The following is a 55,964-nucleotide window of genomic DNA, read 5'->3' as shown; positions in this document are numbered from 1 at the left end:
GATCGAGCAGTTCCAGGGTCGAGGATTCGGCAGCGCCGTTGATTTTTTCCAGCTTGCGGTTCAGCAGGTCCTGTTGCTCGGGGCTGACCGGGCCCTTGAGCGCGTCGCGCAGTTGCGGGTCCAGGGCGAGTACCGAGGGCAAGGCGCGGTAGCGTTCGATCAGGGTATGCAGGGAGGTGGCGTACAGGGCCAATTGCTGATTGGCCCGGGCCGCGTCTTCGACCATGGACTGGCGCATGGTGTGGCGCATGGCCAGGGCGGCGGCGATGACGGCACCGGCGATGATCACCAAGGTGTAGAGCGTCAGGCGCAAGGGGCGAGATGACACGAACATGCTGGGTATTACACATGGGGACGGGAGGGGGCGCACCATAACATGGGGCTTTGGTGTGATCCCACAAAACCGCTTCCCGTGGGAGCTGGCCCGCCTGACAGCCCACTGCCTTTCACGATGTACGCAAACCCAATGTGGGAGCGGGCTTGCTCGCGAAGGCGGCCTGACAGCCGACCTGTCTCTTGCGGATGTACTCAATCCTCTGTGGGAGCTGGCCTGCCAGCGATGACGGCCTGACAGTCGATCCCCGGATGAACGCCTCCGCTCAGCCTGCCGAAGGGGCGGGTGGATCAAGATCAAGAGCTGCATGCGAGCTAACGCTCGACCTGTAAGGAGATGGTTTTAACTTACAGGCAAGACCTGTGGCGAGGGAGCTTGCTCCCGTTGGGGCGCGGAGCGGCCCTGAAAAGGGGCTGCTACGCAGCCAACGGGAGCGAGCTCCCTCGCCACAGGTACAGCATCATCAGGCAATAAAAAAGGCGACGGGAGCATGCTCCTGTCGCCTTTTTTCGATCAGTCGAAGCGCTTACTGCACTTCCACCGCCAGGCTTTCACTGATCTTTTTCTGCCAGATGGCAGGACCGGTGATGTGTACCGACTCGCCTTTGCTGTCGACCGCTACGGTCACCGGCATGTCTTTGACGTCGAACTCGTAGATCGCTTCCATGCCCAGTTCGGCGAAGGCCACGACGCGGGATTTCTTGATGGCTTGCGCCACCAGGTAGGCCGCGCCGCCCACTGCCATCAGGTAGACGGCCTTGTTGTCCTTGATCGCGTCGATGGCGGTTGGGCCGCGCTCGGATTTGCCGATCATGCCCAGCAGGCCGGTTTGCTCGAGGATCTGACGGGTGAACTTGTCCATCCGCGTCGCGGTGGTCGGGCCGGCCGGGCCCACCACTTCTTCGCGCACCGGATCGACCGGGCCGACGTAATAGATGAAGCGACCCTTGAGGTCCACCGGCAGGGTTTCACCCTTGTTCAGCATCTCGACCATGCGCTTGTGCGCAGCGTCGCGGCCGGTGAGCATCTTGCCGTTGAGCAGGATGGTTTCACCCGGCTTCCAGCTCTGCACGTCTTCCGGGGTCAGGGTGTCGAGGTCGACGCGACGGGCCGACGGGCCGGCTTCCCAGACGATTTCCGGGTAGGCGTCCAGCGGTGGCGCTTCCAGCGAAGCCGGGCCGGATCCGTCGAGCACGAAGTGGGCGTGACGGGTGGCGGCGCAGTTCGGGATCATGCACACCGGCAGGGAGGCGGCGTGGGTCGGGTAGTCCATGATCTTCACGTCGAGCACGGTGGTCAGGCCGCCCAGGCCCTGGGCGCCGATGCCCAGTTGGTTGACCTTCTCGAACAGCTCCAGGCGCATCTCTTCGATACGGTTGGACGGGCCGCGCTTTTTCAACTCGTGGATGTCGATGGATTCCATCAACACTTCCTTGGCCATCACTGCGGCTTTCTCGGCGGTGCCGCCGATGCCGATGCCGAGCATGCCCGGTGGGCACCAGCCGGCGCCCATGGTCGGAACGGTCTTGAGCACCCAGTCGACGATCGAGTCGGACGGGTTGAGCATGGCCATCTTCGACTTGTTCTCGGAACCGCCGCCCTTGGCCGCCACGTCCACTTCCACGGTGTTACCCGGGACGATGGAGTAGTGGATAACGGCCGGTGTGTTGTCCTTGGTGTTCTTGCGAGCGCCCGCCGGGTCGGCGAGGATCGAAGCGCGCAGGACGTTTTCCGGCAGGTTGTAGGCGCGACGCACGCCTTCGTTGATCATGTCGTCCAGGCCCATGGTGGCGCCATCCCAACGCACGTCCATGCCCACGCGGACAAACACGGTGACGATGCCGGTGTCCTGGCAGATCGGACGGTGGCCGGTGGCGCACATGCGCGAGTTGATCAGGATCTGCGCCATGGAGTCACGGGCAGCCGGCGATTCTTCACGCAGGTAGGCCTCGTGCATCGCCTGGATGAAATCCACGGGGTGGTAATAGGAAATGAACTGCAGGGCGTCGGCAACGCTCTGAATCAGGTCGTCTTGCTTGATCACGGTCATGAGTCGCGCTCCTCTAAAAGACGGGAACATTCAATAAGGTGCTTGCAGCTTGGGTGCATCGGTCGGTTGCAAGCACCTTTCAAGGCACGCCGGGCATGCTGGCGCGACGCTAAAAAGGCGCGGCAGTATACCGCGCCTGGCTCGAGGGCACACGCGCCGGTAGTCAAACGTTGGTCGCATATCGCCCAAAACCTGTCGCCGCTGGCGAAGGGTATGCGGCAGTCGATGTAACAGCTGGCGTTTCGAAAATTGAATGGTCATTTATCGGCCACGCCACTAAAGTGACATCCGGTCTGTAGAGTAGGACGCTCGATCAGTCTCCTTTCATTTGGTGAGTCAACGATTGACCCATAACGCCATTCAGCGCTTGTTGCTTAAACGTTTCGCCCTCGCGGCCGGCACCTATGCCCTGGCACTGCTGTTGCTGTGGCTGGCGTTTTTTACCGGGCACTACCAGGACTCACTGGCAGGCGTGGCCATCGGCAGTGCGCTGGTGGTCGTCAGTCAGGCGGCGTTGTTCGCGGTGTTCTACTCCGGGTGCAATCTGCGCTTTGCCGATCCCAGCCTGACCGAAGCCCAGGTATTGATGGGGCTGGGCTGGCAAACCTGGTTGATTGCCCACCTCGACGATGCCCGTGGGGCCTTCCTGGTCTTCTACGTTCTGATTCTGTTGTTCGGGCTGTTCCACCTGTCTCGACGATCGTTCCTGCGCTGCGCGTTGCTGGTGTTCTTCAGTTTCAGTGCCATCACGCTGTGGGAGGGCTATCACTTCCAGTTGCCCGACCCGGCGTTGGCGGCGCTGCAGGTGTGCGTGCTGTTGATCGTGCTGGTCTGGCTGGTGCTGTATGCCGGTTATGTGCAGGCCTCGCGCCATCGCATGCGCCAGCGGCGGTTTGCGTTGCAGGCGCACCAGGACACCTTGCGCGGGATGATGCGACAGCTCGAAGACCTGGTCGCCACCGATGAGTTGACCGGTCTGTTCAACCGCCGGCATTTCCTGCGCCTGGCCTCCCGCGAGCTCAATGTCATGGACAGCGGTGTGATGCATGGCCTGGCGCTGATCGACCTCGACCATTTCAAACGCATCAATGACATGCACGGCCATGCCGCGGGCGATCAGGTGCTGCAGGCCTTCGCCGGTGTAGCCACCGCGTGCCTGCGCGACGGGGACGTCCTGGCCCGTTACGGCGGCGAAGAGTTCGTGGTTCTGCTGCCTGATTGCGATGCGGACAGCCTGACCTCCTGTTGCGAGCGTCTGCGCATTGCGTTCACCGATGTCGAGTTGTTGGGCCTGAATGTGCGCAATCTCAGCCTGTCCGCCGGCATGACCCTGCTGGAGCCGGGTGACGACCTCGACGATGCCTTGCAACGTGCCGATCAGGCGCTGTACCGGGCCAAGCGTGACGGGCGCAACCGTTGTGCCGCCGCGTGGGAAAACGTCGATGCCTGAGTTGCGCGTGGGCGAGCGCCAATGGTCAGTGGCGGCGGGCAGCAATCTGCTTGATGCCCTGAATCAGAACGGTGTCGCAGTGCCTTACAGCTGTCGCGCTGGCAGTTGCCATGCGTGCCTGGTGCAGTGCGTGCAAGGGCTGCCCGGCGACAGCCGTCCCGATGCCTTGAGCGTCGAGCAACGGCAACAGGGCTGGCGCCTGGCCTGTCAGTGCCAGGTGATCGAAGACTTGCAGGTACACACCTTTGATCCACTGCAGGATGGCCGTCCGGCCGAAGTTGCCGCCGTCGATTGGTTGAGCGACAGCGTGCTGCGCCTGCGTCTGACCCCCCAACGTCCATTGCGCTACGCCGCCGGCCAGCACTTGGTGCTGTGGGCCGGCAATGTTGCGCGGCCGTATTCCCTGGCCAGCCTGCCGGAAGACGACCGTTTTCTGGAGTTTCACCTCGATTGTCGGTTGCCCGGGGAATTCAGCGATGCCGCACGCCGCTTGAACATTGGCGATCCGGTCCGCCTCGGCGAGTTGCGCGGCGGCGCATTGCACTACGATCCGGACTGGCATGATCGCCCCCTGTGGTTGATGGCTTCGGGGACTGGACTTGGGCCATTGTTCGGTGTGCTGCGCGAAGCGTTGCGCCACGATCACCAGGGCGCAATCCGCGTCATTCACCTGGCCCATGACGCCAGTCAGCACTACCTGGCCAAGCCCTTGCAGGCCATGGCCGCCAGCCGTTCTAACCTTAGTGTCGAGCTGTGGACCGCGGCCGAGTTGCCTGCGGCTTTGGCGCAACTGCGGCTTGTTTCAAGGCAAACCCTGGCCTTACTCTGCGGGGCCCCCGACAGCGTCGACGCCTTTGCCCGACGCCTGTATCTGGCGGGATTGCCGCGCAATCAACTGCTGGCCGACGTGTTCCTGCCCCGTGGTTGAGCGCTGATTTCCAGACGCGAGACCTGCCATGACCGACGCAATCCAGATCGAACGCGAACGCGGCCTGCTGACCCTGCGCCTCAATCGCCCGGAAAAGAAAAACGCCCTGACCCGCGCCATGTACAGCCACCTGGCTGAAGCGTTGAAACAGGCCGATAACGACCCGGACATCAACGCGGTGCTGATCACCGGCTCCAGCGATTGCTTCACTGCTGGCAACGACATCGCGGACTTCATCCAGCAACCGCCGAGCAACCTCGACAGCCCGGTGTTCCAGTTCATGCTCAACCTGCTTGAATGCCGCAAACCGGTAATCGCTGCCGTGGCCGGTGCGGCAGTAGGCATCGGCACGACGCTGTTGCTGCATTGCGACCTGGTCTACGTGAGCCGCGACGCGCGCTTGCGCATGCCGTTCGTCAACCTGGGGTTGTGCCCGGAGTTCGGTTCCAGCCTGATCCTGCCGCGTTTGCTCGGGCAGGCCAAGGCGGCAGAACTGTTGCTGCTGGGCGAGGGGTTCAATGGTGAGCAGGCCGCCGCCTGGGGTATTGCGTCCGAAGCCCTGGGCAGTGGCGAGCAGGCATTGGCCAGGGCGCGAGAGATGGCCCTGCGTTTCGAGTCCTTGCCGCCTGAGGCGGTGCGCATCAGCAAGCAACTGATGAAAGCCCCGGACCGGGAGCTGTTGCGCAAGGTGATTGAAGAAGAGGGGGCGTTGTTTACCCAACGCTTGCGCTCGCCCGAGGCCATGGCGGCGTTGGCGGGGTTCATCAATCGGCATTGAATTTTGCGTTGGTTGGTTGGGCCTCTTCGCGAGCAAGCCCGCTCCCACAGGGGATGTGTGAACACTGAAGATCCAATCTGGGAGCGGGCTTGCTCGCGAAGGGGTCAGCCCAGGCAACACAATTTCAGGATCACAGAAACAAAAAAAGCCCCGCCATTCACATGGCGGGGCTCTTGTTTTTCAGCAACCGGTCACTCAGACCATCGGGTCGCCTACGTGCAGGATCTTCATGCCGTTGGTGCCGCCGGTGGTGTGGTAGCTGTCGCCCTTGGTCAGGATGACCCAGTCGCCTTTCTCCACGACGCCACGCTTGACCAGCTCGTCGATGGCCTTCTGGCTCACTTCGTTGGGCGCCAGCGAAGCCGGATCGAACGGAATGGTGTACACGCCACGGAACATCGCGGCGCGTGCCTGGGCTTCACGGTGCGGGGTGAACGCGTAGATCGGCACCGAGGACCGGATACGCGACATGATCAGCGGGGTGTAGCCGCTTTCAGTCAGCGCGATGATCGCCTTCACACCCGGGAAGTGGTTGGCGGTGTACATGGTCGCCAGCGCGATGCTCTCGTCGCAACGAGTGAATTCCGTGCCGATACGGTGGCCCGAGGTCTTGCTGGTCGGGTGCTTCTCGGCACCGACGCAGATACGCGCCATGGCCTGGACGGCTTCCAGCGGGTACTGGCCAGCAGCACTTTCGGCCGACAGCATCACGGCGTCGGTGTAGTCGAGCACGGCGTTGGCCACGTCGGACACTTCGGCACGGGTCGGCATCGGGTTCTGGATCATCGACTCCATCATCTGGGTCGCAACGATCACCGCCTTGTTGTGACGGCGTGCGTGCAGAATGATCTTCTTCTGGATGCCCACCAGTTCGGCGTCGCCGATTTCCACGCCCAGGTCACCACGGGCAACCATCACCGCGTCGGAGGCCTTGATCAGGCCATCGAGGGTTTCGTCGTCGGCCACGGCTTCGGCGCGTTCGATCTTCGCCACCAGCCAGGCGGTGCCGCCGGCTTCGTCGCGCAGTTTGCGGGCGTATTCCATGTCGGCGGCGTCACGGGGGAAGGACACGGCGAGGTAGTCGACTTCCATTTCCGCGGCCAGCTTGATGTCGGCCTTGTCTTTCTCGGTCAGGGCCGGAGCGGTCAGGCCGCCGCCACGACGGTTGATGCCCTTGTGGTCCGACAGCGGGCCGCCGATGGTCACGGTGCAGTTCAGTTCGGTGGCAGTGGCCGTGTCAACGCGCATCACCACGCGACCGTCGTCGAGCAGCAGCTCGTCGCCCACGCCGCAGTCCTTGACCAGGTCCGGGTAGTCGATACCGACCACTTGCTGGTTGCCTTCGGTCAGCGGATGGCTGGTGGAGAAGGTGAACAGGTCACCGATCTTCAGCTCGATGCGCTTGTTGGCGAATTTGGCGATACGGATTTTCGGGCCTTGCAGGTCACCCAGCAGGGCGACGAAGCGGCCGTGCTTGGCGGCCAGGTCACGCACCAGCTTCGCGCGAGCCTTGTGCTCGTCGGGGGTGCCGTGGGAGAAGTTCAGGCGGGCGACGTCCAGGCCAGCCAGAATCAGCTGTTCGAGAACTTCCGGCGAGTTACTGGCCGGGCCAAGGGTAGCGACGATTTTGGTACGACGGACGGACATGCAAAGACTCCTGAGTTCAAGCGCTGAGTGAGGCTACTATGGTCCGAAGTTGTAGTCATTGTTCGTTTGCACTACTTATTGCTTTCTTTATTGAACGCTACAACTTTGCGCGGGGCAGCCTGAAGATTTTCGGCCACGGGTCGATACAGCGTCCAAGACAGGAGATTTCCCATGCGATTCGTGTTGATTGCCGCCCTTGCCCTCTTCAGTGTGACAGGCTGCACCCGTTTTTCCATGAACCATCATTTGAACCTGGCCTACAGCGCCTATGACCGTGGCAACTGCGAGCAAGTGATGCTCGAACTGTCCAAGGTCGAGCGTGCGAGCCGGGCACGGCCGTATGTGTGGCCGGAAGTCTCGATGATGCGCGGCCAATGCCTGGAACGGCAGAAGTTGTTCGTCGACGCCGCCCAGACGTACCAGTTCATCATTGCTTCCTATCCGCAAAGCGAATACGCCTACCGCGCCCGTGCCCGTCTGGAAACCTTGCAGAGCCTGGGTCACTACCCGACCCGCAGTGCTGCAGTGGTGCGTCCGACCCAGTTCTGATGGTGGGTGTCATCTGAAGGCTGGCCGACCGGCGGCGGTAAGCTATAGTCGAATAGACCGGTTTAGAGCCTGGTTTCTAAACTGGAGCAACACCTGTGATCGGTAGGCGTAAGCGGCAGCGGCTTGATGGACTGTCGCGCCAGGATCGGGGAGAGCGGGCCACATCTGCCTGGGTATCAGCGGGCAGGCCTGTTCCGAAGCATTAGTGCGGCCCTGCTTAAGGGCCTTGCGTAGCGAATTCAGCATGTTCACTGACCGCCGTATCGAGCGGCATCAACTGCCGTATTTTCTGAAAGTGTTCAACAGTGTCACTGACAAACCCATCGGTTACCTGGGCAACGTGTCCGAAGACGGGCTGATGCTGATCAGCCAGTTGCCGATGATGATCGGCGCCGACTTCGATCTGCGCCTGAAGATTCCTGCCGTCGATGGGGGCCAACAAATCATCGAGCTGCGGGCGTGTTGTCTGTGGTGTCATGAAGATGAGACCCCCCGGCACTATGACGCCGGGTTCAGCCTGCTGCGAGCGCCGCCGGAATATGCGCAACTGGTGGAGGCGTTGAAGCAGTATTTCAGCTTCCAGACGTTGCCGGCCTCTGCCTGAAACAAAGCTGACGCCTTCGCGAGCAATCCCGCTCCCACATGTTGATCGCGTTCTCCTGTGGGAGCGGGCTCGCTCGCGAAGGCGTCCTTGCAGGCGCTGAAAAAGCTGCAGGCTGATCAAACACTGCCACTGCGCTTCCAACTCAGATATTGCGTCACCAGTTGCGTCCCCAATTCCCCTGGCCGCGCATCCAGCACCGGCACGCCATGGGCGCTCAAGCGCTCGTGAAGTTCGGCCCGTGCATTCAGATAATCCACCGTGCCGCAGTAGGCCAGCGCTTCGGGCAAGGTCTGCACCGGTGTCTGTCGCAGCGTATCGAGCACTTCTTCGCGCAGGCTGGCCACCAGCACCCGATGCCGCCTGCTCAAGCGTTTTACCGCCGTGAGCAACTCTTCGTCATCCTCGTCCCGCAGGTTGGTCATCAGTACCACCAGCGCCCGGCGTTTCTGGCGGGCGAGCAATTCGGTGATTGCCGCTTGATAGTCGGCGCTGCGCTGGCTGCTGTTGAGGTCATAGACGGTGTTGAGCAGGACATTGAGCTGCCCGCTGCCTTTGACCGGTGCCAGGTAGCGCGGCTGATCGCTGGCAAAGGTGCACAGGCCCACGGCATCGCCCTGGCGCAGCGCGACGTAGCTCAGCAGCAGACAGGCGTTCAGTGCGTGATCGAAGTGCGCCAGTTCACCGTCCTGGCTGCGCATGCGGCGTCCGCAGTCGATCATGAAGAGGATCTGCTGGTCCCGTTCATCCTGGTATTCCCGGGCGATGGGCGTGCGCTGGCGAGCGGTGGCTTTCCAGTCCATCTGGCGCAGGCTGTCACCTTCGCGAAATTCACGCAGTTGATGAAACTCCAGCCCCTGGCCTCGGCGTTGACGCTGGCGGACGCCGAGCTGGCTGAGCCAGTTATCCACAGCCCGTAACTGGCCGCCGTAGAGCCGGGCGAAATCGGGATAGACCCGGGTGTGGTGGGCGACCTCGAGCAATCGTTTGTCGGACCACAGGCCCAGCGGGCCGGGCAGGTTGATTTCGCAGTGCTCGAAACTGAAATGACCGCGCTTGACGGGCCGCACACGGTAGGCGATCAGGCTCCGCTGGCCTGGCTGCAAATGAACGGTCATCGGTAGGGCGTCGAAGCTGAGGCCATCGGGTACATGATCGAAGAGTTGCAGTTCCAATGGTTGCAAAAAGTCATGCTCGATCTCCAGTCGCACCTCACTCCAGCGACCCAACGCCAGGCTCCCGGGCAATTGGCGTAGCACGCGCGGGGAAGGCAGGCGCTTGAGGCGGATTGCGTCGAGCAATGCCAAGGCCAGCAGTGCCAGCAGCAGCCCCCAGTTGATCCGCGACAGATAGGAAGGCAGCACAAAGCCCAGCGCCTGCAAGGTGCCCAGCACAATACCGATGGCCAGCAGCAGCGCCAGCCAGAGCAACAGCAGGCGGCTTGGTTTCACAGGCGCGGCGCCGGCACTTGATCGAGCAATTGGCGCAGCACGTGGTCCACATCCAATCCTTCGATGTCCAGTTCCGGTGCGATTCGCACCCGGTGGCGCAATACCGCCATGGCGCAGCTTTTGATGTCGTCCGGAATCACGAACTCGCCACCGCGCAACAAGGCCCGCGCCCTGGCGCATCGCACCAGCGCAATCGAAGCTCGGGGCCCGGCGCCCAGGGTCAGGCCTGGCCAACTGCGGGTGGCGCGGGCAAGACGCACGGCGTAATCGAGTACCTGATCATCCAGCGGCAGATCACTGGCGATACGTTGCAGGGCCAGCACGTCCTTGGCCTGCAACACCGTGCGCAGCGGCTGTACGTCGAGCATGTCGGCGCGGGTCGAACGACTGACCTGGCGCACCATGTTCAACTCTTGTTCGGCGTCCGGGTAATCCATGCGCACCTTGAGCATGAAGCGATCCAGTTCGGCCTCCGGCAGCGGGTAAGTGCCTTCCTGTTCGATCGGGTTTTGCGTGGCGAGCACCATGAAGGGTTGCGCGATCGCCAGGGCGCGGCCTTCGAGGGTGACTTGCCGCTCCTGCATGGCTTCGAGCAATGCCGCCTGGGTTTTCGCCGGGGCGCGGTTGATCTCGTCGGCCAGCAGCAGGTGGGTGAACAGCGGGCCCTTGCGCAGTTTGAACTGCTCGGTCTGCAGGTCGTACACCGCGTGCCCGGTGACGTCGCTGGGCATCAGGTCCGGGGTGAACTGGATGCGCGCGAATTCGCCACCGAAACAACGGGCCAAGGCTCGCACCAGCAGAGTCTTGCCCAGTCCGGGCACGCCTTCGAGCAACACATGGCCACCGGCGATCAATGCGCTCAGTACGTCATCGATGACACCGTCCTGGCCAATCACGGCCTTTTGCAGTTCGCCGCGTATCGCCAGGGCCAACTGGCTGGCGCGTTGGCGCTGCACAGCGGCGTGAGTGGCGGTATCGGGCTCGATCGGGTCACTCGTCATAGGGCGTTCCTCAAGGTTTGCAAATGGGCGACCAGGCGACTGAATTCGGCGCTGGACAGTCGCTGTTTCGGACGTGGGCTCATGGCCTGGCTGATGGCACGGGTAGGCTGATGGGTCAGACGGGCAAGTACCAGCCATTGTTCGGCGACGGCGAGCTGGTCATAGCCGGGATGACGATGGCGAACCCGGCGCAGGATATCTTGCTGCAATGCGTGCAACAGGCTGTGCTGGCCGTTGCGGCGCAGCATGAAGTCGGCGCTGGCGCGCAGGTGTTCCAACAATTGTCGGCGGGCTTTGGGGGCTGGCTCCAGCAAGGGACCATGACGCACCCCGACATGCCACAAGGCCAGGCCGACCAGGGCAATCAGGCTGACCAGCGCCTGGGGGAAGTACCGCAGCAACAAAGCCCACAGGCTGTCGTGCTCGGTGTCGTACATCAGGGTCACCTGGGTGTCCGCGGTCAGGTACCAGAGCAGCCAGGCGTTGTCGTATTCGCTGATGGCCGGGGCGGTCCACAGGTCGGCATCGGTCACTACGATGATCGAGCCGAGCCCGTGGCTCAGTTGCATCATGTGGGTGGCCTTGGCGCTGTTGGCCCACGCCTGGGCCAGGTTTTTCGGGTCTTCGAGGTGGAATGCGGTGTCGAAGCTGGCGTAGGCCGGGGCGTCTTCGTTCTCCAGATACAGTTTGGTCAGGTTCGGATAGGGGTCGTCTGGTTCACCCTCCGGCGGTGGGTCCTTGAGGTCCTTGCTCAAGGACTGATGCACCTGAACCCGATCGAGCAGCAGGTCGTTGCTCTGCCCGGTCTTTTCGTTCCACAGCGATTGGGCGACGAACAACAGCCGACCTCCGGCCCGGGTCCAGTTCATCAATTGATCGATCTGCCGGGGCGTCATGTTGGAGCGGTCGCCAAACAACAAGAGGCTGTTCTGCCGGGGTTCCAGGTTTGGCAGGACATCAAGGCTGTTGGCGTGGCTGACGCTCAGCCCGCGCTTTTGCAGGAAGTGCTCGGCGGCCAGGTAAGGATTGGCCTTGGCTTCGGGCGACGGACCATGATCGATTTCAGCCGCATAGGGCGTTGCCTTCAGGTACAGATACAGTCCCAGCGCACTCAGCAGCACGGCGATCAACACGCCGAACATCAGTGGCCAGGGGCGCCGGCTCAATGCCTGGCTCCGGGTCCGAACAGGGCACGCCAGCCGTCACACAGTTGCTGTTGCGAATCGGCTGGCGGCAAGCGGTGCCCGTAGGCCATGTTCTGCCAGTGTCGGGTCAGGTCTCGACTGAAGGCCAGCAATTGCGGCTGTTGCAGTTGCGCGACGCGTTCAAGGACCTGACCTTCGGTGTCGGCGGCTTTGAGCACGATGTTGAAATCGTGCAGCAAGTGACTGAGCAGGGCGCGATAGAGCAGGCCGAGGGCTTGCCGGGGTTGGGTTTGCCAGAGGCTTTGCGCGCTGGCGGCGATGTCGGTCGGCAGCGTTTCGCGGTCCAGGTCCAGGCCGAATGCCTGTTGCGGGATCGATCCCCCGGCTCTTTTTTCGGGGGGCGGGCGACGACTGGCATAGGCCTGCAACCCGTCGCGATAGCGCCAGATCAACAGACCGAGGCCGACGGCCAGTGCGCCCCACAGCAAGGTCTCGATCAGGGAGGCTATTGCGCCGAAGCGCTGGCTGCCCAGCAGCTCGAACAGCGCCTTGAGCCACGAAGGTATCTGGCCGTCGTTGGGGGCTGCCGGGGAGTCTTTATCGTTGCCAAACCGATAACGGGTGACCGTTTCCCGATTCTTGAACGGTGGCTGATCGAGGATTGCCTTGATGCTGGCCCTGGATGCCTCGCTGGTCAGCGGCTGTTCCAGCAGGCGGGGACTGTCGGGTGACGGGACCGGTTCGGCGGCCCAGGCCTGTTGCCCGGCGGGGATGAGGCATATCACCGCCAATAGCAATGCGACGACGCTACTGCTCAAACGCTGGCGCAGGTGGCGGAACACCAGTTCGATGTCCCAGGCTTCCAGCACGGTGCGCCGGTTCAGATAGAGGCTGAAGCCACAGGCGACGTATATCGGCTCCCAGACCACCAGCACCAGGGCGTAAAAAGCGTTGGTCAGGTGTTCCAGCCAGCGCCAGTCCTGGGTCGCGGCGCTGATCAACGATTGCCAGCTCCAGTCGATGGCCACGCCTTGCGGCAACAGCAGATAGAGCAGCACCGTCAGGCCGATCCACAGTGCGGTTTCCAGGTGCACGCCAATCAAGGTCAGCCATCGCGCTGCGCTGGCATCGCGCTGCAACAACACCTGCAACCGCTGCTGGCGTGCGTCGCCACTCAAGCCTTCCAGTAGCACCACCGGTAGCAGGAAGCTGCGACTCAGGCTCAGCCGGCGCCAGGTCAGGCTGGCCAGCAGTTGGGGCTTGAGCAGTCGCGGCCATTGATGAAGGGCCTGTTTGAGGGTCGGCGTTTCACCGAACATGGCCTTGGACAGGATGTACAGCGGCAGGCGTTCGAAAGCCGGTTTCAACCACCAGAAGATGAACACGGCGAGGGAGGGCGATTCCCACAGCAGCCAGGTCAGTAGAGCAAAAACCGGCAATGTCACCATGGCCCAACTGGTCATCAACAGCCGTCGGTGTCGCTGGCTCAGCAGTACCCCGAGGTCCATGGCTTCCCAGGTCGGACGCGGGCGGATCACCACACTGGCGTCACTCAGGCGCATGGCGGTCCCGTCCGGCGAACAGCAGATACAGCGCGACCAATACCCAGAGTGAGCCGCCGACCAGATATTTGCTCAGGGGCGCCAGGGTTGTCATCGACGACCAGTAGGCTTCTATAAATGCCGCAATCAACAGAAACAGCATGACCCCGCAGATCAGCAATACGCTCTTGCGTGCCATCAGGCGCAGGGCCTCGGCTCGGGGCTGGCGCCCGGGCGCGATCAGCGCCCAGCCCAGTTGCAGGCCGGCCGCACCGGACAGGGCAATGGCGGTCAATTCGAAAGCACCGTGGCCGATCACGAAAGACCAGAAGGTCTGCCCGTAGCCGATCTGCGTCAGATGCCCGGCCACCGCGCCGATGATCAAACCGTTGAAGAGCAGGAAAAACACACTGCCCAGGCCAAACAGTAAACCGCTGGCGAAGGTCTGAAAGGCGATCCCGATGTTGTGCATGATGTAGTAGCCGAACATCACCCAGTCTTCACTCGCCGCTCGCTGTGCCGACCGCCCGAGGTGCCCGGCCTCGGGGTCGTACATGCCTTGCATTTCGCTGACCTGCTCGGCCGGCAGCAGGTTGTAGACCAGGTCGGGGAACAGGTACACCAGCACCGCAAAACCAATGAGGCTGCCGAAAAACATCAGGCTGGCGGCCAGCACGAAACGCCACTGCTGGCGTACCAGCCGAGGGAAGTCCGCAAGGATGAACCCCAGCAGCTGGGGGCCCAGTCGACTGCGATGGCGATACAACTGTTGATGGCCTCGCAGCACCTGTTGCTGCAACGAGTCGATGAGGAAGCTGCTATAGCCGCGTTCCCGAGCCAGGGCCAGGTGCTGGCAGATGCGCCGATAATCGCCGGGAAAACTGTCCACACCCGTGGCGTTGTCGTTGCGCTCCAGCTTTTGCAGTAACAGGGAAAATTGCTCCCACTCGGCCATGTGCCGATGCTCGAAAAGACTTTGCTTCATGTCGGACCCAACAGGCCGCGGGCGATGCCATTGAGTTCGGCCACGGCCTGTGGCGCGGGCACCTGTAACGGTGGGGCCAGGATGGCAGCCAGTTCACTGACCCTGGCAGATGAAAGTTCAGCCTGGCGTTCGGCGAAGCCCAGGATGGCGCGCTGTTCAGTCAAGGTCAGGGGCAAAGCAGGGCGTCGCGGTGGGGCGGGAGGAAGTTGCGGCCGGGTGAGTGGTTGCTCGCGGTAGATCACCAGGGTCCCGGCGGCAATGTCGCCGAGGCGTTTGAAGCCTGGGTGTTGCAGGCAGCTGATGGCACCGAGGAAGTAGCCGAAGGGCAGCAGGTCGACAAAACGCAACAGGTTGCGCAGCAACGACGCGGACCAGCCGATGGGGGTACCGTCGTCCTGCACCACCCGCAGTCCCATCCATTGCTTGCCCGGTGAGCGGCCCTGATTGAGGACTTCGAACAGCACCATGTACCACCAGCTCACGGCAAAGATCAGCAGCGAACCCAGGCCCATGCCCAGTTTGCCGAGCATTGCCAGCACGATGAACAGCACGCCCAGGATGAGGCCACGCAGCGCCAGGTCGATGGAGAATGCCAGCGCGCGAACCATCAGCCCGGCCGGCCGCAGCGGCAGATCGATGCCCTCCGGCGTTTCGACCTGGTACCGCGTATCCAGTGGCGGGGACAGCGTCGCTTTCCGTTGCAGTGCTGCGGTCTCGAGCATGGGCAACCTGATGATGTGGCCTGATCGGGATTGTCTCGTCCCCCCGATGCTAGCAGCCTTGTCGCAGAAATCGACATAACGATGTATTGCACAGTGATTAATCGGCAATGATTGAATAACAAGATTGCTGGCCGGGGCGGGACTCGAACGCCTAGACTTCGCCGATCATCAGTTCAGGAAACGCCTGTGACCTCCATCTTCTGGTACGACTATGAAACGACGGGCATCAATCCCCGTTGCGATCGCCCCCTGCAAATGGCGGGGCTGCGTACTGACTTCGACCTCAATGAAATCGACGAACCGGTCAACCTCTATTGCCTGCCCGCCGACGACATCCTCCCGCACCCCGCGGCCTGCGCGATAACCGGCATTACCCCCGGCAACCTCTCCGAACAGGGCCTCTGCGAAGCCGATTTCATGACCCGGGTGCATGCGCAACTGGCGGCCCCCGGCACTTGTGGCGCGGGCTACAACACCTTGCGTTTCGACGACGAGATGACCCGCTACAGCCTGTACCGCAATTTTTTCGATCCCTATGCGCGGGAATGGCAGGGCGGCAACAGCCGCTGGGACCTGATCGATGTGGTACGCGCCGCCTATGCCTTGCGCCCTGACGGCATCGTCTGGCCGACGGACGACGAGGGGCGAGTCACCCTCAAGCTCGAACGCCTGACCGCCGCCAACGGCATTGATCACGGCAATGCCCACGAAGCGTTGTCGGACGTTCGCGCCACCATCGCCCTGGCGCGTTTGCTGCGGGAAAGGCAGCCCAAGCTGTATGACTGGCTTTTTCAACTGCGCAGTAAACAGAAGGTGCTGGACCAGATTCGCCTGTTGCAGCCGATGGTCCACGTGTCCGGGCGCTTTTCCGCCGCCCGCAGTTACATCGGCGTGGTGCTGCCCCTGGCGTGGCACCCGCGCAACAAAAATGCATTGATCGTCTGCGACTTGCACCTCGACCCTCAGGGCCTGCTGGATCTGGACGCCGACACTTTGCGCCAGCGCCTCTATACCCGTCGTGAGGACCTTGCCGAGGGAGAGCTGCCGGTGCCGCTCAAGCTCATTCACATCAACAAGTGCCCGGTCGTGGCGCCCTTGAACGTTCTTCGCCCCCAGGACCAGCAGCGCCTTGGCCTGGATATGGCGCTCTATCAGCAACGTGCACTGCGGCTAAGTGACGCGCAGAAAGTTTGGCAAGATAAAGTTGTAGGGGTTTATGCCGGCGAAGAGTTTTCCCCGAGTCAGGATCCGGAACAACAGTTGTACGACGGTTTCATTGGCGACCGCGATCGACGGTTGTGCGAACAAGTGCGCACGGTGGAGCCGATGCAATTGGCACAACAGCAATGGCCGTTCGATGATGAACGTTTGCCTGAATTATTGTTTCGATATCGCGCACGCAACTTTCCCGACACGCTGAGTGATGAAGAGCAGGAACGCTGGCGAACATTCTGTCAGAAGCGTTTATCCAGCCTTGAATGGGGGGCGCCCAATACCCTGGAAAGTTTTACCCAGGCGGCGGCCCAGTTGGCGCTTACAGCGACACCTTTTCAGCAAAAGGTGCTCGATGAGTGGCAGCAATATGTGGGCGACTTACGCAAACGTTTGAATCTTTGAAATCGACAGCGTCCGGGATAAAACTGCCGGCATAAAAAAACGCCAACGTTATGCTGGCGTTATCTTTTGTCACGTATCCGGCCGTAACAAGTACTGCGGCTTAGCCCAGCAGGGTAGCCCAACCTTCAACCACGTCACCGCCCCACTTGGCTTTCCACTCTTTCAGAGTCTTGTGGTTGCCACCTTTGGTTTCGATGACTTCGCCGTTGTGCGGGTTTTTGTATTGTTTAACTTTGCGGGCACGTTTGGTGCCGGTAGTTTTTACTGCGGCGCCACGTGGGGCCTTGGTTTTGGATTCCGGATCCAGCAGCGCGATGATGTCACGCAGGGACTTGGAATATTCGCCCATCAGGGTGCGCAGTTTGCCTTCGAATTCCAGCTCGGTTTGCAGTTTGTCGTCTTGGGACAGGTTCTTCAAACGGGCTTGCAGCTCTTTGATAGCTTCTTCGGTGGCGCGGTATTCGTTGATCAAGGACATGATTACTACCTTATGTAGGAAACTGAAGGGCAGGGAGACAGTGCGGCAATAATAGTCAGGGTGTTTCATCAAGTAAACATTAAACCGGAGTTTATTTATTTTAAATACGGTGAATTCGTCTCGCATTGGATGCGCAGTTAAATAGTTTGAAGCGGTTGCTGCAGATATTCACATTTGAATGTAGCGCGACGCTAAACAACACTGCCGGGAAGCAGGCGACGGGGTGCTGGCCTCGACGTCGTCGTTGACCGGCCGACAAGACGATACGTGATCAATACTGCGGTTTTGCTGCGTTATCGCTAGAATGGCGGCTTTTGCGAAGTTCTGGAGTTTCCCCCTCATGCACACTTATCGGCTGGTGATTTCCTGCCCGGACCGCGTCGGCATCGTTGCTAAAGTCAGTAACTTTCTGGCGTCTCACAACGGCTGGATCACTGAAGCGAGCCACCACTCGGACAATCTCAGTGGCTGGTTCTTCATGCGTCACGAAATCCGGGCCGATTCGCTGCCGTTCGGTATCGAGGTCCTGCGTGAAGCTTTTGCGCCGATTGCCGAAGAGTTTTCGATGGACTGGCGCATCACCGATACCGCGCAGAAAAAACGCGTGGTGCTGATGGCCAGCCGCGAGTCCCACTGCCTGGCCGACTTGCTGCATCGCTGGCACAGCGATGAACTGGACTGTGAAATCGCCTGCGTGATTTCCAACCACGACGACCTGCGCAGCATGGTTGAATGGCACGGCATTCCCTACTACCACGTTCCGGTCAACCCGCAGGACAAGGAACCGGCCTTCGCCGAAGTCTCGCGCCTGGTTAAACACCATGATGCCGAGGTCGTGGTACTGGCTCGTTACATGCAGATTCTGCCACCTGAGCTGTGCAGCGAATACGCGCACAAGGTCATCAACATTCACCACAGCTTCCTGCCGTCCTTCGTCGGTGCCAAGCCGTACCATCAGGCGTCGATGCGCGGTGTGAAGCTGATCGGTGCGACCTGCCACTACGTGACCGAAGAGCTGGACGCCGGCCCGATCATCGAGCAGGACGTGGTGCGCGTCAGCCACAGCGACAGCATCGAAGACATGGTGCGTTTCGGCCGTGACGTGGAAAAAATGGTGCTGGCCCGCGGCCTGCGCTATCACCTGGAAGACCGGGTTCTGGTGCACGGCAACAAGACCGTAGTGTTCTGATTGCCTCACGACACGGTTGAAATTCGAAGGGCCTGGGCGTTCAATCGCTGCAGGCCCTTCGCCGTTTCTGCGTAGCCGTTTCGCAATAGAGGATATGAACATGGCCGATCCACTGGACAAAGCCACTTCCAAAGCCCCCGATACCTTGGGCGAAGGTTGTTTGAGCCGCTATGACCCCGATGACATGGGCCCCGAGGACGGTACGGAGTTTCCGGGTGCCGCCGAACTGTGGGAGAAATTGCAGCAAGAGTCCGGCGACGAGCAAGAGTAAATCGTTCAGGCTTGTTTAACTTTCATCAACTTCTTGAGCAACGGCCGTCCCAGCATCAGCAAAAACAGCGGCCCACCCACCAGCAAATAGAAGTAATAAGTCACCGCCCGCCAGATCAGAATCGCCGCGGCCGCCGTGGATTTGCCCACCATGGGCGCCAACAGCGCTGCCGATGTCAGTTCTGCCGCTCCCGCGCCGCCGGGCAGCAGGCTCAATTGTCCTGCACTCAAAGAAAGCACCTGGATCAGAAAGCACCATGCCCACTGCAGATCCGCCCCCAACCCTCGCAACGCCAGGTAGAGCACGCTGTAACGCAAGATCCAGTGCACGCACGTCAAGGCAAACACCGTGATCAATGTCTGGAACGGTAACTTGAGGGTGTCAGTAAAGGCTGCGAGAAAATGCAGCAGTTTTCGCGCCCAGCGCAGGCGCGTCGTGGACTGGACATTGAGGCGAAGGAGCAATCGACCGCTCAGGCGTATCAGCAAGCGATGGTAACGGGCCACCAGTACACAACAGATCAGGCCACCGAACATCGAAATCGCACTGACCATCAACAGCCACTCCATGCGCTGGCTGAGGTGCTGGAACAGCGCATAGATCAGAATCGCACCCAGCGCGCAGAGGAAAAACAGCAAATCGCTCAACTGATCCATGGCGAACACAGCACTGCCCCGGGCCGGGCGAACGCCGTTGCGCGCAAGCAGCGCCATGATGGTCAAGGGGCCGCCGCTGCCACCGGGGGTGGCGCAGTAAGCGAATTCGGCGGCCATCACCACGCCCAGGCTTTTGACCGGGCTGACCCTGTCGCGCTGGTCCCCCAGCAACAGTCGCAGGCGCAGGGTGTTCACCCCCCAGCAGAGCAGGATCATGCCGAACATCACCAGCAGCCCACTCAAGGGGAAACTGTTCAGCCGCGACCAGGTTTCGCTGCCGCCCAGCAGCCAGGGAATGACAATGGCGGCGAGCAGCCCGATCAGCAGCAGGATCGCTCGACTCATGCGGCGCGCTCCACCGGTTCGTCTTGCCGTGCCAGCCAGCACGCCTTGGTCAACGGCATCCGGCCTTCGTCGAGCAGGCGCTGCAGGGTGTCGAGCCAGTACGTTCGTGAAAATTCATGGCGCATGTCCACCGGATGCAGGCCCAAACGGATGACCGGGGCCTGGTGCCAGCGGTGTTCGAGACGATCGCTGAGCAGTTTTGACAAACCCCGGCGCCAGGCACTGCGGGCACTCCAGACCAGCCCGGGGGCATCCACCGAGGTGAAATCCGGCAGGCGATACAGATGTTGCGCGTCGCTGGTGTAGGTCAACGGCAATTGGCGCAGCGCCTGGCGAGTGCCTGCGCTCATCAGCCAGGCCGGGGCGACGAAGCCCTTCAGTGGCCATTGATACCGATGAAACATTTCCATTCCCGCGTGCAGCCTGGCCAGGGCCGCTTCTTGTGACAGATTGTAAAACTCACCCTCGTGGGTGTAGATGCGCCGCATGAACCAGTCCTTGGGATTGCTTGCGATTGGGCCGTCATCGCAGTGAAAGTAACCATGCAATGCCAGTTCGTCGCCCCGGTCGAGGCGTTCTGCGAGCAGGCGGCGAAATTGCGGATGGGCTCGCAGGTCGTTGTGCCGGTGGAAGTCCGGCACCACCAGCCAGGTCATCGGCACGGCGCCGAGGGCGTCGACGGCCTCGACAAAGGGCCGGTAATCGTCCCAGGTCTGCGGTGCGACATCGTGCAGCACCAGCAGCAGGCTGGGGGAATGGATGGACTCAACCATTGGCCACCCGCGGCCATTGGCTGCCGAGTACGGCGTGATAGTGCCCGATCAGGCTGTTGACCACGCTGTCCCAGGCGTAATGCTGTTCGACGTGGTGGCGAGCCTGTTGACCAATGACGGCACTGCCCCGGGCCAACAATTCACGCACGGCGCTGGCCATGGCCGACGGATTGTTCGGGGTGCAAAGCACGCCGCACTGATCGTTGATGATTTCCTTGAACGCGCCGGCGGCCACCGCTACCACCGGAATACCGCAGGCCATGGCTTCGAGAATCACCAGACCGAAGGTTTCCTGGTCGCCGGCATGCAGCAGGGCGTCGGCACTGGCCATCAGCCGCGCAACTTGCGGCGCCGGGCAAAAGTCATCGACCACGGTGACGTTGTCGGGCACCGAGGTCGGCATCGACGATCCGACAAGCAACAGGTGATAGCTTGGCCCCAGACGCTTCATGCAATCGAGCAGCACTGGCAGATTTTTCTCCTTGGAGCCGCGCCCGGCAAAAATCAGCAGATGGGTGCTTTGATCCAGGCCCAGTTCGGCCCGCAGGCCGGGATCGCGGGCATCGGGATGGAACATTTGCAGATCGACGCCCAAGGGTTGCACGAACACATTCCTGACCCCCAGACCGGTCAATTTCTCCGCCATGATCCTGCTGGGTGCCAGCACTCGGTCGAAATTGCCGTAGAGCTTCCTGACGTAGGCCTCGACATTGGGGGTGAACCAGTTGCTGCCCACGCGGTTGCTGACCAGTAGCGGCAGGTCCGAGTGATAAAAGCCGATCACCGGCACGTCCAGTTGCCGACGCGCGTCCAGCGCCGCCCAGGCGGTGAGATAGGGGTCGCCGACCTCGATCAGGTCGGGTTGCAAATCGTGCAGTACGTTGCGCCAGGGCGCCAGGCGCAGGGGGAATCGATAGCCCTTGCCGAAGGGCAGGGCGGGCGCCGGTACGGTGTAGATGCCATCCTGTTCACTGAAGTCGGCCCCGGGGATCAGCAAGCTGTGGCGAGTACCAGACCGCGTATGCAGGCGATGATGCTTGGCATCCAGATAGGTACGCACGCCACCGCTGGCAGGGGCGTAGAACATGGTTATGTCAGCGATATGCACGATGAACATCCCTCCGGTCCGTTGCTCTCCTTGGGTTGACCCTTATGAAGAATAGATGTTCGGTCGGGGTTTTGTCGGTTGCCGGGTTGACGCCTTCCGCTAAGGTCTTAATGTTCATCACGCGCTTTATTAATGAGATCAACCATGGGTGACCCAATGCCTGACTCATCGCAACTCGTTATCGGCGCCGATACTTCGGGCCAGCCGATCGCCCAGGCCATGCGCCTGGCCAACCGTCACGGTTTGATCGCCGGTGCCACCGGCACCGGCAAGACGGTCACCCTGCAACGGCTGGCCGAAGCGTTCAGCGACGCCGGTGTGGCGGTGTTCGCCGCCGATATCAAAGGTGATCTGTGCGGGTTGGGTGCCGCCGGCGCCCCTCAGGGCAAAGTCGCTGAACGGATCGCCGGGATGCCCTGGCTAAACCATAAGCCAGCGGCGTATCCGGTGACGCTGTGGGACATCCACGGTCAGTCCGGTCATCCCTTGCGCACCACCTTGAGTGAAATGGGGCCGTTGCTGCTGGGCAGCCTGCTGGAACTGACCGACAGCCAACAGTCGGCGCTGTATGCCGCATTCAAGGTGGCGGACCGCGAAGGCCTGTTGCTGCTGGATCTGAAGGATCTTAAGGCGCTGCTCAATCACCTCAAGGACCACCCGGATGTGCTGGGAGATGATGCGGCGCTGATGACCACCGGTTCCAGCCAGGCGCTGTTGCGGCGGCTGGCAACCCTTGAGCAGCAAGGCGCGCAAGCGCTGTTCGGCGAACCGGCGCTGCAACTCGAGGACATCCTGCAACCGACGGCTGACGGACGAGGGCGCATTCACTTGCTCGATGCCAGTCGCCTGGTGCATGAAGCGCCGAAGGTCTACGCGACCTTCCTGCTGTGGCTGCTGGCGGAGCTGTTCGAGCAATTGCCGGAACGTGGCGACGCGGATAAACCGCTGCTGGCGCTGTTTTTCGACGAGGCGCATCTGTTGTTCACTGGCACGCCCAAGGCCTTGCAGGATCGTCTGGAGCAGGTGGTGCGCCTGATTCGTTCCAAAGGCGTGGGGGTGTATTTCGTCACCCAGTCGCCGGGTGACCTGCCCGATGATGTATTGGCCCAACTCGGCCTGCGCATTCAGCACGGCCTGCGCGCTTTCACCGCCAAGGAACAGAAATCCCTGCGAGCCGTGGCGGACGGCTTTCGGCCCAATCCTGCGTTCGATGCCTTGTCGGTGTTGACGGAACTGGGCATCGGTGAAGCCCTGGTCGGCACGCTGCAGGACAAGGGCACGCCGGAAATCGTCCAACGGGTCTTGGTGGCGCCGCCGCAATCGCGAATCGGGCCGCTGAGCGAAACCGAGCGCACGGTGCTGATCGCCGGCTCACCGTTCAAGGGGCGATATGACAAACCGGTTGATCGCGAATCGGCCTATGAAGTGCTGACGGGACGCAAGGGGCTGGCGCCGCAAGCCGAAACCGGCAAGCCCGCGCCTCAGGAGCCGAGCTTCACCGAACAGGCCGGGGAGCTCCTCGGCACCGCGGCGGGGCAGGCGCTGAAATCGGCGATGCGCCAGGGGGCCAATCAATTGGCGCGGCAGTTGGTACGGGGGCTGATGGGGTCGTTGCTTGGCGGCAGTAAACGCCGATAGTGAACGAACGCAATCAAAGGTGGGAGCGGGCTTGCTTGCGAATGCGTCGGGTCAGGCGACATGGATGTTGTCTGATACACCGCATTCGCGAGCAAGCCCGTTCCCACATTGGGTTTTGGGTCAGGTCTTGGGCCTTGCATGCGCCGCCAATCGCTCCAGCGCCGCCCGCAGGTTGGGATCGCTGATGCCATCGGCGGTGGCCTGAATGGTCGCTGCGGCGTCGTTGGACAAGTCCATGGTATGCCCGGTTGCCCCGTGCTGAATGGTAGGCGGCTGAACCTTGAACAGGATTCGCGTCAGGCTGGTGAATTCGTCGAACATCTGTAATTGCCGTTGCAGGCGTTTTTGCTGGTAACGCAGGCGGGTCGCCCAATGGCCATCGGTGACAATCAACAACAGACTGCCTTCGCGCCACGACGCCACATGGCAGTGTTCGCGGGCCGCGGGTTGCAGTTGGCTTTCCAATAAACGTTGCAGATGGCCCAGGCGCTGGGCGTGGCCGAGTATGGCCTTGAGCGGCTTGGCTTCGCGAAGCAGGACGGCGGGTGCTCTGGCCGTAAGAGGGCGAAATGCCATGATCAGACACCTGAAGTAACAGAGCCGCCATGGTAGCAGAAAGCACCGGATGCGCCCGACCCATTGCTTTGCGCGCGCTTTACCCATTAAATCAACGGATAACTTCAGCGCTGTCTGACTTGAAGTTCAGCCATTTGCCCCTATTTTAAGTGAGCCCCGTCAAAGCGCTGTGCCAGCATCGTGGAATAACGCCACTTTCCTCACCACCGTTTCCGGGTAGAATGCTCGTTCGCATGCGGCCATGAGGGCTGCACGGGCGACTCACGGGGCCGCCCTCCATCCCTTTAGTGTGGAAGATCCTGCCGATATGTTTGCGCCTTTGTTAAAGAAACTTTTTGGAAGCAAGAACGAGCGTGAAGTCAAACGCATGCTCAAGACGGTGCAACTCGTCAATGCCTTCGAAGAGCAAATGGTGGCCCTTTCGGACGATCAATTGCGTGCCAAGACCGAAGAGTTCAAGGCCCGATTCGCCAAAGGGGAAACCCTCGACAAGCTGTTGCCAGAAGCCTTTGCGGTCGCCCGCGAAGCCGGCAAGCGCGTCATGGGTATGCGTCACTTCGACGTCCAGTTGATCGGTGGCATGACCTTGCATGAAGGCAAGATCGCCGAAATGCGTACCGGTGAAGGCAAGACCCTGGTGGCAACACTGGGCGTTTACCTCAACGCGCTGTCCGGCAAGGGCGTGCACGTTGTAACCGTGAACGACTACCTGGCCCGTCGCGATGCCAACTGGATGCGTCCACTCTACGAATTCCTCGGCCTGACGGTCGGCGTGGTCACGCCGTTCCAGCCGCCGGAAGAGAAGCGCCTGGCTTACGCCGCTGACATCACCTACGGCACCAACAACGAATTCGGTTTCGATTACCTGCGCGACAACATGGCGTTCAGCATGGAAGAAAAATTCCAGCGCGAACTCAATTTTGCCGTGATCGACGAAGTCGACTCCATCCTCATCGACGAAGCCCGTACCCCGCTGATCATTTCCGGTCAGGCCGAGGACAGCTCCAAGCTGTACATCGAGATCAACAAACTGATCCCGCAGCTGGAATTGCACGTCGAGGAAGTCGAAGGCCAAGTCACCAAGGCCGGTCACTACACCGTTGACGAGAAGACCCGCCAGGTCGAACTCAACGAAGCCGGCCACCAGTTCGTCGAAGAATCGCTCACCCGCCTGGGTCTGCTGGCTGAGGGCGAGAGCCTCTATTCGGCCCACAACCTGGCCCTGCTGACTCACGTCTACGCCGGCCTGCGCGCGCACAAGCTGTTCCATCGCAACGTCGAGTACATCGTGCAGGACGGTCAGGTGGTCCTGGTCGACGAACACACCGGCCGTACCATGCCGGGCCGTCGTTTGTCCGAAGGCCTGCACCAGGCCATCGAAGCCAAGGAAAACCTGAACATCCAGGCCGAGAGCCAGACCCTGGCATCGACCACCTTCCAGAACTACTTCCGTCTGTACAACAAACTGTCCGGCATGACCGGTACGGCCGACACCGAAGCGTTCGAATTCCATCAGATCTACGGTTTGCAGGTCATCGTCATCCCGACCAACAAGCCGCTGGCCCGTAAGGACTACAACGACCTGGTGTTCCTGACCGCCGACGAGAAATACGCGGCCATCGTCAATGACATCAAGGAAAGCATGGCCGCCGGCCGTCCGGTGCTGGTGGGTACGGCGACCATCGAAACGTCCGAGCGCATGTCCGACCTGCTCAATAAGGAAGGTATCGAGCACAAGGTTCTCAACGCCAAGTTCCACGAGAAGGAAGCCGAGATCATCGCCCAGGCTGGCCGCCCAGGTGCGCTGACCATCGCTACCAACATGGCCGGTCGTGGTACCGACATCCTGTTGGGCGGCAACTGGGAAGTGGAAGTGGCTTCCCTGGAGAACCCGACGCCGGAGCAGATCGCACAGATCAAGGCCGACTGGCAGAAGCGTCACCAGCAAGTGCTCGAATCGGGCGGTTTGCAGGTGATCGCCTCCGAACGTCACGAATCGCGCCGTATCGACAACCAGTTGCGTGGTCGTGCCGGTCGCCAGGGTGACGCCGGTTCCAGCCGTTTCTACCTGTCGCTGGAAGACAGCCTGATGCGCATCTTCGCCTCTGACCGGGTGAAGAACTTCATGAAAGCCCTGGGCATGCAGCCTGGCGAAGCGATCGAGCACCGCATGGTGACCAACGCCATCGAAAAGGCTCAGCGCAAGGTTGAAGGCCGCAACTTCGACATTCGCAAGCAATTGCTCGAGTTCGACGACGTCAACAACGAACAGCGTAAAGTGATCTATCACATGCGTAACACGTTGCTGGCCGCCGACAACATCGGTGAAACCATCGCCGATTTCCGTCAGGATGTACTCAACGCCACGGTCAGCGCCCACATTCCACCGCAATCGCTGCCTGAGCAGTGGGACGTGGCGGGTCTGGAAGCAGCCCTGCAGAGCGATTTCGGTGTGGCCCTGCCGATCCAGCAGTGGCTCGACGAAGACGATCACCTGTACGAAGAGACCCTGCGCGAGAAGCTGATGCAGGAACTGGTGGCCGCGTACAACGAGAAAGAAGATCAAGCGGGCGCCGAAGCGCTGCGCACCTTCGAGAAGCAGATCGTGCTGCGCGTGCTGGACGACCTGTGGAAAGACCACTTGTCGACCATGGACCACCTGCGTCACGGCATTCACTTGCGTGGCTATGCCCAGAAGAACCCGAAGCAGGAATACAAGCGCGAGTCGTTCACGCTGTTCTCCGAGCTGCTGGATTCGATCAAGCGCGACTCGATCCGTGTGCTGTCGCACGTTCAGGTCCGTCGCGAAGATCCGGCCGAAGAAGAGGCGCGTCTGCGTCAGGAGGCCGAAGCACTGGCGGCGCGCATGCAGTTCCTGCACGAAGAAGCCCCTGGTCTGGAGCAGCCTGAAGCGCTGGGTGAAGAGGTCGATGTGGCCCTCGCTACCGCCCCGGTTCGCAACGAGCAGAAGCTGGGCCGCAACGAACTGTGCTACTGCGGTTCGGGCAAGAAATTCAAGCATTGCCACGGGCAGATCCAATAAAAGCCCGTTTCATACGCTGAAATACCCGCGCCGCGACCGGCTCATGCCGTCGCGGCGTTTTGCCATTCAAACCACCGCCTTCTTGAAAAAAAGAGCGTAGCGGTGCTGACATCATTGTAAGGAGCTCATTCATGGCTGTTGGTCTTGGTCCTTTGCCAACGTTGCACCCGGTTGCCGGTTTTGAACTCGGTATCGCCTCGGCCGGTATCAAGCGCCCGGGGCGCAAGGATGTGGTGGTCATGCGCTGTGCCGAAGGCTCGACCGTCGCAGGCGTGTTCACCCTGAACGCCTTTTGCGCCGCTCCCGTGATCCTGGCCAAACAGCGCGTACAAGGCCCGGTACGTTACCTGCTGACCAACACCGGCAATGCCAACGCCGGTACCGGCGAGCCAGGCCTGGCCGCGGCCGAGCGCACCTGCGCCAAACTGGCTGAACTGACCGGCGTCGATGCCAGCCTGGTGCTGCCGTACTCCACCGGTGTGATCGGTGAACCGCTGCCGGTCGAGAAAATCGAAGGCGCGTTGCAAGCCGCCCTCGACGACCTGTCGGTGAACAACTGGGAAGCTGCCGCCACCGGCATCATGACCACTGACACCCTGCCAAAAGGCGCGAGCCGTCAGTTCCAGCATGATGGCGTGACCATCACCGTCACCGGGATCAGCAAGGGTGCGGGCATGATTCGTCCGAACATGGCCACCATGCTCGGCTACATCGCCACCGACGCCAAAGTCTCCCGCGAGGTGCTGCAAAACCTGTTGCTGGACGGCGCCAACAAGTCGTTCAACCGCATCACCATCGACGGCGATACTTCGACCAACGACTGCTGCATGCTGATCGCCACCGGTCAGGCGGCCTTGCCGGAAATCACCCGCGCCGAAGGCGAACTGTTCGCCAAGCTCAAGCAAGCGGTGTTCGAAGTGTGCATGGACGTGGCCCAGGCCATCGTTCGTGACGGTGAAGGCGCGACCAAGTTCGTGACTGTTGAAGTCAATGGCGGCGGCAATCACCAGGAATGCCTGGACGTCGGCTACACCGTAGCCCACTCGCCGCTGATCAAGACCGCACTGTTCGCGTCCGATCCAAACTGGGGCCGCATCCTGGCCGCTGTCGGCCGTGCCGGCGTGCCCAACCTGGACGTCAGCAAGATCGACGTGTTCCTCGGTGACGTGTGCATCGCCAGCCGTGGCGCCCGCGCCGCGACCTACACCGAAGCCCAGGGCGCGGCGGTGATGCAACAGGAAGAAATCACTATCCGAATCGAGCTGGGTCGCGGCGACTGCAGCGAAACCATCTGGACCACCGACCTGTCGCACGAGTACGTGAAGATCAACGCCGAATACCGTACTTGATTGACTTGAGGCCGGGTCGCTCCCTTCGCGAGCAAGCCCGCTCCCACATTCGATCGCACTTCTTCTGGAAGAACTCGATCAAGGGGGGGGAGCGGGCTTGCTCGCGAAGACGGAGCACCAGACGCTGGATTTTTTGGCTTGTTCCCCTGACGAAAAGGCAATAAAACATGAGCCTGCACCTGATCATCGGCGACAAACGGTTTTCCTCCTGGTCCCTGCGCGGCGCTCTGGCCCTCGACCTGACCGGTGCTTCCTACACCGAAGAACTGATCAAGCTCAACCAGCCGGACACTCGCGAACGGCTGCTCAAGCATTCGCCGACCGGAAAAGTCCCGCTGCTGAAGACCGAACACGGCATCATCGCCGACTCCCTGGCGATTGCCGAGTACCTGGCCGAGCAGTTCCCCGACGCCGGCCTGTGGCCCAAGGATGTCGCGGCCCGCGCCCAGGCGCGTTCGGCCTGTGCGCAAATGCACAGTGGCTTCTTCGGCATGCGCGGCAACATGCCGTTCGACCTGAGCCGCGATGCACCGCTGGTGCCGGTCCCGGCCGACGTCCAGTTGGATATCGAACGGATGTCAGCCCTGTGGGCCGAATGCCGCGCCGCTGCCACTGAAACCGGCCCGTACCTGTTCGGCCGTGTATCCCTGGCCGACGTATTTTTTGCGCCGATCGCCGTACGTCTGCGCACTTATCAGGTAAAGATGCCGGCGGTCGACGAGGCCTATATTGAAACCATCTACCAATGGCCGGCCTTCAAGGCTTGGCAAAAGGCCGGACTGGAGGAAATCGAGCGGTGAAACGAGTCCACGTAGCTGCTGCCGTTATCCGTGACGGCAGTGGAAAAATCCTTATCGCCCGCCGTGCTGACACCCAGCATCAGGGTGGTTTGTGGGAGTTTCCTGGCGGCAAGGTCGAGGCCGACGAGTCGGTTGAGTCCGCACTGGCCCGTGAACTTCAGGAAGAACTGGGCATTGTGGTCAGTGCGGGGCGTCCGTTGATCAAGGTTCGTCACGATTACCCGGACAAGCAGGTGTTGCTGGATGTCTGGGAAGTCTCGGCATTCAGCGGCGAGCCGCATGGCGCTGAGGGCCAGCCGCTGGCCTGGGTGACGCCCCGTGAACTGTCGGATTACGAATTTCCTGAAGCCAACCGGCCCATCGTCGCCGCCGCCCGATTGCCCGGGCAGTACCTGATTACCCCGCAGGACCTGGAAACGCCGGCCCTGCTGCGCGGAATTCAGAAAGCCATCGCCGGTGGCATCAAGTTGATTCAGTTGCGTGCGCCGAATGGCTACGACCCGAAATACCGCGATCTGGCGGTAGATGCGGTCGGGCTGTGTGCCGGCAAGGCGCAGTTGATGATCAAGGGGCCGTTCGAGTGGCTGGGGGACTTCCCGTCCGCAGGCTGGCACATCACCTCGGCTCAGTTGCGCAAATACGCCGCTGCCGGTCGACCATTGCCGGCGTCGCGCTGGCTGGCGGCTTCATGCCATAACGCTGAGGAATTGGCCCTGGCCGAAGAGATGGGTGTGGATTTCGTGACCTTGTCACCGGTACAGCCCACCCTGACCCATCCGGGGGCTGAGCCGCTGGGCTGGGAACAGGCTTCGACCTTGATCCAGGGTTTCAGCAAACCGGTGTTCTTGCTCGGTGGTGTTGGGCCTGCTGAGCTTGAAAAGGCTTGGTCGGTGGGCGCACAAGGTGTGGCGGGGATACGGGCGTTTTGGCCTGAGGCCTGATTTAGCGGCGATGATTGAGCCGCCTTCGCGAGCAAGCCCGCTCCCACATTTGATCAGCGTCGTACACGCATCAAAATGTGGGAGCGAGCTTGCTCGCGAAAGCGTCCTCGCAGACGCCGACTAAACCCCGGGTTTCACCGCCGGCTGCCAAAGAATCTCCGCCACCCCCTGGCGCCGTGCAATCACCCGCGCCACGACAAACAACAAATCCGACAAACGATTGATGTATGCCAGCCCAATCCCGGCCAGCGGTTCAAGCGCGTTCAAATGTTGACACCGCCGCTCGGCGCTGCGTGCCAGGCTTCTGCAGACGTGGGCTTGCGCAATCAACGCCGAGCCGCCCGGCAAGATGAAGTTCTCCAGCGGCCCCAACTCTTCATTCCACACATCGATCGCGGCTTCCAGGCGTTCGATTTCTGCAGTGTTCAATGCCTGGTATTCCGGCATCGCCAGTTCGCCGCCCAAGTCGAACAACCGGTGCTGGCAGGGTGCCAATACCTCGATCACTTCCTCAAGCCCCGGATGCACGACGCGCTCCGCCGTGAGCCCAGCCAGCAGCACGCCGATCTGACTGTTCAGGCTATCGACCTCGCCAATCGCTTCGATCCGTGGGTGATCCTTGGGCACGCGACGGCCGTCGCCCAGGCCGGTTTCGCCTTTGTCACCGGTGCGGGTGTAAATCTTCGACAGGCGAAAGCCCATGGTTTACCTCGATAGCTGGTTGAGTTCTTGAGAGACGAGCGGGGTGCCCGCCAGGGGCAGGCGCAAGGTGAAGCAGGTGCCCTGGCCCAGGGTCGATTGCACTTCCATCTGACCCTTGTGGTTGTTGGTGATGATGAAGTACGACACTGACAGGCCCAGGCCGGTGCCCTGGCCGATCTCCTTGGTGGTGAAAAACGGCTCGAAGGTACGCTTGCGCACGTTTTCGCTCATGCCGATGCCGTTGTCCTCCACCTGGATTTCCGCCCATGGCGGATTGAGGCGGGTACGCAGAATGATTCGGCCGGGCTCGCGATCGTCTTCACGCTGGTGAATGGCCTGGGCGGCGTTCTTGAGCAGGTTGAGCAGCACCTGTTCCAGTTCGTTGGCGGTGCCGGGCACCGGGCCGAGCGCTGGGTCGAACTGGCGAATGATGGCCTGGCCCTTGAAATCGAAGCCGATCGCCAGGTCGAAGTCGTTACCGGCGATTTCCACCGCTTGATCAATCAGTGCCGGCAAGTCGCACGGGGCCATTTGCCGAGTGCTGCGGCGGCTGAAGCTGAGCATATGGGTGACGATTTTCGCCGCACGGGCGCCGGCCTGTTGGATGCCGTCGAGCAATTGCGGCACTTCCCGGGCCTTGAGGTAGTTGTTGACGGTGGCCAGTTCGATACCGACCTGCTCCGCCTGTTCGAGGTTCTTGGGCAGGTCGGGAGACAGGCGTCGGCGGATGTTCTGTACGTTATGCAGGATGGCCCCCAGAGGGTTGTTGATTTCATGGGCCATGCCTGCCGCCAGGCCCCCGACGGAGAGCATCTTCTCCGACTGCACCATCATTTCTTCCAGGGACAGGCGCTGGGTGATGTCGTCGATTCGAATGACCACACCGCGCCCGGCACCGCCCATCAGGGGATAGAAGGTCAGGGCGTAATGCCGGGCATCGTCGTCCTTGACCCAAGTCACGCGCTCGATCTTGGCCACCGTGTGTTGCTCGACGGTTTGCTTGAGTTGCGGCAGGAACGGCTTGAGCGGCTCGAAGGCGAGAAAGATCGGCTGGTTCAGGGCTTCATCCAGGCGGGTGCCGGAAAGGGCGCTGGCTTCCTGGTTCCATTGCGTCACGTAGAGCTGTTCGTCGAGGGCGATGAGCGCCGAGGGCATGGAGTCGATGATGCTGTTGAGGTAGTTCTGGAATCCGGTGAGTTTCTTCTCGATCTTGCTGCGCACCTGGACTTCGAGTTCCAGTTTGCGGTTGGTGTGGCGGGTTTCCTCGGCCAGGCCCTGGGCCTGATCGTAGGCAGCCTGGGAGTCATCCCGCGCCCGCTTGAGCTGCTGCTCCCGAGCCTCGATGCGTGACAGCATGGTGTTGAAGGCCTCAGCCAGGCTGCCGATTTCGTCGTGGTTGCCGCGGGAGGCGCGCAGGGCGTAGTTCTCCTCGCGGGTGACCTGTCGCGACAATTCTTCGAGTTGATGGATCGGCCGAGTGATCAGGCGTTTGATCTGCCGGGCGATTACCAGCCATAGCAGCACGCTGAAGATCAGGATGCCAAGGCTGGCGGTCAGGGTGCCGGTGTAGAACGCCATCGGCAATTCACTGCTGGCCACCAGCAGCAAATGGCCCGGCGCTGCGCCTGGGCGGGGCAGGGTGACCACTTGATTGCTGCGAAACTCGGTGGCTTGCCAGGATTCGATGTGTCGGTAGTGCTCGGGCAGTTTCAGATGATCGCCATGTTGCAGCTGCGCCAGGCGCTCGCCCGTGCCGTCATACAGGGCAGCGGCGCGCAGCGGGGAATAGCTGTTGAGCTCGTTGAGCAGGCGCTCGGCGCTCTGTGGCGATGTCAGTGCCTCGGAAATCAGGCTCGGATTGGCCACCAGCCGACCGATGGTTTGCAAGGCCTGGGGCGCCATGCTTTCCTGGGAAATGTAGTAGGCGGCGCTGATGAAGGTCAGGTTGGCGACGAGCAGCACGGTGGTCAACAGCACCAACAGGGCAGCCAGCAGTTTCTGGCCGACCGGAAGGTTTTCAAGACGCTGGCGCAATGGCATCAGGTTTATCGCAGCAAAGGAACAAGTGGCCAGCGTAGCCGCTGCTCAGTCGCTGGGCAATCCAAGGCTTTGCAGTCGCACGATCAGCCGCTGCTGCAGCTGATTGAGATGCGGCAGGTTCAGTTGATGGCGAGTCGCGACCTTGCAGGCGTAGCCGAGCAGATAGCTGATCTCGGTCCGGCGCCGGTTGTTGACGTCCTGGTACATCGACGAGTAATTCGCAGCGGTTGCGTGGATGACCCGTTCGACTTCCTGTTGCAAGTCCTGGGCAGCGGCAGGCTGGCCGCAACGCTCCAGCAGCTCGGTCAATTCGCCGCACAGAATGGCGACCTCGCAATGGTGTTCCTGCAAACCGCCATTGCGGCAGTCATGCAGCACCGTCAGCGGGTTGATCGCGCAGTTGAGCGCCAGTTTGCGCCACAGGCGGGTGAGGATGTCGGTGCTCCACTCATGGGGGATGCCGGCATCTTTCAGGTCATCCAGCCAGATCGGTGCGACGGGATGACTGGCATCGCCCAGCCAGGTGAAGCCGTGGCCGGCGAACACCACGCGCCAGTCGCCATCGCGAAAGGCCCCTTCGGTGCTGGAGGCATGGATGCAGCGAGCCTGTGCAACCACTGCTGCGACGGCGTCCTGACTGCCGAGGCCGTTCTGCAACAGGATCAGTTCGGCGCCAGGGGCCAGGCGCGAGGCCAATTGCGCCACGGCCTGCTCGGCGTCGTAGGCTTTGCAGGCTACCAGCAGGCGCTGGATGGGCGCCGGGTTGTCCGGTGTTTCGGCAGGCACCGGGTACTGGCGGGCCTGGCCATGTTCGACCAGCGTCAACCCACCCGCCGCCTCGTAAGCCTTCAAGCGAGCGGCGTCACGCAGAATCAGCCGCACCGGTACGCCGGCCCGGGCCAGGCGCGTGGCCCACAACGTGCCGAGACTGCCGGCGCCCAGGACATGCCAGGTGGTGGCCATCAGCTTTTTGCTCTGTTTGACGCGTGCATGGACGGCTCGCAGTGAATGATGGGAAAGACCCGTTATAATCAGCGCGGATTTTTACCGCAAGCCAGGCGTGCTCCATCTTGATCGAGCGCGCCCTTTATTGGAGAGATTACATGCCGTCGTTCGACGTGGTATCCGAACTGGACAAACACGAAGTCACCAACGCGGTCGAGAACGCCGTCAAGGAACTCGATCGTCGCTATGACCTGAAAGGCAAGGGCAGCTTCGAGTTCAAGGAAAAGGACCTGACCGTCAACCTGACCGCCGAAGCGGATTTCCAGCTCGAAGCGATGATCGAGATCCTCAAGCTGGCCCTGGTCAAGCGCAAGATCGATGTGCAGTGCCTTGAGGTCAAGGACGCTTTTGCTTCGGGCAAGCTGATGAAGCAGGAAGCCGTGCTTAAAGAAGGCATCGACAAGGAACTGGCGAAGAAGATCGTGGCGCACATCAAGGACGCCAAGCTCAAGGTGCAGGCCGCCATCCAGGGCGAGCAGGTACGTGTAACCGGCAAGAAGCGTGATGACCTGCAGGAAGCCATCGCCGCACTGCGCGCCAAGGAATTTGGCATGCCGCTGCAGTTCAACAACTTCCGCGACTGACCTGTGGCGGGAACCTCTCGGCGTTTTCGGCGTCCGAGCCCCAAGTAACGGTGGAAACGATTGAGCCTGACCGGGCTCGGTCTTTTCTGCCGTTTATTTTTTCGTGTGCCGGGTAGCCGGAAATCAGGAGAACGAACATGGATTTGAATGCAGAGGTAGACAACCTGGTGAAGGCATCCCAGGCCTGGATACCGATGATCATGGAATACGGCAGCCGCGTGCTGCTGGCAGTGATTACCCTGGCCATCGGCTGGTGGCTGATCAACAAGGTCACCCAGAAGCTGGGCGGGCTGATCGCCCTGCGTAACGCAGACCTGGCCCTGCAAGGATTCATCAGCAGCCTGGCCAACATCATTCTGAAGATCCTGCTGATCGTCAGCGTGGCGTCGATGATCGGTGTGGAAACCACTTCGTTCGTGGCGGCCATCGGTGCAGCGGGCCTGGCCATCGGTCTGGCGTTGCAAGGCAGCCTGGCGAATTTCGCCGGCGGCGTGCTGATTCTGCTGTTCCGCCCGTTCCGCATCGGTGACTGGATCGAAGCCCAGGGTGTTGCGGGTACGGTCGACAGTATCCAGATCTTTCACACCGTTCTGCGTACTGGCGATAACAAGACCATCATCGTGCCAAACGGTAACCTGTCCAATGGCATCATCACTAATACCAACCGTCAGCCGACCCGCAAAGTGGTGTTCGATGTAGGCGTGGATTACGAAGCGGATCTGCAAAAGGCTCGTCAGGTGTTGCTGGATCTGGCCAAGGATCCCCGTGTTCTGACGGACCCCGCGCCTCAGGCGGTGATTTCGACCCTGGGCGACAGTTCGATCACTGTTTCCCTGCGTGTCTGGGTTAAAACAGCCGATTATTGGGATGTGATGTTCATGTTTAATGAACAGTCCCGCGATCGATTGAAAACCGCCGGTATCGACATTCCGTTTCCGCAGCGAGTAGTTCGCGTGGTTCAGGAAGCATCGGTGCAGTAAGCCTGTTTTGTTGTTAGTGCATAAGCCCGAGAGGTTAAAAGTCTCTTGGGCTTTTTTGTGACTATTGATCGGTTCATTGAAAAAACTACTAATGTTATGACTGCAAGTAGTTTGTAGGAGTGATCAGTCTGTGGCAGGCATAAAAAAACGCCCACCTGAAGAGGTGGGCGTTTTTTGATCTACAGTACTTGCGTTTTACACCCTGATTACAGGATGTTCAGCGGGTACTCGATGATCAGACGGGTGTCGTAGTTGTCACGCGAGTAGGACTGGTAAGCGCCGTTTGCACGGTAGTTGGCGAAACGAGCACGGAAAGACAGGTCTTTGGCCGGGCCTTCCTGCACCACGTACTTGGACTCGATGTTCCACTCGTTTTCTTTGCCTTCGCCGGCGTTTGCAACCTTGATGTTGTTACCCATTACGTAACGGGTCATGAAGCTCAGACCAGGTACGCCGAAGGTAGCCATGTTCAGGTCGTAGCGAGCTTGGTAGGATTTCTCCTCGCGGCCCACGAAGTCGGAGATCTGAATGGAGTTGGAAACGAAGATGGTGCTGTTACCGTCAACGCCGTAGTAGTAAGCGTTGTCGCCGCTGGACTGCTGGTAGGCCAGGGTGAACTTGTGAGCGCCGAGGCTGTAGGCAGCTGCCAGGGACCACAGGTTGTTGTCTACGCCCGCAACGCCGTCGGTGAGTGCTTCGACTGTGTCGCCACGATTGTCGCCCTTGGTTTTGTAACCGTTGAGGTCAAAGTTCAGGGACTGATTGTCAGCGATTGGCAGGGTGTAGTTCAGGTTGATGTAGTACTTCTTGAAGTAATCTTCAGCATCCGAAGCAGCCAGTGCACCGGTGAAGTTATCGGTGAAGGCGTAGCTGCCACCGACGATGTTGATGCTGTTGCTCAGGCCTTTGGCGTGCAGACCGCTGTCTTCGTCAGCAATACCGCCGATGCTGTCACGAGCCATACCGGTTTGAGCGCTGATGGCGTTGAAGCGACCAGCGTACAGTTCCAGGCCTTTGATCTCTTTGGAAGTGATCAGAGTACCGGTAGCAACTTCTGGCAGCATACGGCTGTCGTCAGTGGCCAGTACCGGGCTGGCAACGAATTGTTGACCCCATTTCGCAACGGTGTCGGACAGACGCAGTTTGACTGCACCACCGATCTTGCCCTGGGATTTCTCTTCGTTGTTGTCGCTGTCGATTGCGAACAGGCCGTTACCGCGGTGGCCCGAGCCGCCGTCCAGTTTGACTGCGCCCATTGCCATGGCATCAAGACCGAAACCAACAGTACCTTGAGTGAAGCCCGACTCGTAAGTGAGCAACTGGCTGAGGCCGGAGGACTGGCGATAGCCGGAGTCTGCGTTGTTGGCTGCACCGTTTTTGTAGTCGCGGTTCATGTATTCAAAACGAGTTTTGAGTTTCAGGCTTTGATCGCCGAAGAAACCCTTGGAATCGTCTTGAGAAGACGCCACTGCGAACTGCGAGGTACCAGCTGCAACAGCCAGTGCGATCATGCTCCACTTCATCACGCGCATCGTGATTTGCTCCTTTGGTTTTTAGAAGAGTACTGCCGTCCCACCTGTTTTATTATCTGGGCGGCTCTTTCTTTTTGTGTCGGCGCAAACTTATATCACGCCGACAATGTTGGCGATACTTGCGCATCTATCCTTTCGGCTTCTTTACGACCCTGTCGCAAACAGCTTGCTAGATGTCGCAAATTTACAGCCCCGATGCAACCGGACTGACAACTTTAATGCTGTTTTTCTGGACTGGTACACCGGTAAAAAGAGTCCCTGGTGAAACGTTTGAATCTCCATCGGGCTACCCTGCCACTGTTTTATCTGGTCCTCAGGTCCGCACTTCCAGTGGGCCTTATAGACGATGTGGGTGTGAATGCAACAAGCGTGCACAAATCACAAAACCACGAATATTTTTTTTCCAATAGCTGCCTGGTGCCGTAAAAACCCCATAAAACCGGGGGTTCATCGCACCGGTGACCGGGGTTGACGCCATTCTTTGGTTGGTGTTGAACATCCTGTTACCGCCGCGTGACATCCAAAAACGTTACCGGTTCACCCCGCCAGTGAGTAATTGGCGGATGCTCGAAGCACTTAGCGTAGACACACTGTGCGGTTTTGGTGCAAAAAATTTTAATTGCTGTACCGAATTCACACCGTTGCCCATCCGCAAAGCCTGGAACGGATCGCCGCCCTGCGGTCATTTCGGCAGGCTTGCCGCCGGCTTCGGTCCGGTAATGGTGCGTTTCGTAGATGGATGTACCATCGCGGGGCGGGTTGGGGCCTGCGTCCCGTGAGCGAGTCGCTACCCGGGTTCGTCGTGAAGGCGGCCGGGATCGCAGGTATGCTGCCTTCCTGTCGCTTGGTGCGCGATCCTTCAGGGTGGGCGCTAAGCTGTAAATGATGAGCTTGGGAGTGCACACAGTGTTCGCTTTAAATTCGCAACTTCAACAAGACACCTTGCCGGTCGGTGATTTCCCGCTGTGCCGGCTTTTGCTGTCCAACGATTCGAACTATCCCTGGTTCATCCTGGTACCTCGTCGCGACGATATCAGTGAGATATTTCAGTTGGGTGTCGCCGATCAGCAACGGCTGTGGCAGGAAACGACGGTGTTGGCTGAAGCCCTCAAGAAGGCGTTCGACGCGGACAAAATGAACGTTGCGGCCTTGGGCAACGTCGTCAGCCAGTTGCACATGCATGTGATCGTGCGAAAACGAGAGGATGCAGCCTGGCCGGCGCCGATCTGGGGCAAGCAGCCGGCCGTGCCGTATGGTTCGGAGCAGGTCGCCGCGATTGTCGAGCGTCTGCGCGGTGTACTGCCCGAAGACTTCACGTTTCTGGAGGGGTGAGTCATGAGCCTGGAAGATCGCGTTACCGATCTGGAGAGTCAGCTGGCGTTTCAGGACGACACCATTCAGGCCTTGAATGATGTGCTGGCGGCGCAGCAGCGGGCGGTAGAACGCTTGCAGCTGCAGATGGCGGCATTGCTCAAGCGCCAGGAGGAGATGGCCGGCCAGTTCGAAACCTTCGAGGAAGAGGCGCCGCCACCGCATTACTGAGGGGCGGGCATAAAAAAACCGCGAACAGCCAGGCTGCTCGCGGTTTTTTATGGCTTTGAATCAGCGTCGCGGCAGGGCGGCGATGACATCTTCGGCTTGCAGGCCCTTGTCACGATTCATGACGGAGAACTCTACACGCTGGCCTTCGACCAGAACGCGATGGCCTTCGCCGCGAATGGCCCGGAAGTGCACGAAAATATCGTCGCCGGAGTCGCGGGAAATAAAGCCGAAGCCCTTGGAGGTGTTGAACCACTTGACGGTGCCGGTATCGCGATTGCTCATGTCATAGTTGGTCGGGGCGGCAGCCGGTGACGATTTATAGAAGCCGATGCCCAGGTGCAGGGCAACCGCAACGATGGCTGCGATCAGGCTGAACAGTACGGCTGGCTGGCCGGCAATGACAGGCATTGGCGCGATCAGCGTGAGCGTTTGCACAACCACGGCCAGCATCAGCAGGGCGCTGACGAGGTTTTGCAGTTGATGGCGCGGACCTTTGTTCCAGTTGGGGATGACCGGTGCAAGGGTCAGGTTGAGCAGGCCGAACAAGGCCAGGTAAAGCGCATCGGGTTGTTGCAGGTAAGGTACGGCTTCGGTTCGCAGGCTAGGGATGAAGGACAACAGCAAAGCTGCTGCGCCCAATAGCAGGTGGACGATTTTCAACATTTTATTGACTCACGTTAAGACGGATCACAAGGAAGAGCTGATGGGGCACGGTTCGCTTCAGAACAATAAGAGGCGTTGAGCACGCATCCGTAATCAGCCTATGCGCAGTGCCCGGAAAATAAGGGCGTCAGCGACACACCGTCTATTTAACAGCAAAGCTTGTGGCTACTCAAATCAAGGAGTCCAGCGGTGCGTCGGGGCGATTTGTCGCAGCCACAGTGAGCATCCAGGGCTGCGGCACCGAAGCAGGCTTGCTAGAGTGGGGCGGCACCTGTCGGATGAATTCATCACCTTTAGGGGAAAAGCATGGCAATCGATATCGGTATCAGTGAAGAGGACCGCAAGTCCATCGTCGAGGGGCTTTCACGTCTGCTGTCGGACACTTACGTACTTTATTTGAAAACCCATAACTTCCATTGGAACGTCACCGGGCCCATGTTTCGCACGCTGCACCTGATGTTCGAGGAGCAATACAACGAACTGGCCCTGGCGGTCGATTCCATTGCCGAGCGCATTCGCGCACTCGGTTTCCCGGCCCCGGGTGCCTACGCTGTTTATGCGCGACTGTCTTCGATCAAAGAGGAAGAGGGCGTGCCGGCTGCCGAAGACATGATCAGACAACTGGTCGAGGGGCAGGAGGCGGTCACACGTACCGCGCGGGGGATTTTTCCCTTGCTGGACAAAGTCAGTGACGAACCAACGGCTGACCTGTTGACCCAGCGCATGCAGGTCCACGAAAAAACCGCGTGGATGCTTCGCGCCTTGCTGGACCAGTAATCGCCTGGCGCGCGTGCGACATTCCCGTGTTGCACGCGCGTTACCTTTTGTTCCTGTCCTACTTGTTCCGTCGAAAATTCTTTGCCTGGTGAGTGAAAATTCGCCAGCCAGGCCAGGAAAAAGTCGGACGTAGGACGCTCTCCATGATCTGCCCTCCGTTGTTGGCTTCTCCTACAGGGATGGGCAAAAAGTCGTCTGGATATAACTTTGTCCTCGGGGTTCCATGGGTGCACAGGCTCTAATGGAAACCACGGATGGCAAAGGAGTGTCAGCGATATGGTTCAGGAACAAAGGAGAAGTGAAAGGAGGGGCGGTTCGTTCAAGGGCATAAGGATCGACCCCTTTGTCAGTGAGTTCGACATGGGGCTGGCTCAGCCCCTGTCGCGGTCGGTGCGCTTGAATGGCTTTGCCACCTGTTTGCGCCTTGAACAGGTGTACTGGGATATCTTGAGCGATATGGCCAGGGTCAATGGCTGTTCGGTCAGTGCGTTATTGTCGTACGTGGATCGCGAAGTGCACTTGCGCCATGGCGGCGTAAAGAACTTCAGCGGGCTGGTGCGGGTGGTTTGTGTCGTACACAGTCTTAAAGAAGCGGGATGGACTGATACGGCTACGTCCCGGCAGTGAAAGAGCAGCATGTCGATCTGTGCAGTCTTACGGCTGCACAGGCTGCATTTAATGGATATAATCCCGCTCTTTGCCGCAAAACCCAGCGTGCGCGGTAGCAATCTGATCGCCGAGACAACCCCATGCCGATGTACGATTATCAATGTGCTTCCTGTGGTCATCAGTTGGAAGCCATTCAAAAGATCAGCGCACCGCCGCTGGTCGACTGCCCTGCTTGCCAGGCGCCAGAGCTCAAGAAGATGTTGTCCATGCCGGGTTTCCGCCTCAGTGGCACCGGCTGGTACGAGACCGATTTCAAGACCGGTTCGAAGAAGAACCTGGCCGGCGGCGACAAGGCTGACTAGGGTTTTGCTCTGAGCCGGGTGCCCTGAACTGAATCACACACGTGAGTGCCTGCAGTATCGTTGAACCGATAGACGCAAGGCCTCCAACGAAATTACGAATTACGAGAAGTGAAACCACGACCATGATGCGCAGCCATTATTGCGGCCAACTGAACGAAAGCCTGGAAGGCCAGGAAATTACCCTTTGCGGATGGGTTCACCGTCGCCGTGACCACGGTGGGGTGATTTTCCTCGATATCCGTGATCGTGACGGTCTGGCCCAGGTGGTATTCGATCCGGATCGCGCTGAGTCCTTCGCCGCCGCGGATCGTGTGCGCAGCGAATACGTTGTGAAGATCACCGGCAAGGTGCGCCTGCGTCCGGCCGGTGCCACCAACGCCAACATGGCGTCGGGCATGATCGAAGTCCTGGGTTATGAACTGGAAGTGCTGAACGAATCGGAAACCCCGCCGTTCCCGCTCAACGAGTTCTCCGACGTCGGCGAAGAAACCCGCCTGCGCTACCGCTTCCTGGACCTGCGTCGTCCGGAAATGGCCGAGAAGCTGCGCCTGCGTTCGCGCATGACCACCAGCATCCGTCGCTACCTGGACGAGAACGGCTTCCTGGACGTGGAAACGCCGATCCTGACCCGTGCCACCCCTGAAGGTGCTCGCGACTACCTGGTGCCAAGCCGTACCCACGCCGGTTCGTTCTTCGCCCTGCCGCAATCGCCTCAGCTGTTCAAGCAACTGCTGATGGTGGCCGGCTTCGACCGTTACTACCAGATCGCCAAGTGCTTCCGTGACGAAGACCTGCGTGCCGACCGCCAGCCGGAATTCACCCAGATCGACATCGAGACCAGCTTCCTCGATGAAAAAGACATCATGGGCCTGACCGAAGGCATGATCCGCAACCTGTTCAAGGAAGTGCTGGACCTGGAGTTCGGTGACTTCCCGCACATGACCTTCGAAGAAGCCATGCGTCGCTACGGTTCCGACAAGCCGGACCTGCGTAACCCGCTGGAGCTGGTGGACGTTGCCGATCAACTGAAAGACGTTGAATTCAAGGTCTTCAGTGGCCCGGCCAACGACCCGAAATGCCGCGTGACCGCTCTGCGCGTACCCGGCGGGGCGAGCATGCCGCGCAGCAAGATCGACGACTACACCAAGTTCGTCGGCATCTACGGTGCCAAGGGCCTGGCGTATATCAAGGTCAACGAGCGCGCCAAGGGCGTTGAAGGCCTGCAATCGCCAATCGTCAAGAACATCCCTGAAGCGGCCCTGAACGTGATCCTCGATCGCGTGGGTGCAGTCGATGGCGACATCGTGTTCTTCGGCGCAGACAAATTCAAAATCGTCAGCGAAGCCCTGGGCGCGCTGCGGATCAAGCTGGGTCACGACCTGAACCTGCTGACCTGCGAATGGGCGCCGATGTGGGTCGTGGACTTCCCGATGTTCGAAGAGAACGACGACGGCAGCTTCACCGCCTTGCACCACCCGTTCACCGCACCCAAGTGCACCCCGGCAGAGCTGGAAGCGAACCCCGCGACCGCACTGTCCCGTGCTTACGACATGGTCCTGAACGGCACCGAGCTGGGTGGCGGTTCGATCCGTATTCACCGTAAGGAAATGCAACAGTCGGTATTCCGCCTGCTGGGCATCAACGAAGCGGAACAGGAAGAGAAATTCGGCTTCCTGCTCGACGCCCTGAAATACGGCGCGCCACCGCACGGTGGTCTGGCTTTCGGTCTGGACCGTCTGGTGATGCTGATGACCGGCGCCCAGTCGATCCGTGAAGTGATCGCCTTCCCGAAAACCCAGAGCGCGGCGGACGTGATGACCCAGGCGCCGGGCCAGGTGGACGCCAAGGCACTGCGCGAACTGCACATTCGTCTGCGCGAAACGCCTAAAGCCGAATAAGGCTGATCTGAAGGGCGCATCTTCGGATGCGCCTTTTTTTATGGGCAAGGTCGATTTTTTGTTTGCCGGCTGGCGCATCATGGCGCGGCGGGCAATGTTTCAAAGAGAATTCGGAGCGAGTTATGGCAGGTCATTCCAAGTGGGCGAACATCAAGCACCGCAAAGAACGTCAGGATGCCAAGAGAGGCAAGATCTTCACCAAGTGGATTCGTGAGCTGACCGTCGCAGCCCGTCAGGGCGGTGGCGATCCAGGCTCCAACCCACGTCTGCGCCTGGCCCTGGACAAGGCCCTGGGTGCGAACATGAGCCGCGACATTATCGATCGTGCCATCGCCCGTGGCACCGGCGCTGCGGATACTGACGATGTGGTCGAACTGACCTATGAAGGTTACGGTCCGGGTGGCGTGGCGGTGATGGTCGAGTGCATGACCGATAATCGCAACCGCACTGCGGCGGCCGTGCGCCATGCGTTCAGCAAATGCGGCGGCAACCTCGGTACCGACGGTTCGGTCGCCTACCTGTTCGAGCGTAAGGGGCAGATCTCCTTTGCTGCCGGCGTCGATGAAGATGCGCTGATCGAAGCGGCCATGGAGGCCGATGCCGATGACGTGGTGACCAACGAAGACGGTTCCATCGACGTGTTCACTTCGTTCGCCGGCTTCTATGCCGTGCGTAACGCGCTGGAAGCGGCGGGCTTCAAGGGTGATGACGCGGAGATCGTCATGTTGCCGACCACCAGCGCCGAACTGGATCTGGAAGGTGCGGAGAAAGTCCTCAAGCTGATCGACATGCTCGAAGACCTCGATGACGTGCAGAACGTTTACTCCAATGCGGATATCCCGGAGTCGGTGGCCGCTCAGCTCGGTTAAGGTCCCTCCAGGTTCCCATGTGGGAGCGGGCTTGCTCGCGAACGCGGATTTTCAGGCAGCATCGTTGCTGAAGGTAAAACCGTAATCGCGAGCAGGCCCGCTCCCACATTTGCTATTCGCTGTATTGAATATCGTGCTTTGACTCAACTGCAGGTCTTATGACTCTAATTCTTGGTATCGACCCTGGCTCGCGCATCACCGGTTATGGCGTGGTACGCGATACCGGGCGTGGCTGTGAGTACGTGGCCTCAGGTTGCATCCGTACCGGTGCCGGCGAGCTGTCTGAGCGCTTGCAGATTGTCTTCCGTGGGGTGCGGGAAATCATCCAGACTTACCGGCCCGTGACCATGGGTATCGAGAAGGTGTTCATGGCGCGCAACGCCGATTCCGCCTTGAAACTGGGCCAGGCCCGGGGCGCGGCCATCGTCGCGGGGGCCGAGGAAAGCCTGGAGATTGCCGAGTACACCGCGACCCAGGTCAAGCAGGCGGTGGTCGGTACCGGTGCCGCCAACAAGGAGCAGGTGCAGATGATGGTCATGCACATGCTGAAACTGACCAGCAAACCGCAAATCGATGCTTCGGACGCCCTGGCCATCGCCATTTGCCACGCGCATACCCGATCCAGTCTGCTGCCTCATGGGCTGGGTGCGGCACGCAGTCGTGGCGGGCGCCTGCGTCTCTGATAGCATCAGCAGTCAATTTCATGGAATCAGGGTGTTGCGCCCGGGTTGTCGGCGCAAAAACCCTTGCTCTGTCAGTCGCTGGCCTCGTGCTGGCCAACGCTCAAGGATCTGTAACGTGATTGGACGCTTGCGCGGCACACTGGCTGAGAAACAGCCGCCGCACCTGATTCTGGATGTAAACGGCCTGGGCTATGAGCTTGAAGTGCCCATGACCACGCTGTATCGCCTGCCGTCGGTCGGTGAGCCGCTGACCCTGCATACCCATTTGGTCGTACGTGAAGACGCGCAGTTACTCTATGGCTTCGTCGGCAAGCGCGAGCGAGACTTTTTTCGCGAGTTGATCCGTCTCAATGGTGTAGGGCCGAAATTGGCCCTGGCCTTGATGTCGAGCCTGGAAGTGGATGAACTGGTGCGTTGCGTGCAGTCCCAGGACACTTCGGCGCTGACCAAGGTGCCGGGGGTGGGCAAGAAGACCGCTGAGCGCCTGCTGGTCGAACTCAAGGATCGGTTCAAGGCGTGGGAGACCGTACCGGCCATGTTTGCCCTGGTGCCGAACCAGCCGGACGGCCCGGCGCCGGTCAATACCGCCGAGAACGACGCGGTCAGCGCGCTGATTTCCCTGGGTTACAAACCGCAGGAGGCCAGCAAGGCGATTTCCGCGATAAAAGACAAAGGCTTGAGCAGCGAAGACATGATTCGTCGTGCCCTGAAGGGAATGATTTAAGTGATTGAAGCTGATCGTCTGATCGCTGCCACGGGTGGCCCCCGTGACCGCGAGGAAGTCCAGGACCGGGCCATTCGTCCCGTCAGTCTGGCTGAATACATTGGCCAGCCGACCGTTCGCGAGCAAATGGAGTTGTTCATCCAGGCGGCTCGGGGGCGCAACGAATCGCTGGACCACACCTTGATCTTCGGGCCGCCGGGTCTGGGTAAAACCACCTTGGCCAACATCATTGCCCAGGAAATGGGGGTCTCGATCAAGAGTACCTCGGGGCCTGTGCTCGAGCGTCCGGGGGACCTGGCAGCGCTGCTGACCAACCTTGAACCCCATGACGTGCTGTTCATCGATGAAATCCATCGCTTGTCGCCGATCGTCGAGGAAGTGCTGTACCCGGCCATGGAGGATTTCCAGCTCGACATCATGATCGGTGAAGGCCCGGCCGCGCGCTCGATCAAGCTCGACCTTCCGCCCTTCACGTTGGTCGGCGCGACGACCCGGGCGGGGATGCTGACCAACCCCCTGCGTGACCGTTTCGGTATCGTCCAGCGCCTGGAGTTCTACAACAACGCCGATCTGTCGACGATTGTCAGCCGTTCGGCGAGCATTCTCGGGTTGCCCCTGGACCCGGAGGGCGCCTTCGAAATCGCTCGCCGTGCCCGGGGCACGCCGCGTATCGCCAACCGTTTGCTGCGCCGGGTGCGGGATTTCGCCGAAGTGCGCGCCAAGGGTCACATCACCAAGCCGATTGCCGATCTGGCCCTGAACCTGCTGGATGTCGATGAGCGTGGCTTCGATCATCAGGACCGACGTCTGTTGCTGACCATGATCGAGAAGTTCGATGGTGGGCCGGTGGGCGTGGACAGTCTTGCCGCGGCCATCAGCGAAGAGCGTCACACCATCGAAGACGTGCTGGAGCCCTATCTGATCCAGCAGGGCTACATCATGCGAACCCCGCGGGGGCGGGTGGTGACACGGCATGCCTATCTGCATTTCGGGTTAAACATTCCGTCACGATTGGGCGAGATGCCTGTGGTAGACGAGTTCCTCGATGCCGTGGACGATTAATTAACGTTTGCGTGCTGATTTTTCGGGCATTGTGCTGTCCTAGGACCGTACTTTCGCGAGAAAGCCGCAGAACAATGAAAAACAGTTGCCTGGCCGGATTGGCAACCCGAGGAGTAAGCACTAGAGTATGCGCGCGCAAAACGGGCTTGAGCCTTTCGCACATCGGTGTCGCGTTTATTACGAGGACACCGATGCGGGCGGCATCGTGTATTACGTTAATTACCTCAAGTTTATGGAACGGGCTCGAACCGAGCGGCTACGAGAGTTGGGATTTGCCCAATCGCAGCTGGCAGGGGAGGACCTGTTGTTCGTCGTGCATTCCAGCGAAGCGCGTTACCACGCGCCGGCGCGGCTGGATGACGAACTGCTGGTAAGCGCTGAAGTAAGCGAATTGAACCGTGCCAGCCTGCGCTTCAAACAGCAGGTCAGGCGGGCTACGGATAATGTGCTGCTCTGCGAAGGGCAGTTTCTGGTGGCCTGTGTGCGCACCAACAGTTTGAAACCCCGGGCCATTCCCGAAGCTCTACGAGCGGCCTTTGCCGACGTGAGCGGCACGGGTACACACTCAAAGCAGGAGATAAAGCGTGGAAGCTAACGTCGTCGACCATTCCTCCATGTGGAGCCTGGTCAGCAATGCCAGTATCGTGGTGCAACTGGTAATGCTGACCCTGGTAGCCGCATCGGTGACCTCATGGATAATGATCTTTCAGCGCAGCAATCTGATACGTGCCGGTCGACGCGCGCTCGAGAGCTTCGAGGAGCGTTTCTGGTCGGGTATCGATCTGTCCAAGCTCTACCGTCAGGCGGGCAGCAATCCGGACCCTGATTCGGGCGTCGAGCAAATCTTCCGCGCCGGCTTCAAGGAATTCTCCCGTCTGCGTCAGCAGCCGGGCGTTGACCCGGAAGCGGTCATGGAAGGTGTGGCACGTGCCATGCGCGTGGCCATTTCCCGTGAAGAAGAGAAGCTCGAGCAGAGCCTGCCGTTCCTTGCCACCGTCGGTTCCGTGAGCCCGTACATCGGTCTGTTCGGTACCGTCTGGGGCATCATGAACTCCTTCCGCGGACTGGCGACTGCCCAGCAAGCGACCCTGGCCACCGTGGCCCCGGGCATCGCCGAAGCCTTGATCGCCACCGCGATCGGCCTGTTCGCGGCCATCCCGGCCGTAATCGCTTACAACCGCTTCTCTGCTCGCAGCGAAACCCTGCTGAGCCGTTACTACACCTTCGCCGATGAATTCCAGGCGATCCTGCACCGCAAAGTGCACACCAGCGAAGAATAAGCAGGTAATTTCCAATGGCTTTAATCGCTCGAGCTCGACACAAGCGCAAGCCGGTCGCCGAGATGAACGTGGTGCCTTACATCGACGTGATGTTGGTGCTGCTGGTCATCTTCATGGTGACCGCGCCGATGCTCAATCAGGGCGTGAAAGTTGATTTGCCCAAGGTTTCCAGCGAAGCCTTGCCGCAGGACAACAACACCCAGGTCCTGACCATTTCGATCAAGGCTGACAAGACCTACTACTGGAACCTTGGCAGCGAAGTCGATACCGAAAAGCAGCAGGATCGTGCCATGACCCTGCCGCAGATGACTGACGCGGTGACCAAGATCATCCGCGTCGGCAACGAAGGCGGCAAGCGTACCCAGGTCTTCATTCGCGGCGACAAGAGCGTCGACTACGGCGCTGTGATGGGTGCCATGGGCGGGTTGCAGAAAGCCGGGGTCGGTAATGTTGGCTTGATTACCGAGGCGCCCTGATGCAGCAACAGCGAGAGCCGTCCGCCTCGGAAAGCTACTTCTGGCCTAGTGTCTGGGCGATTGGCTTGCACGTGCTGGTGTTCGGCATGCTGTTCGTCAGTTTTGCCTTCACACCGGAACTGCCACCGGCCAAGCCGATTGTCCAGGCGACTTTGTACCAGCTGAAATCGAAAAGTCAGGCAACCACCCAGACCAATCAGAAGATTGCGGGTGAGGCGAAGAAATCCGCCGCACGCCAGACCGAAGAAGAGCAGATGGAACAGAAGAAGGTCGAGCAGCAAGCGGTGAAGGCTGCGGAACAAAAGAAAGAAGAGGCTGCTCAAAAGGCCGAGGAAGCCAAGAAGGCCGACGAGTCGAAAAAAGCGGAAGAGGCGAAAAAGGCTGATGAAGCCAAGAAAGCCGACGACGCGAAGAAGGCCGCCGAAGCCAAGAAGGCAGAAGAGAAACAATTGGCTGATATAGCCAAGAAGAAAGCGGAAGAAGAAGCCAAGAAAGCTGCTGAAGAAGAGGCCAAGAAAGCGGCCGCTGAAGAAGCGAAGAAGAAAGCCGCCGAAGACGCCAAGAAGAAAGCTGAAGCTGAAGAGGCGAAGAAGAAAGTCGCCGAGGAAGCGAAGAAGAAAGCTGCTGCCGATGCTGCGAAGAAGAAAGCGCAGGATGCGGCACGTAAATCCGCCGAAGACAAAAAGGCCCAGGCCCTGGCAGATTTGCTTTCCGACACGCCGCAGCGCCAGCAGGCCTTGGCCGATGAGCAGGGTGACGAAGTCGCCGGCAGTTTCGATGATCTGATTCGAGCGCGTGCAGCAGAGGGTTGGGCTCGTCCACCTTCGGCCCGCAAAGGCATGACGGTCGTGCTGCAAATCGGCATGTTGCCTGACGGTACGGTGACTTCGGTCAGCGTGGCCAAGTCCAGTGGCGACGGTCCGTTTGACGCTTCGGCTGTGGCAGCGGTGAAGAATATTGGACGTTTGACAGAAATGCAGGGAATGAAGCCGAGCGATTTCGCTCCGTATCGTTCATTCAAGATGACATTCACACCTGAGGATCTAGCCTTGTGAGAAACCTTCTTCGAGGAATGCTGATCGCGATCTGCTGCATGGCAGGTCTGGCGATGGCAGATGAGAAAAACATTCTGGTAACCAGCGGCAGTGACCGGGCTACACCGATCGCAGTCGTTCCGTTCGGCTACCAGGGCGGCAGCGTGCTGCCGGACGACATGGCTGAGATCATCGGCAACGACCTGCGCAACTCGGGTTACTACGCGCCGATTCCAAAACAGAACATGATCAGCCAGCCAAGCCAGGCCAGCGAAATCATCTTCCGTGACTTCAAGGCGCTGGGTGCCCAGTACGTCATGGTCGGCAGCATCGTTCCTGCAGGCGGTCGCCTGCAGGTGCAGTACGCCCTGTTCAACGTCGCCACCGAGCAGCAAGTGCTGACCGGCAGCGTGTCGGGCGGCGTCGATCAACTGCGGGACATGTCCCACTACATCTCTGACCAGTCGTTCGAAAAACTGACCGGTATCAAGGGTGCGTTTTCGACTCGCCTGCTCTACGTGACGGCTGAGCGCTTCTCCGAGAAGAACACTCGCTACACGCTGCAACGTTCGGATTACGACGGCGCCCGTGCCGTGACCCTGCTGCAATCGCGCGAGCCCATTCTGTCGCCGCGTTTCGCACCGGACGGCAAGCGCATTGCCTACGTCTCGTTCGAGCAGAAGCGTCCGCGCATTTTCATGCAGAACATCGACACCGGTCGCCGTGAGCAGATCACCAACTTCGAAGGCCTGAACGGCGCGCCTGCGTGGTCGCCCGACGGCAATCGCCTGGCATTCGTACTGTCGAAAGACGGCAACCCGGACATCTATGTGATGAACCTGGGCTCGCGTCAGATCTCCCGCGTCACCAACGGCCCTGGTATCAACACCGAACCGTTCTGGGGTAAGGATGGTTCGACCATCTACTTCACCTCCGACCGTGGCGGCAAACCACAGATCTACAAGAGCAACGTCAATGGCGGCGGCGCCGAGCGTGTGACCTTCATTGGTAACTACAACGCTGCGCCGAAACTGTCGGCCGATGAAAAAACCCTGGTGATGATCCACCGTCAGGACGGCTTCACCAACTTCAGGGTGGCGGCTCAGGATTTGCAGCGCGGTAGCGTAAAAATCCTCACAGACACCAACCTTGATGAGTCAGCCACTGTTGCGCCCAACGGCACCATGGTAATCTACGCCACCGCCCAGCAGGGCCGGGGAGTCTTGATGCTCGTGTCCATCAATGGACGCGTTAGGCTCCCACTTCCTACCGCACAAGGCGAAGTCAGAGAACCGTCCTGGTCCCCTTACCTGAACTGACGCGGCGCTTTACGTTTTACTTAACACACTGGGGTTCATTAGGAGTTTCACGATGGAAATGCTGAAGTTTGGTAAATTTGCTGCGCTGGCTCTGGCCATGGCTGTAGCTGTAGGTTGCTCGTCCAAAGGCGGCGACAATGCCGGTGAAGGCGCTGTAGATCCAAACGCTGGTTACGGTGCAAACACTGGCGCAGTTGACGGCTCCCTGAGCGAAGAAGCTGCTCTGCGCGCAATCACCACTTTCTACTTCGAATACGACAGCTCGGACCTGAAGCCAGAAGCCATGCGCGCTCTGGACGTTCACGCCAAAGACCTGAAAGCAAACGGCGCTCGCGTTGTTCTGGAAGGCAACACCGACGAACGTGGTACTCGTGAGTACAACATGGCACTGGGCGAGCGTCGTGCGAAAGCCGTTCAGCGCTACCTGGTACTGCAAGGTGTTTCCCCAGCTCAACTGGAGCTGGTTTCCTACGGTAAAGAGCGTCCAGTTGCCACTGGCCACGACGAGCAGTCCTGGGCTCAAAACCGTCGCGTCGAACTGCGTAAGTAATTCGTCATGCGAACGTGCCGTCGTGCTGTAACTGTTCTGGCTCTCAGCTTTGCGCCGCTTGCGGCGTGGGCTGCGGTTCCTGTGGTCGATAACGATGCCGGCTATAACAATAGCGGGAGCAGTTATCCGCCTGCGGGTTACGGTACGAACGGCGCCTATGCCGGGGGAGGGGCTGCGGCCCCTGTCTCGGCACAGGGCGAGCTGTTCAACCAGCTCCAACAAATGCAGGAACAAATTGCACGCCAACAGGGTGTGATCGAAGTTCTGCAAAATGATGTAGCGCGCATGAAGCAGGAAAACCTGGAGCGATACCAGGATCTTGATCGGCGTATTGGAACCGGCGTTGCACCAGCCGCGACTCCAGAAAATTCTTCCACCGGTGGCGATTTGAACGCCCCTGGTGCGGCAGCAGGCGCAGGTGCGGCAGCAGGAACTGCAGCCGCTCAAGCACCCGCCGCAGGCAGCGAACCGGCAGACCCGGCGAAGGAAAAGCTCTACTACGATGCCGCCTTCGACCTGATCAAGGCCAAGGATTTCGACAAGGCCAGCCAGGCTTTTGCCGCATTCCTGCGCAAGTACCCCAACAGCCAGTACGCGGGCAATGCCCAGTACTGGTTGGGTGAAGTGAACCTGGCCAAAGGCGATCTGCAAGGTGCAGGTCAAGCGTTCGCCAAGGTCTCGCAGCTTTATCCCAAGCACGCCAAGGTGCCGGATTCGCTATACAAGCTTGCGGATGTAGAACGCCGCCTCGGTCACACCGACCGCGTAAAAGGCATCCTTCAGCAGGTGGTGTCCCAGTACCCGGGTACGTCCGCTGCGCAGTTGGCCCAGCGCGATCTGCAGAAAATGTAAGCCTGCCTGCCCTGATTCGAAGAAACCCGCGCTTGTCGCGGGTTTTTTCGTTAGAATTCATCCCCTTTTTCTGAAACACGCTTTTTGGGATCTACGCATTGCCGGGGTTCCTTGAAGTGCCTGACGGAGGCGGACAGCCTGTTTAGCTGTTACGCCCGTGGCGACTATGCAAGACACATTGAGAATTACCGAAGTTTTCTACTCGTTGCAGGGTGAAACTCGGACCGCCGGCCTGCCCACGGTTTTCGTGCGCCTGACCGGTTGCCCGTTGCGTTGCCAATACTGCGACAGCGCCTACGCCTTTACCGGCGGTACCATCCGTACACTCGACGACATCCTCGAGCAGGTGGCCGGTTTTCGTCCGCGCTATGTCTGTGTCACGGGCGGCGAGCCCCTGGCGCAACCCAATGCCATTCCATTGCTCAAGCAGTTGTGCGATGCCGGTTACGAGGTCTCACTGGAAACCAGTGGCTCGATCGATATCTCGGCGGTGGACTCTCGGGTCAGTCGCGTTGTCGATCTGAAAACCCCAGGTTCGAAAGAAGCCCACCGCAACCGCTACGAAAATATCGAACTGCTCACGCCTAACGATCAGGTGAAATTCGTCATCTGCTCGCGGGAAGACTATGACTGGTCCGTTTCCAAGCTGATCCAGTACGGTCTTGACCGGCGCGCCGGTGAAGTCCTGTTTTCGCCAAGCCATCACGACTTGAATGCGCGGGACCTGGCGGACTGGGTGGTGGCGGACAATCTGCCAGTGCGTCTGCAATTGCAGTTGCATAAATATCTTTGGAATGACGAGCCGGGGCGCTGATATGACGGAACAATTGAACACTGCAGAAAAACGCGCGGTCATCCTGCTGTCCGGTGGCCTGGATTCGGCAACGGTGGTGGCCATGGCTCGCGCCCAGGGCTACAGCTGCTACACCATGAGCTTCGACTACGGTCAGCGATCCCACGCCGAGCTGTATGCGGCCGAGCGTGTTGCCCGCGATCTGGGTGTGGTCGAGCACAAGGTCATCGGCCTGAACCTCAATGGCATGGGCGGCTCGGCGCTCACCGACAGCAGCATCGATATTCCGGAAACACCCGGTGAAGGTATTCCGGTGACTTACGTGCCGGCGCGTAACACGGTGTTCCTGTCCCTGGCGCTGGGCTGGGCGGAAGTGCTTGGTGCGCGCGACATCTTCATCGGGGTCAACGCGGTGGATTACTCCGGTTACCCCGACTGCCGTCCCGAGTTCATCGAGTCTTTCGAGCGCATGGCCAACCTGGCGACCAAGGCTGGCGTGGAAGGCAACGGCTTCCGTATCCAGGCGCCGCTGCAAAACCTGAGCAAGGCGCAAATCGTCGAAGCCGGTGTAAAGCTTGGCGTGAACTACGGTCTGACCGTTTCCTGCTATCAGGCCGACGATAACGGCCGTGCCTGCGGCAAGTGCGACAGCTGCCGACTGCGCGCGGAAGGCTTTGCGGCGGCCGGCGTCAGCGACCCAACACCCTATTTTTGATTTATTTCAAAATAAGTGTTGAATAGTCCTTAGAAATCAGTATTATACGCGCCACCACACAGCGGGTCGTTAGCTCAGTTGGTAGAGCAGTTGGCTTTTAACCAATTGGTCGTAGGTTCGAATCCCACACGACCCACCATTTTCAAGCTGTTTTAAAAGTCTGGAAGGCCCACGAAAGTGAGGATTTCCGGATTTTTTTTTTGCCCGCGATTTAAGTCCGCCCGGTTCCGTGGCGGCCCTGCACCACGCAGGTCAGAATCATCTTTTGCATCCGCCGGATATTCTGTAGCCTTGCGCATCTTCAATGCTGTCCGTGCCTGATGAATACTCACTTTCCCGGCGGTACCCTGATGGGTCCGGAGCCGGGTGTATACTCGACTTTCGCGCGAAAGCGCCTGCAGGTCTTGCGAACATGACGCAGATTTCCGAACGCCTTCTGGTTCAAGCCCACCTCGACGCCAAACAGCCCAAACCGCTGACCGCAGACGAGGAGGCCCACTACCGTGCCGCCATTGCCGCCGAGCTCAAGGCTCAGGACGCTGTGCTGGTTGCGCACTTCTATTGCGACCCGATCATACAGGCCCTGGCCGAAGAGACCGGTGGCTGCGTCTCCGACTCGCTGGAGATGGCCCGCTTCGGCAACGCTCACCCGGCCAAGACCGTGGTGGTCGCCGGGGTCAAGTTCATGGGTGAGACAGCCAAAATCCTCAACCCTGAAAAACGCATTCTGATGCCGACGCTGGAGGCCACCTGCTCCCTGGACCTGGGTTGCCCGGTCGACGAGTTTTCCGCGTTCTGCGATCAGCATCCCGAGCGCACCGTGGTGGTGTATGCCAACACCTCAGCGGCCGTGAAGGCCCGTGCCGATTGGGTGGTAACGTCCAGCTGCGCGCTGGAGATCGTCGAAAGCCTGATGGACAACGGTGAAACCATCATCTGGGGGCCGGACAAGCACCTGGGGACTTACATCCAGCGTCAGACCGGTGCCGACATGCTGCTGTGGGACGGTGCCTGCATCGTTCACGAAGAGTTCAAGTCCAAGCAGCTCGAAGACATGAAGGCGCTGTATCCGGATGCCGCGATTCTCGTGCATCCGGAGTCGCCGACCTCGGTGATCGAGCTGGCGGATGCCGTCGGTTCCACCAGTCAGTTGATTGCGGCGGCGCAGACATTGCCGAACAAGACGCTGATCGTGGCGACCGACCGCGGCATCTTCTACAAGATGCAGCAGCTGTGCCCGGACAAGGTTTTCATCGAAGCGCCTACCGCCGGTAACGGCGCTGCCTGCCGCAGTTGCGCCCACTGCCCGTGGATGGCGATGAACACCCTTGAGCGCACGCTCAAGAGCCTGAAAGAGGGGACCAATGAGATCTTTGTCGACCCGGCGCTGATTCCCCAGGCGATTCGGCCGCTCAAGCGCATGCTCGACTTCACCCAGGCTGCGCGGATGAAGCTGGCCGGCAACGCCTGAGGTCCTTCAGCCAAGGCACCAAAAACTGTGGGAGCGGGTTTGCTCGCGAATACGCTGTATCAGATGACATCAATGTTTTCTGATACAGCGTATTCGCGAGCAAGCCCGCTCCCACATTGGTTTTCGTAAGGCCGAATTACTGGGTCTTCTTGGGGATGCGCACAAGCTGACTGTTGGAATACATGTCGTGCCAACTGCGCTTTTGCTTGTCGAACAGCGACCAGATGAATCCCAGGCCAACACACAGCAGCGACGCGATCGACACCAAAAAGCGCAACAGGGCCTGCCACAGGCTGATGGATGAGCCATCGGCATTCTGGACCCGAATGCACCACACCTGCATGCCCAGTGTCTGGCCGGAATGGGTCCAGAACTTGGCGAAGAAGCCAAACAGGACAAACAGCAGCACTGTCGAAAGCAACGGATCGCCATCCAGCGCACCAGCCTCTGTGAGGGCGCGCATTTTCTCTTCACCGATGATTGCCATCTGGATCATCTTGTACGCGCCGCTGGTCACGATCAGCAGGGCGGTGCACAGCAGGAAGTCATAGAACATGGCGGCCAGGCGACGACCCAGGCCAGCGGCGGGGAATTCGCCCTGGGGATTCAGCAGGTGTTTCGACATGGCGGCTCTCGGTAAAAAAAGAAGCCATTTTACGGATTTACGCGCACAAAAAAGCCCCTGATGTCAGCATCAGGGGCTTTTTAGTTACAGAAGATTAGGCTTCTGCTTGTACTTCGTCAGCCTGCATGCCTTTCTGGCCTTGCACGGCGATGAAAGTCACTTTCTGGCCTTCTTTCAGGCTCTTGAAGCCGTTGCCCTGAATAGCGCGGAAATGCACGAACAGATCCGGACCGCTTTCTGGAGTGATAAAACCAAAACCTTTCTCGTCGTTAAACCACTTGACGGTACCGCTCTGACGTTGGGACATTTCTTATTTCCTTTGACGCTAAAATTAATGACAGTCTCTATCTTGTGACAGAGTACTGGGGCTGGTTGCAGGAGAGTAAGAAGACGTCGAACGGGATGTAGCTAACTTGTAGGCTACTGCCCAGGTCACGATTCCAAGCGACCCATGCAAACACAGTGAACAAACTCTACGCCAACTATGGGAGAAAAAACAAGCCCCTGCGAAGCCCCGTATTTGCTCAGGTTGCCGGCAGTTTCTCTGACATTAGTAGTCGCTTATTCGTTGCGTTCGTTCACCTGTTTTCGATTGTTATAAGCAAAGTTCATAATCGAAGCCGTGCACTGTTTTATGGCGGTTGCGTTACACATTAGTGCACTTTTAACGCAACCGCGTTACTTATAGGAACAGTCAATCAGCCGCGATAGTAGCGTTGCGGAACAAATGGCATTTTGCTTACAAGCAAAGGAACCTTTTTCCCACGAACAATCGCCCAAACAGTTGTATCGAGTGCGATATAAGCGCTATTGACGTAACCCATCGCCAACGGACCGCCCAGGGTCGGGCC

57 protein-coding genes and 1 tRNA gene (1 of these 58 running past the window's edge) are annotated in these 55,964 nt (G+C 59.9%); 36 read left to right on the top strand and 22 right to left on the bottom strand.

What is annotated here, in order from left to right; all coding sequences use genetic code 11:
• Together B0W55_RS09395 and B0W55_RS09390 are read right to left on the bottom strand one after the other, a co-directional pair.
• On the bottom strand, positions 1 to 334 hold the 5' portion of the coding sequence (locus tag B0W55_RS09395; protein WP_077045724.1) for an ATP-binding protein. The gene continues 1,442 nt to the left of window position 1, outside the view; only the first 334 of its 1,776 coding nucleotides appear in the window; it begins with the start codon at positions 332 to 334; the stop codon falls past the left edge of the window.
• Between the two features lie 526 nt (positions 335 to 860).
• Positions 861 to 2,384 (bottom strand): fumarate hydratase, encoded by a 1,524-nt coding sequence (locus B0W55_RS09390; RefSeq protein ID WP_077045723.1) that lies wholly within the window; start codon positions 2,382 to 2,384, stop codon positions 861 to 863.
• Between the two features lie 343 nt (positions 2,385 to 2,727).
• Here B0W55_RS09390 and B0W55_RS09385 point away from each other — a divergent pair, with 343 nt between their 5' ends.
• Genes B0W55_RS09385 through B0W55_RS09375 form a run of 3 tightly spaced genes read left to right on the top strand, consistent with a single transcriptional unit; the run spans position 2,728 to position 5,540 of the window.
• The gene (locus tag B0W55_RS09385) at positions 2,728 to 3,834 is read left to right on the top strand and encodes a diguanylate cyclase (protein ID WP_077045722.1); all 1,107 of its coding nucleotides are present in this window, start codon (positions 2,728 to 2,730) and stop codon (positions 3,832 to 3,834) included.
• Entirely contained in the window at positions 3,827 to 4,762 is a 936-nt protein-coding gene (locus B0W55_RS09380; protein ID WP_077045721.1) for an iron-sulfur-binding ferredoxin reductase, read from the top strand. Before B0W55_RS09385 ends, B0W55_RS09380 begins: the two co-directional genes overlap by 8 nt.
• 28 nt (positions 4,763 to 4,790) lie before the next feature.
• Entirely contained in the window at positions 4,791 to 5,540 is a 750-nt protein-coding gene (locus B0W55_RS09375) for an enoyl-CoA hydratase-related protein (RefSeq protein WP_077045720.1), read from the top strand.
• Between the two features lie 195 nt (positions 5,541 to 5,735).
• Here B0W55_RS09375 and pyk read toward each other — a convergent pair whose 3' ends face one another.
• Positions 5,736 to 7,187: a pyruvate kinase gene (pyk, locus tag B0W55_RS09370; RefSeq protein ID WP_077045719.1), complete on the bottom strand. Its 1,452-nt coding sequence runs from the start codon at positions 7,185 to 7,187 to the stop codon at positions 5,736 to 5,738.
• 171 nt (positions 7,188 to 7,358) lie between these two features.
• On the opposite strand from pyk, the gene B0W55_RS09365 reads away from it, so the two are divergent.
• Both B0W55_RS09365 and B0W55_RS09360 read left to right on the top strand, forming a co-directional pair.
• Complete coding sequence (locus B0W55_RS09365) at positions 7,359 to 7,736, top strand: tol-pal system YbgF family protein (protein WP_077045718.1); 378 nt, start codon at positions 7,359 to 7,361, stop codon at positions 7,734 to 7,736.
• A gap of 244 nt (positions 7,737 to 7,980) precedes the next feature.
• Complete coding sequence (locus tag B0W55_RS09360; protein ID WP_077045717.1) at positions 7,981 to 8,340, top strand: PilZ domain-containing protein; 360 nt, start codon at positions 7,981 to 7,983, stop codon at positions 8,338 to 8,340.
• 116 nt (positions 8,341 to 8,456) lie between these two features.
• Here the strand turns inward: B0W55_RS09360 and B0W55_RS09355 are convergent, their stop codons facing one another.
• The 6 genes from B0W55_RS09355 to B0W55_RS09330 are packed head-to-tail and all read right to left on the bottom strand — an operon-like array spanning position 8,457 to position 15,182.
• Positions 8,457 to 9,788 (bottom strand): DUF58 domain-containing protein, encoded by a 1,332-nt coding sequence (locus B0W55_RS09355; protein ID WP_077045716.1) that lies wholly within the window; start codon positions 9,786 to 9,788, stop codon positions 8,457 to 8,459.
• A complete protein-coding gene (locus tag B0W55_RS09350; RefSeq protein WP_077045715.1) occupies positions 9,785 to 10,789 on the bottom strand; it encodes a MoxR family ATPase in 1,005 nt (334 codons plus the stop codon). The genes B0W55_RS09355 and B0W55_RS09350 overlap by 4 nt, the downstream gene beginning before the upstream one ends.
• Complete coding sequence (locus tag B0W55_RS09345; RefSeq protein ID WP_077045714.1) at positions 10,786 to 11,955, bottom strand: DUF4350 domain-containing protein; 1,170 nt, start codon at positions 11,953 to 11,955, stop codon at positions 10,786 to 10,788. Before B0W55_RS09345 ends, B0W55_RS09350 begins: the two co-directional genes overlap by 4 nt.
• Positions 11,952 to 13,496 carry a DUF4129 domain-containing protein gene (locus tag B0W55_RS09340; protein ID WP_077045713.1) on the bottom strand — a complete coding sequence of 515 codons (1,545 nt, stop codon included), beginning with the start codon at positions 13,494 to 13,496 and terminating at the stop codon, positions 11,952 to 11,954. Before B0W55_RS09340 ends, B0W55_RS09345 begins: the two co-directional genes overlap by 4 nt.
• A complete protein-coding gene (locus tag B0W55_RS09335) occupies positions 13,483 to 14,460 on the bottom strand; it encodes a stage II sporulation protein M (protein ID WP_077045712.1) in 978 nt (325 codons plus the stop codon). The genes B0W55_RS09340 and B0W55_RS09335 overlap by 14 nt, the downstream gene beginning before the upstream one ends.
• Positions 14,457 to 15,182, bottom strand: coding sequence for an RDD family protein (locus tag B0W55_RS09330; protein ID WP_077045711.1), 726 nt, complete (start codon positions 15,180 to 15,182; stop codon positions 14,457 to 14,459). The genes B0W55_RS09335 and B0W55_RS09330 overlap by 4 nt, the downstream gene beginning before the upstream one ends.
• 186 nt (positions 15,183 to 15,368) lie before the next feature.
• Between B0W55_RS09330 and sbcB the strand changes: the two genes are divergently transcribed.
• On the top strand, positions 15,369 to 16,799 hold the full coding sequence (sbcB, locus tag B0W55_RS09325; protein WP_077045710.1) for an exodeoxyribonuclease I: 1,431 nt from the start codon (positions 15,369 to 15,371) through the stop codon (positions 16,797 to 16,799).
• 100 nt (positions 16,800 to 16,899) lie between these two features.
• Here the strand turns inward: sbcB and mvaT are convergent, their stop codons facing one another.
• On the bottom strand, positions 16,900 to 17,277 hold the full coding sequence (gene mvaT / locus B0W55_RS09320; RefSeq protein WP_007986150.1) for a histone-like nucleoid-structuring protein MvaT: 378 nt from the start codon (positions 17,275 to 17,277) through the stop codon (positions 16,900 to 16,902).
• Between the two features lie 340 nt (positions 17,278 to 17,617).
• Here mvaT and purU point away from each other — a divergent pair, with 340 nt between their 5' ends.
• Positions 17,618 to 18,466, top strand: coding sequence for a formyltetrahydrofolate deformylase (gene purU, locus B0W55_RS09315; RefSeq protein ID WP_077045709.1), 849 nt, complete (start codon positions 17,618 to 17,620; stop codon positions 18,464 to 18,466).
• 100 nt (positions 18,467 to 18,566) lie between these two features.
• Positions 18,567 to 18,737, top strand: coding sequence for a hypothetical protein (locus B0W55_RS30745; protein WP_175645483.1), 171 nt, complete (start codon positions 18,567 to 18,569; stop codon positions 18,735 to 18,737).
• Between the two features lie 5 nt (positions 18,738 to 18,742).
• Here B0W55_RS30745 and B0W55_RS09310 read toward each other — a convergent pair whose 3' ends face one another.
• From B0W55_RS09310 to B0W55_RS09300, 3 genes are read right to left on the bottom strand one after another with little or no spacing between them, the layout of a single operon-like run.
• Positions 18,743 to 19,738 (bottom strand): lysylphosphatidylglycerol synthase transmembrane domain-containing protein, encoded by a 996-nt coding sequence (locus tag B0W55_RS09310; RefSeq protein WP_077045708.1) that lies wholly within the window; start codon positions 19,736 to 19,738, stop codon positions 18,743 to 18,745.
• Entirely contained in the window at positions 19,735 to 20,511 is a 777-nt protein-coding gene (locus B0W55_RS09305) for a DUF2334 domain-containing protein (RefSeq protein ID WP_077045707.1), read from the bottom strand. Before B0W55_RS09305 ends, B0W55_RS09310 begins: the two co-directional genes overlap by 4 nt.
• Positions 20,504 to 21,628 (bottom strand): glycosyltransferase family 1 protein, encoded by a 1,125-nt coding sequence (locus B0W55_RS09300; protein ID WP_077045706.1) that lies wholly within the window; start codon positions 21,626 to 21,628, stop codon positions 20,504 to 20,506. Before B0W55_RS09300 ends, B0W55_RS09305 begins: the two co-directional genes overlap by 8 nt.
• 147 nt (positions 21,629 to 21,775) lie before the next feature.
• On the opposite strand from B0W55_RS09300, the gene B0W55_RS09295 reads away from it, so the two are divergent.
• Positions 21,776 to 23,257, top strand: a complete 1,482-nt coding sequence (locus tag B0W55_RS09295) for a helicase HerA-like domain-containing protein (protein ID WP_077045743.1) — start codon at positions 21,776 to 21,778, stop codon at positions 23,255 to 23,257.
• A 120-nt stretch (positions 23,258 to 23,377) separates the two neighbouring features.
• Here the strand turns inward: B0W55_RS09295 and B0W55_RS09290 are convergent, their stop codons facing one another.
• Positions 23,378 to 23,833, bottom strand: a complete 456-nt coding sequence (locus tag B0W55_RS09290) for a DUF721 domain-containing protein (protein WP_077045705.1) — start codon at positions 23,831 to 23,833, stop codon at positions 23,378 to 23,380.
• Positions 23,834 to 24,140: 307 nt separating this feature from the next.
• On the opposite strand from B0W55_RS09290, the gene secA reads away from it, so the two are divergent.
• From secA to B0W55_RS09270, 4 genes are all read left to right on the top strand, one after another.
• Positions 24,141 to 26,876 (top strand): preprotein translocase subunit SecA, encoded by a 2,736-nt coding sequence (gene secA, locus B0W55_RS09285; RefSeq protein WP_077045704.1) that lies wholly within the window; start codon positions 24,141 to 24,143, stop codon positions 26,874 to 26,876.
• 131 nt (positions 26,877 to 27,007) lie between these two features.
• Positions 27,008 to 28,225 carry a bifunctional glutamate N-acetyltransferase/amino-acid acetyltransferase ArgJ gene (gene argJ / locus B0W55_RS09280; RefSeq protein WP_077045703.1) on the top strand — a complete coding sequence of 406 codons (1,218 nt, stop codon included), beginning with the start codon at positions 27,008 to 27,010 and terminating at the stop codon, positions 28,223 to 28,225.
• 167 nt (positions 28,226 to 28,392) lie between these two features.
• A complete protein-coding gene (locus tag B0W55_RS09275; protein WP_077045702.1) occupies positions 28,393 to 29,025 on the top strand; it encodes a glutathione S-transferase family protein in 633 nt (210 codons plus the stop codon).
• On the top strand, positions 29,022 to 29,966 hold the full coding sequence (locus B0W55_RS09270) for a Nudix family hydrolase (protein ID WP_077045701.1): 945 nt from the start codon (positions 29,022 to 29,024) through the stop codon (positions 29,964 to 29,966). The genes B0W55_RS09275 and B0W55_RS09270 overlap by 4 nt, the downstream gene beginning before the upstream one ends.
• 120 nt (positions 29,967 to 30,086) lie before the next feature.
• On the opposite strand, the gene B0W55_RS09265 is transcribed toward B0W55_RS09270, so the two are convergent.
• The 3 genes from B0W55_RS09265 to B0W55_RS09255 are packed head-to-tail and all read right to left on the bottom strand — an operon-like array spanning position 30,087 to position 33,671.
• Complete coding sequence (locus B0W55_RS09265) at positions 30,087 to 30,668, bottom strand: cob(I)yrinic acid a,c-diamide adenosyltransferase (protein WP_077045700.1); 582 nt, start codon at positions 30,666 to 30,668, stop codon at positions 30,087 to 30,089.
• A gap of 3 nt (positions 30,669 to 30,671) precedes the next feature.
• Positions 30,672 to 32,708 (bottom strand): HAMP domain-containing sensor histidine kinase, encoded by a 2,037-nt coding sequence (locus tag B0W55_RS09260; protein ID WP_077045699.1) that lies wholly within the window; start codon positions 32,706 to 32,708, stop codon positions 30,672 to 30,674.
• 45 nt (positions 32,709 to 32,753) lie between these two features.
• Positions 32,754 to 33,671, bottom strand: a complete 918-nt coding sequence (locus B0W55_RS09255) for a putative 2-dehydropantoate 2-reductase (RefSeq protein WP_077045698.1) — start codon at positions 33,669 to 33,671, stop codon at positions 32,754 to 32,756.
• Positions 33,672 to 33,811: 140 nt separating this feature from the next.
• Between B0W55_RS09255 and B0W55_RS09250 the strand changes: the two genes are divergently transcribed.
• A complete protein-coding gene (locus tag B0W55_RS09250; RefSeq protein WP_077045697.1) occupies positions 33,812 to 34,297 on the top strand; it encodes a YajQ family cyclic di-GMP-binding protein in 486 nt (161 codons plus the stop codon).
• A 137-nt stretch (positions 34,298 to 34,434) separates the two neighbouring features.
• Positions 34,435 to 35,277 (top strand): mechanosensitive ion channel family protein, encoded by an 843-nt coding sequence (locus B0W55_RS09245; protein ID WP_077045696.1) that lies wholly within the window; start codon positions 34,435 to 34,437, stop codon positions 35,275 to 35,277.
• Between the two features lie 206 nt (positions 35,278 to 35,483).
• On the opposite strand, the gene B0W55_RS09240 is transcribed toward B0W55_RS09245, so the two are convergent.
• Positions 35,484 to 36,809, bottom strand: coding sequence for an OprD family porin (locus B0W55_RS09240; RefSeq protein WP_077045695.1), 1,326 nt, complete (start codon positions 36,807 to 36,809; stop codon positions 35,484 to 35,486).
• A 906-nt stretch (positions 36,810 to 37,715) separates the two neighbouring features.
• On the opposite strand from B0W55_RS09240, the gene B0W55_RS09235 reads away from it, so the two are divergent.
• Positions 37,716 to 38,141 carry an HIT domain-containing protein gene (locus B0W55_RS09235; protein WP_077045742.1) on the top strand — a complete coding sequence of 142 codons (426 nt, stop codon included), beginning with the start codon at positions 37,716 to 37,718 and terminating at the stop codon, positions 38,139 to 38,141.
• 3 nt (positions 38,142 to 38,144) lie between these two features.
• Positions 38,145 to 38,351 (top strand): SlyX family protein, encoded by a 207-nt coding sequence (locus B0W55_RS09230; RefSeq protein WP_077045694.1) that lies wholly within the window; start codon positions 38,145 to 38,147, stop codon positions 38,349 to 38,351.
• 60 nt (positions 38,352 to 38,411) lie between these two features.
• Here B0W55_RS09230 and B0W55_RS31395 read toward each other — a convergent pair whose 3' ends face one another.
• Positions 38,412 to 39,014 carry a cold-shock protein gene (locus B0W55_RS31395; RefSeq protein WP_077045693.1) on the bottom strand — a complete coding sequence of 201 codons (603 nt, stop codon included), beginning with the start codon at positions 39,012 to 39,014 and terminating at the stop codon, positions 38,412 to 38,414.
• 306 nt (positions 39,015 to 39,320) lie between these two features.
• Here B0W55_RS31395 and B0W55_RS09220 point away from each other — a divergent pair, with 306 nt between their 5' ends.
• The 19 genes from B0W55_RS09220 to nadA all read left to right on the top strand — a co-directional run bounded on the left by B0W55_RS09220 (position 39,321) and on the right by nadA (position 54,488).
• The gene (locus B0W55_RS09220; RefSeq protein WP_056852665.1) at positions 39,321 to 39,791 is read left to right on the top strand and encodes a Dps family protein; all 471 of its coding nucleotides are present in this window, start codon (positions 39,321 to 39,323) and stop codon (positions 39,789 to 39,791) included.
• Positions 39,792 to 40,067: 276 nt separating this feature from the next.
• Complete coding sequence (locus tag B0W55_RS09215; RefSeq protein WP_077045692.1) at positions 40,068 to 40,418, top strand: ribbon-helix-helix domain-containing protein; 351 nt, start codon at positions 40,068 to 40,070, stop codon at positions 40,416 to 40,418.
• A 122-nt stretch (positions 40,419 to 40,540) separates the two neighbouring features.
• Positions 40,541 to 40,762: an FmdB family zinc ribbon protein gene (locus B0W55_RS09210; RefSeq protein ID WP_077045691.1), complete on the top strand. Its 222-nt coding sequence runs from the start codon at positions 40,541 to 40,543 to the stop codon at positions 40,760 to 40,762.
• 122 nt (positions 40,763 to 40,884) lie between these two features.
• Entirely contained in the window at positions 40,885 to 42,660 is a 1,776-nt protein-coding gene (aspS, locus tag B0W55_RS09205) for an aspartate--tRNA ligase (protein WP_077045690.1), read from the top strand.
• Positions 42,661 to 42,782: 122 nt separating this feature from the next.
• Positions 42,783 to 43,529 carry a YebC/PmpR family DNA-binding transcriptional regulator gene (locus tag B0W55_RS09200; protein ID WP_077045689.1) on the top strand — a complete coding sequence of 249 codons (747 nt, stop codon included), beginning with the start codon at positions 42,783 to 42,785 and terminating at the stop codon, positions 43,527 to 43,529.
• A 158-nt stretch (positions 43,530 to 43,687) separates the two neighbouring features.
• Entirely contained in the window at positions 43,688 to 44,212 is a 525-nt protein-coding gene (gene ruvC, locus B0W55_RS09195) for a crossover junction endodeoxyribonuclease RuvC (protein ID WP_077045688.1), read from the top strand.
• A gap of 115 nt (positions 44,213 to 44,327) precedes the next feature.
• The gene (ruvA, locus tag B0W55_RS09190) at positions 44,328 to 44,936 is read left to right on the top strand and encodes a Holliday junction branch migration protein RuvA (RefSeq protein WP_077045687.1); all 609 of its coding nucleotides are present in this window, start codon (positions 44,328 to 44,330) and stop codon (positions 44,934 to 44,936) included.
• Positions 44,937 to 45,998 carry a Holliday junction branch migration DNA helicase RuvB gene (gene ruvB / locus B0W55_RS09185; protein ID WP_056852660.1) on the top strand — a complete coding sequence of 354 codons (1,062 nt, stop codon included), beginning with the start codon at positions 44,937 to 44,939 and terminating at the stop codon, positions 45,996 to 45,998.
• Between the two features lie 127 nt (positions 45,999 to 46,125).
• On the top strand, positions 46,126 to 46,593 hold the full coding sequence (gene ybgC / locus B0W55_RS09180) for a tol-pal system-associated acyl-CoA thioesterase (RefSeq protein ID WP_077045686.1): 468 nt from the start codon (positions 46,126 to 46,128) through the stop codon (positions 46,591 to 46,593).
• Complete coding sequence (tolQ, locus tag B0W55_RS09175) at positions 46,583 to 47,278, top strand: protein TolQ (RefSeq protein ID WP_060539647.1); 696 nt, start codon at positions 46,583 to 46,585, stop codon at positions 47,276 to 47,278. Before ybgC ends, tolQ begins: the two co-directional genes overlap by 11 nt.
• Before the next feature lie 23 nt (positions 47,279 to 47,301).
• The gene (tolR, locus tag B0W55_RS09170; RefSeq protein WP_170948638.1) at positions 47,302 to 47,754 is read left to right on the top strand and encodes a protein TolR; all 453 of its coding nucleotides are present in this window, start codon (positions 47,302 to 47,304) and stop codon (positions 47,752 to 47,754) included.
• Positions 47,754 to 48,809 (top strand): cell envelope integrity protein TolA, encoded by a 1,056-nt coding sequence (gene tolA, locus B0W55_RS09165; RefSeq protein WP_077045684.1) that lies wholly within the window; start codon positions 47,754 to 47,756, stop codon positions 48,807 to 48,809. Before tolR ends, tolA begins: the two co-directional genes overlap by 1 nt.
• 17 nt (positions 48,810 to 48,826) lie before the next feature.
• Positions 48,827 to 50,107: a Tol-Pal system beta propeller repeat protein TolB gene (gene tolB, locus B0W55_RS09160; protein WP_371807262.1), complete on the top strand. Its 1,281-nt coding sequence runs from the start codon at positions 48,827 to 48,829 to the stop codon at positions 50,105 to 50,107.
• A 52-nt stretch (positions 50,108 to 50,159) separates the two neighbouring features.
• Positions 50,160 to 50,657 carry a peptidoglycan-associated lipoprotein Pal gene (gene pal, locus B0W55_RS09155; RefSeq protein ID WP_003227510.1) on the top strand — a complete coding sequence of 166 codons (498 nt, stop codon included), beginning with the start codon at positions 50,160 to 50,162 and terminating at the stop codon, positions 50,655 to 50,657.
• A 6-nt stretch (positions 50,658 to 50,663) separates the two neighbouring features.
• Complete coding sequence (ybgF, locus tag B0W55_RS09150) at positions 50,664 to 51,509, top strand: tol-pal system protein YbgF (RefSeq protein WP_077045682.1); 846 nt, start codon at positions 50,664 to 50,666, stop codon at positions 51,507 to 51,509.
• 166 nt (positions 51,510 to 51,675) lie between these two features.
• Positions 51,676 to 52,323, top strand: coding sequence for a 7-carboxy-7-deazaguanine synthase QueE (queE, locus tag B0W55_RS09145; RefSeq protein WP_077045681.1), 648 nt, complete (start codon positions 51,676 to 51,678; stop codon positions 52,321 to 52,323).
• A 1-nt stretch (position 52,324) separates the two neighbouring features.
• Positions 52,325 to 53,017: a 7-cyano-7-deazaguanine synthase QueC gene (queC, locus tag B0W55_RS09140; protein WP_077045680.1), complete on the top strand. Its 693-nt coding sequence runs from the start codon at positions 52,325 to 52,327 to the stop codon at positions 53,015 to 53,017.
• 63 nt (positions 53,018 to 53,080) lie between these two features.
• A tRNA-Lys gene (locus tag B0W55_RS09135) sits at positions 53,081 to 53,156 on the top strand.
• A gap of 273 nt (positions 53,157 to 53,429) precedes the next feature.
• Entirely contained in the window at positions 53,430 to 54,488 is a 1,059-nt protein-coding gene (gene nadA / locus B0W55_RS09130) for a quinolinate synthase NadA (protein WP_077045679.1), read from the top strand.
• A 136-nt stretch (positions 54,489 to 54,624) separates the two neighbouring features.
• Here the strand turns inward: nadA and B0W55_RS09125 are convergent, their stop codons facing one another.
• The 3 genes from B0W55_RS09125 to B0W55_RS09115 all read right to left on the bottom strand — a co-directional run.
• Positions 54,625 to 55,113: an RDD family protein gene (locus B0W55_RS09125; RefSeq protein ID WP_077045678.1), complete on the bottom strand. Its 489-nt coding sequence runs from the start codon at positions 55,111 to 55,113 to the stop codon at positions 54,625 to 54,627.
• A gap of 94 nt (positions 55,114 to 55,207) precedes the next feature.
• Positions 55,208 to 55,420, bottom strand: coding sequence for a cold-shock protein (locus B0W55_RS09120; RefSeq protein ID WP_007977299.1), 213 nt, complete (start codon positions 55,418 to 55,420; stop codon positions 55,208 to 55,210).
• A 391-nt stretch (positions 55,421 to 55,811) separates the two neighbouring features.
• The coding region (locus B0W55_RS09115) for a glycine cleavage T C-terminal barrel domain-containing protein (RefSeq protein WP_305882508.1) at positions 55,812 to 55,964 on the bottom strand (153 nt) is incomplete at its 5' end.

The sequence above is a fragment of the Pseudomonas sp. KK4 genome (assembly GCF_001984065.1).
Taxonomy (GTDB): Bacteria; Pseudomonadota; Gammaproteobacteria; order Pseudomonadales; family Pseudomonadaceae; genus Aquipseudomonas.
The sequence above is the reverse complement of the archived record's forward strand: the minus strand, read 5'-3'. Positions and strand labels throughout refer to the sequence as shown.

Bases quoted from the DNA above. Each gene is read 5' to 3' on its own strand.
- B0W55_RS09125 (WP_077045678.1), bottom strand. From the start codon at position 55,113: ATGTCGAAACACCTGCTGAATCCCCAGGGCGAATTCCCCGCCGCTGGC.
- B0W55_RS09210 (WP_077045691.1), top strand. From the start codon at position 40,541: ATGCCGATGTACGATTATCAATGTGCTTCCTGTGGTCATCAGTTGGAA.
- mvaT (WP_007986150.1), bottom strand. From the start codon at position 17,277: ATGTCCTTGATCAACGAATACCGCGCCACCGAAGAAGCTATCAAAGAG.
- B0W55_RS09120 (WP_007977299.1), bottom strand. From the start codon at position 55,420: ATGTCCCAACGTCAGAGCGGTACCGTCAAGTGGTTTAACGACGAGAAA.
- tolA (WP_077045684.1), top strand. From the start codon at position 47,754: ATGCAGCAACAGCGAGAGCCGTCCGCCTCGGAAAGCTACTTCTGGCCT.
- B0W55_RS09300 (WP_077045706.1), bottom strand. From the start codon at position 21,628: ATGTTCATCGTGCATATCGCTGACATAACCATGTTCTACGCCCCTGCC.
- B0W55_RS09350 (WP_077045715.1), bottom strand. From the start codon at position 10,789: ATGACGAGTGACCCGATCGAGCCCGATACCGCCACTCACGCCGCTGTG.
- B0W55_RS09360 (WP_077045717.1), top strand. From the start codon at position 7,981: ATGTTCACTGACCGCCGTATCGAGCGGCATCAACTGCCGTATTTTCTG.
- B0W55_RS09310 (WP_077045708.1), bottom strand. From the start codon at position 19,738: ATGAGTCGAGCGATCCTGCTGCTGATCGGGCTGCTCGCCGCCATTGTC.
- tolB (WP_371807262.1), top strand. From the start codon at position 48,827: ATGCTGATCGCGATCTGCTGCATGGCAGGTCTGGCGATGGCAGATGAG.
- B0W55_RS09250 (WP_077045697.1), top strand. From the start codon at position 33,812: ATGCCGTCGTTCGACGTGGTATCCGAACTGGACAAACACGAAGTCACC.
- B0W55_RS09295 (WP_077045743.1), top strand. From the start codon at position 21,776: ATGCCTGACTCATCGCAACTCGTTATCGGCGCCGATACTTCGGGCCAG.
- B0W55_RS09340 (WP_077045713.1), bottom strand. From the start codon at position 13,496: ATGCGCCTGAGTGACGCCAGTGTGGTGATCCGCCCGCGTCCGACCTGG.
- ybgC (WP_077045686.1), top strand. From the start codon at position 46,126: ATGCGCGCGCAAAACGGGCTTGAGCCTTTCGCACATCGGTGTCGCGTT.
- pal (WP_003227510.1), top strand. From the start codon at position 50,160: ATGGAAATGCTGAAGTTTGGTAAATTTGCTGCGCTGGCTCTGGCCATG.
- B0W55_RS09275 (WP_077045702.1), top strand. From the start codon at position 28,393: ATGAGCCTGCACCTGATCATCGGCGACAAACGGTTTTCCTCCTGGTCC.
- B0W55_RS09245 (WP_077045696.1), top strand. From the start codon at position 34,435: ATGGATTTGAATGCAGAGGTAGACAACCTGGTGAAGGCATCCCAGGCC.
- B0W55_RS30745 (WP_175645483.1), top strand. From the start codon at position 18,567: ATGGCCGATCCACTGGACAAAGCCACTTCCAAAGCCCCCGATACCTTG.
- B0W55_RS09335 (WP_077045712.1), bottom strand. From the start codon at position 14,460: ATGAAGCAAAGTCTTTTCGAGCATCGGCACATGGCCGAGTGGGAGCAA.
- aspS (WP_077045690.1), top strand. From the start codon at position 40,885: ATGATGCGCAGCCATTATTGCGGCCAACTGAACGAAAGCCTGGAAGGC.
- queE (WP_077045681.1), top strand. From the start codon at position 51,676: ATGCAAGACACATTGAGAATTACCGAAGTTTTCTACTCGTTGCAGGGT.
- nadA (WP_077045679.1), top strand. From the start codon at position 53,430: ATGACGCAGATTTCCGAACGCCTTCTGGTTCAAGCCCACCTCGACGCC.
- B0W55_RS09375 (WP_077045720.1), top strand. From the start codon at position 4,791: ATGACCGACGCAATCCAGATCGAACGCGAACGCGGCCTGCTGACCCTG.
- B0W55_RS09215 (WP_077045692.1), top strand. From the start codon at position 40,068: ATGGTTCAGGAACAAAGGAGAAGTGAAAGGAGGGGCGGTTCGTTCAAG.
- B0W55_RS09240 (WP_077045695.1), bottom strand. From the start codon at position 36,809: ATGCGCGTGATGAAGTGGAGCATGATCGCACTGGCTGTTGCAGCTGGT.
- B0W55_RS09305 (WP_077045707.1), bottom strand. From the start codon at position 20,511: ATGGTTGAGTCCATCCATTCCCCCAGCCTGCTGCTGGTGCTGCACGAT.
- argJ (WP_077045703.1), top strand. From the start codon at position 27,008: ATGGCTGTTGGTCTTGGTCCTTTGCCAACGTTGCACCCGGTTGCCGGT.
- B0W55_RS09255 (WP_077045698.1), bottom strand. From the start codon at position 33,671: ATGGCCACCACCTGGCATGTCCTGGGCGCCGGCAGTCTCGGCACGTTG.
- ruvC (WP_077045688.1), top strand. From the start codon at position 43,688: ATGACTCTAATTCTTGGTATCGACCCTGGCTCGCGCATCACCGGTTAT.
- ybgF (WP_077045682.1), top strand. From the start codon at position 50,664: ATGCGAACGTGCCGTCGTGCTGTAACTGTTCTGGCTCTCAGCTTTGCG.
- B0W55_RS09365 (WP_077045718.1), top strand. From the start codon at position 7,359: ATGCGATTCGTGTTGATTGCCGCCCTTGCCCTCTTCAGTGTGACAGGC.
- pyk (WP_077045719.1), bottom strand. From the start codon at position 7,187: ATGTCCGTCCGTCGTACCAAAATCGTCGCTACCCTTGGCCCGGCCAGT.
- B0W55_RS09260 (WP_077045699.1), bottom strand. From the start codon at position 32,708: ATGCCATTGCGCCAGCGTCTTGAAAACCTTCCGGTCGGCCAGAAACTG.
- B0W55_RS09265 (WP_077045700.1), bottom strand. From the start codon at position 30,668: ATGGGCTTTCGCCTGTCGAAGATTTACACCCGCACCGGTGACAAAGGC.
- secA (WP_077045704.1), top strand. From the start codon at position 24,141: ATGTTTGCGCCTTTGTTAAAGAAACTTTTTGGAAGCAAGAACGAGCGT.
- purU (WP_077045709.1), top strand. From the start codon at position 17,618: ATGCACACTTATCGGCTGGTGATTTCCTGCCCGGACCGCGTCGGCATC.
- B0W55_RS09390 (WP_077045723.1), bottom strand. From the start codon at position 2,384: ATGACCGTGATCAAGCAAGACGACCTGATTCAGAGCGTTGCCGACGCC.
- B0W55_RS09380 (WP_077045721.1), top strand. From the start codon at position 3,827: ATGCCTGAGTTGCGCGTGGGCGAGCGCCAATGGTCAGTGGCGGCGGGC.
- B0W55_RS31395 (WP_077045693.1), bottom strand. From the start codon at position 39,014: ATGTTGAAAATCGTCCACCTGCTATTGGGCGCAGCAGCTTTGCTGTTG.
- B0W55_RS09230 (WP_077045694.1), top strand. From the start codon at position 38,145: ATGAGCCTGGAAGATCGCGTTACCGATCTGGAGAGTCAGCTGGCGTTT.
- B0W55_RS09330 (WP_077045711.1), bottom strand. From the start codon at position 15,182: ATGCTCGAGACCGCAGCACTGCAACGGAAAGCGACGCTGTCCCCGCCA.
- B0W55_RS09200 (WP_077045689.1), top strand. From the start codon at position 42,783: ATGGCAGGTCATTCCAAGTGGGCGAACATCAAGCACCGCAAAGAACGT.
- queC (WP_077045680.1), top strand. From the start codon at position 52,325: ATGACGGAACAATTGAACACTGCAGAAAAACGCGCGGTCATCCTGCTG.
- B0W55_RS09220 (WP_056852665.1), top strand. From the start codon at position 39,321: ATGGCAATCGATATCGGTATCAGTGAAGAGGACCGCAAGTCCATCGTC.
- B0W55_RS09290 (WP_077045705.1), bottom strand. From the start codon at position 23,833: ATGGCATTTCGCCCTCTTACGGCCAGAGCACCCGCCGTCCTGCTTCGC.